Here is a 55,668-nt window from a genome sequence, read left to right on the forward strand (position 1 = left end):
AGGCCGTTGATGGCGGCCAGCGTGGCGCCCACGTTGGTGCCCTTGCTGTCGTCGAAGTACTCGACCCCGTTGATGATGGCCACCGGCTCCACGCGGTGCGGCTCGCCGCGGTACTCGCGCAGGCCGTGCAGCATCGGACCCAGTGGCGCGCCGGTGGAGATGGCCAGCGCGAGCGCGGCCAGCGCGTTGGCCGCGTTATGGCGGCCGCGGATGCGCAGGGCGTCCACCGGCATCAGGCGCTGGAAGTAGATCTCCTCCTCTTCGTCCGCCGCACGGCCCCGTTTGCGGGTTTCGTCCAGCGCGAGCGCGCGCACCAGCCAGGTCATGCCGTTGACCGACTCGATGCCCCAGTCGCCGGGGCGTGTGGGCACCTCCAGGCCGAAGGTGGCGTAAGGCCGGGCCGGCTGCTGGCGGTTGCGGCCGCCGACCTTCACGGTCACGTTGCCCGGCTTCATGGCCATGACCTGGGCGTCGTCGCGGTTCAGCAGCATCAGCGCCCGCGCGCCGTACACCGCGGCCTTGGCCTGCGCGTAGGCGGCCAACGAACCGTGCCAGTCCAGGTGGTCTTCGGTGATGTTGAGCACGGTGGCCGCCGTGGGCACGCTGTCCCAGGCGCCCCCGGCGGTGCCGTCGAGCTGGAAGCTGGAGAGTTCAAGCACCCAGACGAGGGGCAGGTGCGGGGGCGGTGGGGGCTCGATGGGTGGCGGCACCAGCATCAACGGCGCGTCATCGTCTTCGCCCGGAACCGACAAGGGCTCTTCTGCGTCAGCGGGCAACAATTCGTCCTGGCTTTCCAGCACGGGCCGGGCACCTTCTTCGACGGGCGCTGGCTCAGAAACGTCCCCGGCAGGCAACAGCGCCAACGGTTCGGCGGCGGGCTGTGCGTCCAGCCTGTCCTGCTCGGCCTGTTGTGCCGCTTCGGCTTCCGCCCGTTCGGCGGCCTCGGCCTGCGCTTCGGCGTCCAGCGCCGCGCCCAGCACGTCCAGCAGCGCCGGGCCGATGTTGCCGGCCACAGCAACGTTCAGGCCACAGCGCTGCAGCAGCAGGCCGGTGAGCGAGGTCACGGTGGTCTTGCCGTTGGTGCCGGTGATGGCCAGCACCTGGGGCTTGTAAGGCAGGCGCTCGCGCGTCGACAGGTCCTGCAGCGCCTGCGCAAACAGGTCGAGTTCGCCGACGAAGGCGGCACCGTGCTGCTGCGCCCAGGCGCGTGCCGGTGCCAGCTGTTCGGGCGGCAGGCCGGGGCTGCGCGCGATCACGTTCCAGGGCTGGCGCACCAGCAGGCTGTCGTCAAAAGGGCCGGCGACAAAAGCCGCCTGCGGGCACTCGGCGCGCAAGGCCGCCAGCGAAGGCGGGTTCTCGCGCGTGTCGGCCACCGTCACCACCGCCCCTTGGCGCACGCACCAGCGCGCCATCGCCAGGCCGGAGATGCCCAGGCCCAGGATGAGAACTTGTTGGTCTTTCAGGTGGTTCATCGCAGTTTCAGGGTCGAGAGGCCCACCAGGCACAGCAGCATGGTGATGATCCAGAAACGGACCACGACCTGCGTCTCCTTCCAGCCCTTTTTCTCGAAGTGGTGGTGCAGCGGCGCCATCTGGAACAGGCGACGGCCCTGGCCGAAGCGGCGCTTGGTGTATTTGAAATAGCTCACCTGCAGCATCACCGACAGCGCCTCCACCACGAAGATGCCGCCCATGATGGCGAGCACGATTTCCTGGCGCACGATGACGGCGATGGTGCCCAGCGCGCCACCCAGCGCGAGCGCGCCCACGTCGCCCATGAAGACCTGCGCGGGGTGGGTGTTGAACCACAGGAAGGCCAGACCGGCACCGGCCATGGCGGCGCAGAAAATCAGCAGTTCGCCCGCCCCGGGAATGTGCGGCAGCAGCAGGTAGCGCGAGAACACGGCGCTGCCGGTCACGTAGGCGAACACGCCGAGCGCCGACCCCACCATCACCACCGGCATGATCGCCAGGCCGTCCAGCCCGTCGGTGAGGTTCACCGCGTTGCTCGACCCCACGATCACCAGGTAGGTCATGACCACGAAGCCGAACACACCCAGCGGGTAGGCCACTTCCTTGAAGAAGGGCACCATCAGGCCGGCGCGCGGCGGCAGTTCGAGCGTGAAGCCCGAGGCCACCCAGTTGAAGAACAGCTGCAGCACGCGCAGGTTGCTGGTTTCGGCCACGCTGAAGGCCAGGTAGAACGCGGCCACCAGACCGATCACCGACTGCCAGAAATACTTCTCGCGCGAGCGCATGCCCTCGGGGTCCTTGTGGACCACCTTGCGCCAGTCGTCCACCCAGCCGATGGCGCCGAAGCCCAGCGTCACCAGCAGCACGATCCAGGTGAAGCGGTTGGACCAGTCGAACCACAGCAGCGTGGACAGGGCGATCGCAAACAGGATCAGCACACCACCCATGGTGGGCGTGCCGCCCTTGCTGATGTGGCTCTGCATCGCGTATTCGCGGATCGGCTGACCGATCTTGAGTGCAGCGAGGCGGCGGATGAAAAACGGACCCGCCACCAGACCGACGATGAGCGCGGTGAGCGCGGCCATCACGGCGCGGAAGGTCAGGTACTGAAAGACCCGCAGGAACCCGAATTCGGGTCCGAGGTTCTGCAGCCATTGGGTCAGGCTAAGCAGCATGGGTGGAATCCTTTTGTTCTTGTTGCACGGGCGCGGTCAGGGCCAACAGGCCCTGCACCACGCGCTCCATGCGCATGAATCGAGAGCCCTTCACCAGCACGCTGCGCACCGCGGGCGCAGGCGTGGCCGCGACCAGGGCGCTCGCATGCGCGGCCAGGGCGGGCACGTCGCTCCAGTGGGTGGGGGCGTTTTCGCCGGCGGCGTTCAGGGCGGTGACGGCCTGCTGCATCCAGTCGCCTGCGCAGTGCACGGCCTCGATGCCACTGGCCTGCGCCAGGCGCAACACTTCGAGATGAAAGGCGAGGCCCTGCTCCCCCACCTCGCCCATGTCGCCCAGCACCAGCAGGCGCGGGCCGGGCAGTTCGGCCAGCACCTGGATGGCCGCGACCACGGAATCGGGGTTGGCGTTGTAGGTGTCGTCGATCAGGGTGACATGGCGGTCCGGCAGCGCCAGCGAGAGCGCGCGCGAGCGGCCACCCACAGGTTCGAATGCATCCAGCCCGCGTCCGATGTCGGCGAGCGACACACCCGCCGCCAGCGCACAGGCCGCCGCCGCCAGGGCGTTGCGCACGTTGTGCCGGCCGGCGATGCGCAGGCGGCAAGCCTGCTCGCCCGACGGCGTGGTGAAGCGCAATGCCCAGGCACCGTCCAACCAGTCGGTGCTGAGCGCGCGCACATCGGCGGCCGCATCGCTGTCGCTGAAGGTCAGCACGCGCTGCCCTGCGGCCAGTTCGCGCCAGACCCAGGTGTATTCGTCGTCGCTGGGGAACACGGCCACACCACCACTGCGCAGGGCCGCGATCACCTGCCCGTTTTCGCGCGCCACGGCTTCGACCGTGCCCATGAACTCCTGGTGCTCGCGCTGGGCGTTGTTGACCAGGGCCACCGTGGGCTGGGTCAGCGCGGCCAGGTAGGCGATTTCGCCCGGGTGGTTCATGCCCAGTTCGATCACAGCCAGCCGGTGCGTCTCGCGCAGGCGCAGCAGCGTGAGCGGCACGCCGATGTCGTTGTTCAGGTTGCCTTGCGTGGCGTGGGCGGCATCGCCAGCCGCGGCGCGCAGGATGGCCGCGACCATCTGCGTCACCGTGGTCTTGCCGTTGCTGCCGGTCACGGCGATCAGCGGCAGGCTGAACTGCTCGCGCCACAGACGGGCCAGCTCGCCCAGCGCCAGGCGCGTATCGGGCACCTCGACGCCCGGCAGGCCGGCAGCCGCCAGGCCACTGTGAGCGATGGCGGCCACGGCACCGGCAGCGCGCGCCTGCGGCAGAAAATCGTGCGCATCGAAGCGCTCGCCTTTGAGGGCCACAAACAGGTCCCCCGGCTGCAGGCTGCGGGTGTCGGTGTGCACGCGCAGGACGGCCGCACCGTGCGCTCCCACGGCACGGGCGCCACCGAGTTGCAGCATCAGCTGGTTCAAGTTCTTCATGCGCAAGCTCCCGGCGCTGCGGCGCGCTGGACAAGCGCCTCGCGCGCTTGCACCAGATCGGAGAACGGTTTTTTCACACCCATCACGTCCTGGTAGTCCTCGTGGCCCTTGCCCGCGATCAGCACCACGTCCCCCGCATCGGCACGCTGCACCGCCAGCGTGATGGCCGCGGCCCGGTCGGCCTCGATCAGCGCTTTTGTCGGGTCGGACAGTCCGGCCACCATCTGTTTCAGGATGACCAGCGGGTCTTCGGTCCGGGGGTTGTCGCTGGTCAACACCACGTGCTGCGCCTCGCGCTCGGCCACGGCGGCCATGAGCGGGCGCTTGCCGGCATCGCGGTCGCCGCCGCAACCCGCCACCGCCCAGAGGGCACCGCCGCGCTGCTGCGCCAGCGGCTGTAGCGCCTGCAAGGCTTTTTCCAGCGCATCCGGCGTGTGGGCGTAGTCCACCAGCACCAGCGGCTGGCCCGCTGCGGCCGCCACCTGCTCCATGCGGCCTGGCACCGGTGTGAGCGCGTCACAGGCACGCACCGCATCGGCCAGCGACACACCGAGCGCGCGGGCGGAGGCCAGCACACCCAGCAGGTTGGACACGTTGTACAGGCCGACCAGCGGCAGGCTCAAACCATGGGACTCGACCACATCACCCGTTGCGTCACGCTCGCCCACGGTCAAGCGCATGCCGTGGTCGGTGAACCCGATGTCGCGCGCGAAGACCCGCGGAACGCCTGAACCGCCCACGGCCTCGATGCCCACCGTCCAGAGATCCAGACCCCTGCCCCGCAGCAAGGACGCCAGCGAGGCGCCCTGTGGATCGTCGAGGTTCAGCACCGCATGGGCCAGACCCGGCCAGTCGAACAGGGCGGCCTTGGCGGCCCAGTAGTCGGCCATGCTGCCGTGGAAGTCCAGGTGGTCCTGCGTGAAATTGGTGAAGACCGCGACACGGATCTGGGTCGCGTTGAGGCGGCCCTCGATCAGGCCGATGGAAGAGGCTTCGATGGCGCAGGCTTTCAGTCCCGCGTCCACCATGCCCCGCAGGCGCGCCTGCAGCAGCACCGGGTCGGGCGTGGTCAGGCCGGTGGGCACCAGGGCATGACCCTCGTCGCCCGCCAGCGGCGGCTGGCCAATGCCCAGGGTACCGACCACCGCGCAAGGCCGGCCCACCGCCGACAGCAGCTGGGCCATCCACCAGGCGCTGGAGGTCTTGCCGTTGGTGCCGGTGAAAGCCACCACGTCGAGCACCGCGCTGGGCTCGGCATAAAACGCGCTCGCGATCGGACCCGCTTGCGCCTTGAGCCCGGGCACAGCCGCCACACGCTCGTCATCGAAGTCGAAGGCTTCCACGCCTTCGCGCTCGACCAATACCGCCGCAGCCCCCGCCTGCAGCGCCCCCGCCACATAGCGGCGTCCGTCGGTGGCGGCACCGGGCCAGGCCACGAAGCCATCGCCCGGCTGCACACGGCGGCTGTCGCAATCCAGATGACCGCGCACGCGCTCGCGCAGCCAACCCGCCACGGCCTGGGGATGCTGGATCGTCTGCATCAGAACGACTCCTCCACGATCTCGGTCACGATCTGCGGCTTGACGTTCATGTCGGGCTGCACACCCAGGATGCGCAGGGTCTGCTGCACCGTTTCGCTGAACACCGGGGCTGCGACCAGACCTCCGAAGTACTGTCCGTTGCTGGGCTCGTCCACCATCACCGCCACCACGATGCGCGGCGCTTCCACCGGCGCCAGACCGACAAAGAAGCTGCGGTACTTCTTGGCCGCATAGCCCTTGCCTTCCTGCTTGTGGGCCGTGCCGGTCTTGCCGCCCACCGAATAGCCCATGGTCTGGGCCTGGGGCGCAGTACCGCCGGGGCCGGTGGCCATTTCCAGCATCTTGCGCACGGCCACCGTGTTTTTTTCGCTGAACACCCGCACACCGGTGGCCGGTGTCTCGGCCTTGAGCAGCGTGACCGGGATCAGCTCGCCATCGCGCGCGAAGATGGTGTAGGCCTGCGCCAGCTGGAACAACGACACGGAGAGCCCGTAGCCGTAGCTCATGGTCGCCTGCTCGATCGGGCGCCAGGTCTTGTAGGGGCGCAGGCGTCCACTCACCGCGCCGGGGAAGGGCACATGGGGTTTCTGGCCGAAACCCGCCTGGGCAAAAATTTCCCACATCTCGCGTGGATGCATCTGCATGGCCATCTTGACGGTGCCCACATTGCTCGATTTCTGAATGATCTCGTTGACCGTCAGGATGCCGTGCGGGTGGGCGTCGCCGATGCTGGAGCCCCCGATCATGATGCGGCCGGGCGCGGTCTGTATCTGGGTCTCCGGCCGGACCAGTCCCTTGTCCAGCGCCAACCCGGCGATGAAAGGCTTCATCGTGGAGCCGGGTTCAAAGCTGTCGGTCAGCACGCGGTTGCGCAACTGTTCACCGCTGAGTCTGGCGCGCCGGTTCGGGTCGTAGCTCGGGTAGTTCGCCAGCGCCAGGATTTCACCGGTCTGGGTGTCCAGCACCACCACGCTGCCTGCCTTGGCTTTGTGCGCGAGCACCGCGTCACGCAGCTTCTGGTAAGCGAAATACTGCACCTTGCTGTCGATGGAGAGCTGCAGGTCGGGACCGTCCACCGGTGGCACGACATCGCGCACGTCCTCGACCACGCGGCCCAGGCGGTCCTTGATCACCCGGCGCGAACCGTTGCGGCCCGACAGCTGCTTGTTGAAGGCCAGCTCCACGCCCTCCTGCCCCCGGTCTTCCACGTTGGTGAAACCCACCACATGGGCCGCGGCCTCGCCTTCGGGATACTGGCGCTTGTATTCGCGGGTCTGGTAGATGCCCTTGATGCCCAGCGCGGCGATTTCCTTGGCCAGGGGCTCGTCCACCTGGCGCTGGACCCAGACAAAGGTCTTGTCCTCGTTGGCCAGTTTTTTCTTCAACTCGGAAAAGGGCTGACCCAGCAGCTTGGCCAGGGTCTTGAGCTTCGGGTCGGCCTTGTCCACGTCCTCGGGAATGGCCCAGAGGCTCTGCGCCACCACGCTGGTCGCCAGGATCAGGCCGTTGCGGTCGAGCACGCGGCCCCGGTTGGCCGGCAGTTCCAGCGTGCGCGCGAACCGTACCTCACCCTGGCGCTGGAAAAAGTCGTTGCCGAACACCTGCACATACGCCGCGCGAGCGCCCAGGCCGACGAACGCCAAAGCCAGCGCCGCGACGATGAACTTGCTGCGCCAGACCGGTGTCTTGCTCGCCAGCAGGGGACTGGCGCTGTAGTTGATGCTGCGGCTGCCGCGCGGGCTCATGGCCGGACCTCCTGCCCTGCCGCGACCGAAGGGGCCTCATGCAAGCTCACGTACTCCGTGATACCGGGATTGACCGGCCGCATCTTCAACTGCCGTGTGGCGATCTGCTGCACGCGCGCCGAGGTGGCCTGTGCCTGCTTCTGCACACGCAGCTGTTCGTGGTCGGCTTCGAGCCGACGCGCCTGCGACTGGGCCCGGTCCACCGCGGTGTAGAGCCGGCGAAACTCGTACTGGGTGTGCACCAGATAAAAGGCGCTCACCATCACCGCGGCCAGCAGCATCAGGTTCAGGCGGATCATGAACGGCCCCTCTCGCTCATACCGGCGCCTCCGTGCGTTCGGCCACGCGCATCACGGCGCTGCGCGAACGCGGGTTGCCCTGCACCTCGGCCTCCGAAGGCATCACGCGGCGCACCCGGACCAACTGCATCTCGGCCGGCTCGGCAAAGGGCACGCGGCGGTCCACCACGGCGCGCGAGTGGCGCGCCATGAACTGCTTGACCATGCGGTCTTCCAGCGAATGGAAGCTGATCACGACCAGTTGACCTCCGGGACGCAAGACATGCAGGCTGGCCTCTAGCGCTTGTTGCAACTCTTCAAGCTCGGCGTTGATGAAAATCCGAAAAGCCTGAAATGTGCGCGTTGCAGGGTCCTTGCCCGGCTCGCGGGTTTTGACCGCGCCAGCCACGACTTCGGCCAACTCGCGGGTGGTTCGAAGAGGGCCCCGTTCCTGTCGGCGACGATCAATCGCCTTTGCAACCTGTTGAGCAAACCGTTCTTCGCCATATTCACGTATCACCTCCGCGAGGGTGGAGACTTCGGCCGTTTCCAGCCACTGAGCCACGCTCTGGCCGCGCGTGGTGTCCATGCGCATGTCCAGAGGTCCATCGTGACGAAAAGAAAAACCCCTTTCGGGGTCGTCGATCTGGGGCGAACTCACGCCCAGATCCATCAGCACCCCGTCCGCCGTGCTGACCCCCAGTTCGCCCAGATGGCAGAAACCCTGGTGCCGGATGGAAAAGCGGCCATCGCTGGCCGCCAGTTCCTGCGCAGCCGCCACGGCTTGCGGGTCCTTGTCGAACGCCGTGAGGCGCCCGCTCGCTGACAGCTTCTCCAGGATCAGGCGCGAGTGCCCGCCCCGCCCGAACGTGGCGTCGACATAGTGGCCGTCCGGCTGGATGCCCAAGGCGTCGACAGCCTCGTGCAGCAGAACCGTCTGGTGTTGCCATGTGTCTTGAACCATGGGGCCTCAGAACGAGAAATCCTTGAGCACATCGGGCATCTCGGCCTGCATCGCTTCGGCCTCCTTGGCGGCGTAGGTCGGGGCATCCCACAGTTCCAGGTAGGAACCCATGCCCAGCAACACGGCGTCTTTGGCAATGCCGGCGGCGGCACGCAATTCGGGCGAAACCAGCACGCGACCCGACGCGTCCATCTCGACGTCCATCGCATTGCCCAGGAAAATGCGCCGCCACCATTGCGCATCCATGGGCAAGGCGGCGATGCGGGCACGGAACTTTTCCCACTCGTCGCGAGGGAATACCATCAGGCAACCGTGCGGGTGCTTGGTGATCGTGAGTTGACCGGCGGCCGTGCCCAGGGCGTCACGGTGCCGGGTCGGCATGGAGAGCCGACCCTTGGCATCGAGACTGAGAGAGGAAGCACCCTGGAACACCGTGATCAGCCCTTGGAAAACACTTTTCACCACTTAATTGCACTTTTTTCCACTTTATCAGGAATTCAAGCGCATGCAAGCCGGCGGCTGAAAAATTTCTCCAATAAAATCAAGCACTTAGAACACATTTTGAAGCATTTATTGCTCAAAAATGCAGCAAAAGCAAGCACTTACGAGCGCCTCTGCATGTGATGCTTGAAAGCCCTGTTACACCCAGGGATTCCCGACGGACGGAATGGGCGGCGTGAGGCAGGCCCGGCGCCGTTGGTCGGTCGCTCACCACCCACACGAAAAAAACCGCGGTCGCCGGGCGGGCGAACGCGGTTTCGTGGGCTCCGTGGACCTTAGAGGATGTAGCGGGATAGGTCCTCATTGCGGCTGAGCTCGCCCAGACGACCATCCACGTAGGCCGCATCCACCTGGACCGTCTGCCCCTGCAGCCCGGTGGCACCGAAACTCACTTCGTCCAGCAGGTGCTCCATCACCGTGGCCAGACGGCGCGCGCCGATGTTCTCGGTGCGCTCGTTCACGTCGCAGGCAATCTGCGCCAGGCGACGGATGCCTTCGGGCGTGAACTCCAGCGTCACGCCTTCGGTGGCCAGCAGGGCCTGGTACTGGCGCACCAGCGAGGCATGGGTCTGGGTCAGGATGGCTTCAAAATCGTCCACCGACAGCGACTGCAACTCGACCCGGATCGGAAAACGCCCCTGCAGCTCGGGAATCAGGTCGCTCGGCTTGGACAGGTGGAACGCGCCGCTGGCGATGAACAGGATGTGATCGGTCTTGACCATGCCGTATTTGGTGGACACGGTCGTGCCCTCCACCAGCGGCAGCAGGTCGCGCTGCACGCCCTGGCGCGACACCTCGGCGCCACCCGTATCGCTGCGCGAGGTCACCTTGTCGATCTCGTCGATGAAGACGATGCCGTTCTGCTCGGCGTTGTGCAGAGCGCGCACCTTGATCTCTTCCTCGTTGACCAGCTTGCCCGCTTCTTCGTCAACCAGGAGCTTCATCGCTTCGGCGATCTTGAGTTTGCGCGAGCGGCGCTTGTCCTGCCCCATCTGGCTGAACATGCCGCGCAACTGCTCGGCCATGTCTTCCATGCCGGCGGGCCCCATGATTTCCATCGTGGGGCGAGGCTCCGCCAGCTCGATCTCGATCTCCCGGTCATCGAGCTGTCCTTCGCGCAGCTTCTTGCGAAAGCTCTGCCGTGCGGTGCTCTCGGGAACGGCCACCGGCTCGGCGCCGGTGCTGCGCGGTGGCGGCAACAAGGCATCGAGGATGCGCTCCTCGGCCGCGTCTTCGGCACGCACACGCTGGCTGCGCATCTCGACTTCGCGCGTCTGCTTGACGGCGATCTCGGCCAGGTCGCGGATGATGGCGTCCACGTCCTTGCCCACGTAGCCCACCTCGGTGAATTTGGTGGCTTCGACCTTGATGAAGGGCGCATCGGCGAGTCGTGCCAGCCGGCGCGCGATTTCGGTCTTGCCGACACCGGTGGGGCCGATCATCAGGATGTTCTTGGGCGTGATCTCGGGCCGCAGCTTCTCGTCCACCTGCTGCCGGCGCCAGCGGTTGCGCAGCGCGATGGCCACGGCGCGCTTGGCGCCCTTTTGCCCGATGATGAAGCGGTCGAGTTCGGAGACGATCTCCTGGGGGGTCATTGAAGACATGCGTTCGCTCAATCCAGGGTTTCGATCGTGTGGTTCATGTTGGTGTAGATGCAGATCTCGCCCGCGATCGCGAGCGATTGCCGCACCACCTCTTCGGCACTCAGGGCCGTGTGCTGCGTCAGGGCACGGGCAGCGGCCTGGGCGTAGGCGCCCCCCGAACCGATGGCAACCACGCCGTGTTCGGGCTCCAGCACGTCGCCATTGCCGGTGATGATCAGCGCGGCGCTGTGATCGGCAACGGCCAGCATGGCTTCCAGGCGGCGCAACACCCGGTCGGTGCGCCAGTCGCGCGTCAATTCGATGGCCGCGCGCACCAGGTGACCCTGGTGTTTTTCGAGCTTGGCCTCAAAGCGCTCAAACAGGGTGAAGGCGTCCGCCGTGGCACCGGCAAATCCGGCCAGCACCTTGTCGTGGTAGAGCTTGCGCACCTTGCGCGCCGTGCCCTTGACCACGATGTGGCCCAAGGTGACCTGACCGTCACCGCCGATGGCGACCTGCACACCTTCGGGCGTCTCGCGCCGCACGCAGACGATGGTGGTTCCGTGAAATGATTCCATAGGATAAAGAGATGGGGATGCCCAGAAGGTTCACAAGCCCGGTGGCAGATCGAGGGGGTGTCTTTCCAAGGGCACCGCGGAACCGGCTTCGCCGGGCCGCCAGTGCCGCCCCCTGGGGGGTGACGCCGCAGGCGGCGCGGGGGGATCCAACCTCAGTCGTTCCGCACCACCACTTTGGCGTATTCGGTGATACCGATGACGTGGAAAAAGGCGGACACCAGGCGGTGCGCGTCCACGAACTGGATCATGCGCCCTTCGGCATGGTGGCCCGAGACCCAGTTGAGCAAGGTGCCTGCCGCGGAAAAATCCACACGGATCAGGTTGCGACAGGAAATGATGAGCACATCGGCGCCCTGCAACCGTTGCTCCAGGGTTTCCAGTGTGGCCTGGGGATCGCCCCGGATCTCGCCCGACAGCTCCACCAGACCGAGCTGATTCAGCCCGGAGCTCAGACTCTCCATCACGGAGTCTCCCGGGAACACCGACGGCACCTGTTCCAGCACCACTTCGCCCAGCACGGACGAGCCGTTCTCCGGAGATCCGCCCGACAAGGCACGGAAATGGCAGCGCGGCATCTCCCACCCTGGCGGAGACACCTCGTAGGTGACGCAGAAGTCCAGCGCGGTCAACTCGAATTCGTCCGGCCGGTTCATGACCCGCAACACGGCCATGCGCAACTCCCACCAGAGCTGCTCCACATCGCGCCGGCCTGAGGGCGTCATGGACTTGAGCAGATCGCGCAGCGTGCTCGACCCCATGAAGCACAGCTCCACGTCCTGATCACCCCACAGGGTGAAGATGCCCAGCAGCGCACGGGCCGCCTTGACATCGATCGCTTCCAGCGGCTCCCAATCCAGCACCCAGGGCTGGTTGGCCCGCAACAGCACGTTCTGCAAGGTGCCCACCGCGTGCGCATCGAGTTCGGGCTCGCTCGCCCAGACCGCGCGGCCATTGGTCACCGACGGTTTGTAGGCCTTGCCGGTCATGGCCGACACCGCCCCAAGCATGTCCTCCCACTGCGGCGCCGAGCGACCAAAACGGTTCACGAAATCCAGCGCCTGGCTCTCGAACGGCGCCAGTTGGCCAGTGGCCCGGTAGAGGTCGAACAGGGCCAGCCAGTTGTCGAGGCGGTCTTCACCCCCCTGGGCCTCGCCCAGGGTGTCCAGCAAGCCCTGTTCGGCCCCGGCATCGTCGCCGTTGGCGAAACGGATGGCGGCTTCTTCCACCTCCGGATCCTGGGCGATTTCGTGAACGTCCAGCGCAAAGAAATGCGACGCGGAAAAGGCCGGGCCCGATCCGCCCAACTCGCCACGCTGGGTGGGGGCCATCAGGCCGGTGCGCGCGGCGGCCGGCGCCGGCGCCGACGTAGGCGCGTTCGCCGCTGGCACGCTGTCCTCCCGAGGCGCCTGTCCGGTGCGTGTGGCCGTCGTGCTGCCCGCGCCGGGCGCGGGGGGTGGTGGTGGCGCCGGTGAAGTCGTGGCCGGCTCAACCAGGGGGGAGGCTTCGGTCTCGTTGTACTGCGCGGCACGACGCCGGGCCTGGGGATCGACCGAAGCTTCGGATTTCTTGGAAGCGCCCTTGCGATCGAGCGGTGTGCCCCCGGTGCTGTGCGCGCCCGAATTCAGGCTGGAGCTGGTGGTCAGGGAGTCAGGCCCCTTGGTTTTCCACCATTGCATCGACATCTGGGCCTCGATCTCGTCGATCTTCTTGAGCGTCATCGCCCTGTCGTCCGGCTTGGACGGCAGGCTGCTCTGGAAGAACGAGGGACGCACCCCCTGCCCACCGTCGCTGGGACCTTCCCGGCTGCGTATCTTGCGCAGCATGTCGAATTCGCGCTTGCGCACGAAGTCGTTGCGCCGCTTGCGCTCGATCATCTCCTTCAGGGCCGCTTTGCTGTACTCGCTCTCGCGGTCCACACTGCGGGTGTCCAGATCCGACCAGCTCGTGGTCGGATGGCGAACGAACTTCACCACCTTGGACAGGAAGCCGCCGTTGGAGTCGTCCTTGGACATGAAGCTCAGCGTCGAGGGGTTTTGGTTGGTGTCGTGTTTCCGGACCGGGGATCAGTCCCCGAACATCTTCTGCTTGAGTTCGCGGCGCTGCTGGGCTTCGAGCGACAGGCTGGCGGTGGGTCGGGCCATCAGCCGTGCCACGCCGATGGCTTCACCGGTTTCTTCGCAATAGCCATAGTCGCCTGCGTCGATGCGGGCAATCGCCTGCTCGATCTTCTTGAGCAGCTTGCGTTCGCGGTCACGGGTCCGAAGTTCCAGCGCGTGTTCTTCCTCGATGGTGGCGCGGTCCGCCGGGTCGGGAACGACCACGGTGTCTTCCCGCAGGTGTTCGGTGGTTTCGCCGGCGTTGGCCAGCATGTCGGCCTTCAGGAGCGACAGCTTGCGGCGGAAGAACGCCAGCTGCACCTCGTTCATGTACTCGTCGTCGGGCATGGCCTGCACGTCCGGGTCGGTCAGCTGCTCAACCGGCAGGTTCTTCCAGTTGTTGACCCGCTTGGGGTCTTTCTGGATGGAGGATGGCACGGGAGGGGTCATTACGCGTTCGTTCATGGTGGAGAAGGTCGCCTTGACGGCATCGGGTGCGTGGGTGGGAACCACCGCGGCCTGCGTCATCTGCTCCATCATCACCTTTTTGGCCGCGCGCTTGCCCAGAGGGCGAGGCGTTGATTCGACCACAACAGGCGCGGGAGCGGGAGGGGGACGCTTGGCAACAGGCGCCGACGCCACCGGGGCGACGGGCCGGGTGGGCTTGCTGGATGGAGCGGTTGCCGCGGCGACCGCCTTGGTTTCTGACCGGACTTTCGCAGCCGGTGTCACCTTGGTCGGTGTTTTCGCCGCCACGGCTGCCTTGGCTGCCGCGCTCGCGCGGGCGTCCACGGCCTTGAGAGCAACTTTGCCCGCCGTTTTGGCAGCAGGCGCCTTTTTGACGGGCGCAGCCTTCTTGGCGGCCGGCTTGCTGACCACCGAAGGCGCACGCCCTGACTTCGCAGCGGTTTTGGTGGGGGTTTTGGTCACGGCCTTGGCGGGCGCTTTCGGCACGGGTTTTGATGGCACAGCTGGCTTCTTCTGGGTCGACGCCGGCGATACCTGCCCCTTGGCCGCCTTTGTCGCGGTTGGGGTGGTTTTCGCTGTCCTGGTAGCCGGGGCTTTCACAAGGGGTCTCCTCTCAGTGCCTGTCAATGCCTGGACTCTGGGCTGTGCGCTGCCGCCAACCAGCGGCTGCGGCGCGTCACCATACGCCGGCTGCGCCGGCTGCTTTGTTGTTATACCCCGTTTGCGGTCCGACGCCGGACCGCGCGCGGCCCGCAGGCTTGAAGCAGACCTGGCCGGACGCTGGGCGCCCGACTTGGGGCGCGATTGTAACGATGACGGCGTAGTGGGCACTGACATGGCATCCGATCGGAAGCCAAGACGTTGGAGAAGCGAGACAAACAGCACGTTCAGTTCGGATTCTGGGGGTGGAAACGGGCAATCCCCGGCTCACACCAGCGACTGGTCCAGCCCCTGAACCAGGATGTCGCGCGGCAGATCGAGCCCGATGAACACCATCTTGCTCACCCTTGGCTCCCCCTCGGCCCAGGCCGGGCCAAGGTCGCTGCCCATGAGCTGGTGCACGCCCTGGAAGATCACCTTGCGGTCGGTGCCCTGCATGTCGAGAACGCCCTTGTAGCGCAGCATGCGCGGACCGTAGACCTGCACGATGGCGCCCAGGAAATCTTCCAGCTTGGCCGGATTGAAGGGCCGGGTGGCTCGGTAGACGAAGCTTTTCACATCGTCGTCGTGATGGTGGTGGTGACCGTGGCCCTCATGTCCGTGCTGGTGCGAGGGATGGTCACAGGCTTCGCCGTGTTCGTGATCGTGGTGATCGTGTCCATGGTCGTGCTCGTCTTCGACCTTGAGGAAGTCCGGATCGATGTCGAGCTTGGCGTTCAGGTTGAAACCGCGCAGGTCGAACACTTCCTTCAGCGCCACCTCGCCGAAATGCACCGGGCGCATGGGCGCGCGCGGGTTCATGTGTTTCAGGCGGTGAATCAGCGCGTCCAGCTCATCCTTGTCCACCAGATCGGCCTTGCTGATGAAGATCTGGTCGGCAAAGCCCACCTGGCGGCGCGCTTCCTGGCGGTCGTTGAGCTGCTGGGCCGCGTGTTTGGCGTCGACCAGGGTCAGGATGGAATCGAGCAGGTACTGCTCGGCGACCTCGTCGTCCATGAAGAAGGTCTGTGCCACCGGGCCGGGATCGGCCAGGCCGGTGGTCTCGATCACGACGCGGTCGAACTGCAGTTCGCCCTTGCGTTTTTTCTCGGCCAGGTCCTGCAGCGTCGCGCGCAGGTCGTCGCGGATGGTGCAGCAGATGCAGCCGTTGCTCATCTGGATGATGTTTTCCTGCGTGTCGGCGACCAGGATCTCGTTGTCGATGTTTTCTTCGCCGAACTCGTTCTCGATCACCGCGATCTTCTGCCCGTGCGCCTCGGTCAGCACGCGCTTGAGCAGCGTGGTCTTGCCTGAGCCAAGGAAGCCGGTGAGGATGGTGGCGGGGATCAGGGACATGGCGGGAAAAACTCCGGCAACGGGGGAACGGGAACGCGACAGCGGGGGAGTGTATGCGACCTGTTGGTTCTACGCCTTTTTCATCACCACCAGGCCCTTGAGGTATTCGCCTTCGGGGAAGTTGATCGTCATCGGGTGGTCACAAGCCCCGCCCAGGCGCTGCAGGATGGCGCCGTCCACGCCAGCGTCCAGCCCGGCCGAGGCCACGATCTTGTGGAACAGTTCCACCCCGATGCCGCCGGAACAGGAAAAGGTGAACAGCACGCCGCCCGGGGTGAGCAGCTTGAAGGCCTGGCGGTTGAGGTCTTTGTAGGCGCGGGCCGCGCGCTCGGCGTGGGCCGCCGTGGGCGCGAACTTGGGCGGGTCGAGCACGATGGCGTCGAACGTGCGGCCCTCGGCCACGAACTGGCGCAACGAGGTGTTGACGTCGGCATCCATGAAGCTGGCCTGGGCCGGATTCAGCCCGTTGAGCAGCAGGTTGGCGCGCGCCTGCTCCAGCGCCGGGCCGGACGAGTCGATGCTGGTCACGTGCCCTGCCCCGCCCGCCAGCGCGGCCACGCTGAAGCCGCCGGTGTAGCTGAAGCAATTGAGCACCTGGGCAAACCCCAGGCGTTTCGTGTATTCGTACAGTGCCAGGCGGCTGTCGCGCTGGTCGAGGTAGTAGCCGGTCTTGTGGCCGTGTGCGATGTCCAGCCCCAGGCGCCAGCCGTGTTCCTGCAGCTCGAACGCCGTCTCGCCGCTGCCACGCAGCCAGCCAGTGGCTTCCGGCAGGCCTTCGAGCTTGCGGCTGCTGGTGTCGGAGCGTTCGTAGAGGCGCGGACAGCCGGTGAGTCCGATCAGCGCGTCGGCGATGACCGCCTTCCAGCGCTCCACACCGCAAGCGGTGAACTGCGCCACCAGCGTGTCGCCGTAGCGATCCACGATCAGTCCCGGAAGGCCGTCGGACTCGCCGTGCACCAGGCGGATGCCGTTGCTCTGGATTCCCAGACGCGTGCGCAGGGCGATGGCTCGCGCTAGCGTGTCGCTGAAGAAAGCGGCGTCGATGCGTTGCGCCTCGTCAAAGCTCCAGGCCCGCACACGGATGCGCGAGTTTGGCGAGAACGCACCCCAGGCCAGGAACTGCCCCTCGTGGCTCTCAACCCGCACGGTCTCCCCGGCATCGCCGCCACCGCGGGCGACCGCGCCGTCAAACACCCAGGGGTGGCGGCGTTGCAGCGAGCGTTCTTTGCCGGGCTTGAGTCGAATGATTTTCATCTGGATATTGTCTCCCCCCGCGCCGCCTTCGGCGTCACCCCCCAGGGGGCGATGCGAGTGGCCCGGCGAAGCCGGTTCCACCGCATCCTCGAATGAAGTCACCGCGCGCCGGAGAGGCTACGCTTGAGCGAAGGGGAAGTTCGTTCCAGGGCACCGTCGGGCCGGCTTTGCCGGACGACCAGTGCCGCCCCCTTGAGGGGGTGACGCGCCGCTAGGCGCGGCGCGGGGGTGGGTCAGTTCACGGCCGCAGATAGACAAAGCCTTCACGGGCCTGCAAACGGGCCACTTCGGCCACACCCGACGGCACGATCTTGGCTTCCATCGCCACCCGGGCCGGGTCGATCTTGCGCGAGACCAAGGTGTTGTTGCAGACGCGGAACTCCACACCCTTGGCCGCCAGTTCGCCGATGGCGCCGGAAAACGGCTGCTCCATCTGGTTGGTGGCGCCGTCCAGCAGGAAGTCGATGCCCAGGCCATGGGTCACGACCACGATCTTGGCCTTGGGGTCAGCCGCCAGGTGGTTGCGGATGTTGTTGATGGCGCGCGAGGCCTGGGGAATGCCTTCGCTCATGTGGTAGACGGTCTTGATGACGTCGTCGGCCGCCTGCGCCGACAGCGAGGTGGCCATGAGTCCCGCGAGCAGCAGCGACTTGAGGGCAATGAGGAACTTGAACATGGTGGTCTCCAAGGATTAAGAAGCAATTGCTTATAGAGCGATTGTCGGGGCTGGGCCGGCAAATCCTACAGGGATAACCCGGCCCCATCACCCGGGCATCCAGGCCCGGTGCTGCTGGCCGGTCAGCGCCCGGGCTTGCGCGCCGACGCCACCTCCACCGCGGGCGGGCGGGCCGGGCCATCGCCGCCCACATCATCGGCACGCGCCTGCGCCCGCGGGTGGGCCGCGTCGTACACCTGCGCCAGGTGCTGAAAATCGAGCCGGGTGTAGACCTGCGTGGTGCTGATGCTGGCATGCCCCAGCAGCTCCTGAACCGCACGCAGGTCACCGCTGGACTGCAGCACGTGGCTGGCAAACGAATGGCGCAGCATGTGCGGGTGCACCGGCGTGGCCAGGCCCGCCAGCAGCGAGCGGCGCTTGAGCCGCACGCGGATGTGTTGCGGCGTGAGGCGCTGGCCGCGGCTGCCGATGAACAGCGCCGGGTCGTCCTTCGCCCAGTCGCCGCGCAAGGCCATCCACCGATCCAGCGCGGCCAGCGCGGCACGGCCCACCGGCACGCTGCGGCGTTTGGAACCCTTGCCCAGCACGTGCGCCTCACCGGCTTGTGCGTCGATCCAGCCGCGTGCGCTGCCGCTGGCGGTCGCGTCCAGCCCCACCAGTTCACCGATGCGCAGACCGCAGCCGTAAAGCAGCTCGGTGATGCAGCGGTCACGCGCTTCCAATCGCGAGTCGTCGGCCTCTTCCACGTGCGAGGCCAGCTGCACCGATTCGTCCACACCCAGCGCCTTGGGCAGCGGCTTTCCGGCCTTGGGGGCGCGCACGTCCTGCACCGGGTTGTGCGCGATCAGGCCCTGGCGGCCGAGCCAGACGTAGAGGCCACGCCAGCCCGAGAGGATGAGCGCGATCCCGCGCGCGCTGCGCCCGCCGCTGTGCATCTGCGCCACCCAGCGGCGGATGTGGGCGTTCTGCACCTGGCGCAGCGCCACGCCTGCGAGCTGCGCCTGCTGCACCAGTTTTTCAAGGTCTCCGGTGTAGAGCGTCACCGTGCGCTCCGCGAGGCGTTTTTCCACCCGCACATGGGTCAGGTAGGCCCGCACCAAGGCGGCGTCATCGTCGTTGTTGGTGACGTTCATGTGGGTGATCGAACTGCGGCCGGGCCGCCCCAAGGCAGGCCAGCCCCCTCGGGCGGCAGCGCACGGCACGAAGGGACCAGCGTGCGGGTCATGTCCTCAGGCCGTGGCGGCCGGGACCACCGGGCGCAGGCGCGAGAGCGCTGCGCTGGTGAGCTCACCAATGCGCTCCAGGAAATCGGTGCCCATGTCGGCCGAAAAACGCAGGGCGTCCGACGAGGCCAGCACCAGCAGGCCAAAGGCCTGGGGCGCGATCCCGGCGCGCAGGGGAATCAAGGCCAGCGAGGCCGCGGCCGCCGGGTCGCCCAGCCATTGCGCGGCCTCCAGCCCCGGGTTGGCGCCGCAGTAAGGCTGTGTGAGCGACGAGGCGAACGCCATCACGTCTTCGCTGGCGCCCTGGGCATAGGGCTCGGCCGCGAACTCGGGCGCAACGCCCCAGACCTTGATGGCCACCTGCGGCACCAGGAACTGGTCGGCAATGCCACGCGCCGCAACGGCGGGCAGGTCGCTGGCCAGGCGCGTGAGCAAGAGTTCGCGCGTCCAGCGCTGCAGCTTGTCGGCAATGGTCGTGTTTTCCTGGCCGTGGCGGATCATTTCAGCGGCCTTGAGTTCAAGCCCCTTGATCTTCTCGCGCAGCATCTCGGCCTGCCGCTCCTGCAGGCTGACAGCGCGTTTGCCGTGCGGACTGGTGAGCTGCACCGTTCCCAGCACATCGGCGTGGCGCTCGAAGAAGTCCGGCGTGTTGGTCAGGTAGTTGGCGATGTCGTCTTCGGTGATCGGGGGGATGGACTGATGGGTCATGGTGTTCGGTTCGGTGGGGGGGTCAGGCCAGATCGGGTACGTCGATCTCACCTTCGAAGACGGTGGTGGCGGGGCCGGTCATGAACACCGGGGCGTCGTGCGCCGGGGTGTCCTGCCATTGAATGGTGAGCACGCCGCCGTGCGTCTGCACATCGACGGTCGGATCCAGCAGGCCCAGACGGATGCCGGCCACGACCGCGGCGCAGGCCCCGGTGCCGCAGGCCAAGGTCTCGCCCGCGCCGCGTTCGTACACGCGCAGGCGCACCTGGAAGCGGTTGACGATCTGCAGGAAACCCGCGTTCACGCGGGCCGGGAAGCGGGCATGCAGCTCGATCAGCGGCCCCTGGCTGAGCACCGGCGCGGTGTCCACGTTGTCCACCAGCTGCACCGCGTGCGGGTTGCCCATGGACAGCACACACACCAGCGCCTCGCCGCCACCGGGCAAGGCCAGCGGCCAGCGCTCGACATTGCCCATCGTCGTTGAGACGAGGCCGCTGGCGTCGAACGGCACGCGCTCCAGCGCAAACACCGGCGCGCCCATGTCGACCGTGACGCGGCCGTCATCCTTCAGCGCCAGGCTGATCTCGCCGTGCTTCACCTTCACCCGCACCGGGTTGGCGGTGGTCAGGCCCTTGTCGTGCACGTAGCGCACGAAGCAGCGCGCCCCATTGCCGCAATGTTCGACCTCACCGCCGTCGGCGTTGTGGATCACGTATTCGAAGTCAAGACCCTGCCCGGGCGATGGCCGCACGCTCAGGATCTGGTCGGCGCCGACGCCGAAATGCCGGTCGGCCAGCCAGCGGTATTGCGCATGGCTCAGGAAGAGGCGCCCGCGCGTCTCGTCGAGCACGACGAAATCGTTGCCCGCGCCCTGCATTTTGGTGAACCGGATGTGCATGAGCGGATTATCCGTCCAGAGCGGTGCGCACCGGCAGGCCGCATTCGCCGCAGCGTGGTGCGCTTCACGCCGGTGCACACGCACCGCGACGGCCCTCCGCCCCACCCCAGACCAATTTGCGCACAAAGTCTGTGCTGTTTTGTATGCAATCCGGTGCACATTGCATACAAAACAGCTGGCACGGTTGATGCACTACGGCAGACATGGATGACCACACACCCCAGCCTGCCGCCATCGAACTCATTGCACTCACCAAGCGCTACGCCCAGGGCAGCGTGGCGGTGGACAGCATCGATCTGCGCATCGCGCCCAACAGCTACTGCTGCCTGCTCGGCCCCTCGGGCTGCGGCAAGAGCACCACGCTGCGCATGATCGCCGGCCACGAGAGCACCACCAGCGGCGACATCCTGCTGGAGAACCGCAACATCACCAGCCTGCCCGCCGCCGCGCGCGGCACGGCCATGATGTTCCAGAGCTTCGCGCTGTTTCCGCACCTCTCGGCGCTGGACAACGTGGCCTTCAGCCTGAAGATGAAGGGCGTGGACAGAACCACGCGGCTGAAACAGGCGCAGGACCTGCTGGAGCGCGTGGCCATGGGCCACCTGGCGCAACGCAAACCGGGCGAACTCTCCGGTGGCCAGCAGCAACGCGTGGCGCTCGCCCGCGCGCTGATCACCCAGCCGCGCGTGCTACTGCTCGACGAGCCCCTCTCCGCGCTCGACCCCTTCCTGCGCATCCAGATGCGCGCCGAGCTGCGTCACTGGCAGAAAGAGCTCGGCCTGACTTTCATCCACGTGACCCACTCGCAGGAAGAGGCCATGGCCCTGGCCGACACCATGGTGGTGATGAACCACGGCCGCATCGAACAGGTGGGTCCGCCCCACACCGTCTACAACCGGCCCGCCAGCGAGTTCGTGGCGCGCTTCATGGGTGGTCACAACGTGCTCGACACCACCGACGGCAAGGTGGCCGTTCGCAACGACCACATCCAGCTCGCGCCCGCCCACAGCGGCAGCGGCTGGCTGGCGACGATCAGTGACGTGGAGTACCAGGGCACCTATGTGCTGCTGGGCCTGAAGCTGAACGGCACCGACGACAGCGTCTCGGTGATGCTGCCCGAAGCCGCGTTCGTGCAACAGCCCTACGCCCCCGGCGACAGCGTGAACCTGACCTGGGCTCCCTGGCAGGCCCACACCTTCCCGCCGGTGCTCGACACGCCGGTCGCCACGGCGGCCTGAACCCGCGCGGCCCTCTTTTTTTCCTCTCGTTTTCCTCCCCCGCAACCCAACCCACTGGAGCTCGACCCATGTCCGATTCGATCAAAGACAACACCGACACCCTCACCGGCCTGTCGCGCCGCAGCCTGCTGCAGGGCACCGCCGGCATGGCCGGCATCCTGGCCAGCGGCATCGCGCCGGCCATCGCCCAGGAAAAGATCACCCTGCGCTACCTGGGCACCGCGGTGAACCAGGACAAGGCCATCGGCGACAAGTTCGAAAAAGACACCGGCATCAAGATCCAGTACGTGGCCGTGACCACCGACGACGTGACCAAGCGCGCCGTCACCGCACCCAACAGCTTCGACCTGATCGACACCGAGTACTTCTCGCTCAAGAAGATCGTGCCCACCGGCAACTTGAAGGGCATCGACGTCAAGAAGATCAAGAACGCCGACAAGATCACCCCGCTGTTCACCACCGGCACCGTGGCCGGCAAGGCCGTGGGCGACCAGGGAACGGCGCCCAAGAAGGTGATCTTCCTGGAAGGCGAAAAGAGCAAGGTCTTCGCCAAGAGCCCGACGCAGTTCATGAGCCTGATCCCCACGGTCTACAACGCCGACACGCTGGGCATCCGCCCCGACCTGATCAAGCGACCGATCAGCTCCTGGGCCGAACTGCTGAACCCCGAATTCAAGGGCAAGGCCGCGATCCTGAACATCCCAAGCATCGGCATCATGGACGCGGCCATGGTGGTCGAAGCCATGGGCCTCTACAAGTACCCCGACAAGGGCAACATGACCAAGAAGGAAATTGATCTCACGATCAAGACCCTGATCGAAGCCAAGAAAGCCGGTCAGTTCCGCGCCCTGTGGAAAGACTTCAACGAGTCAGTCAATCTGATGGCTTCGGGTGAGGTGGTGATCCAGTCCATGTGGAGCCCGGCCGTGACCGCCGTGCGCACCAAAGGCATCGCCTGCAACTTCCAGCCGCTGAAAGAGGGATACCGCGCCTGGGCCGCCGGCTTTGGCCTGCCGGCCACGCTGAGCGGCCGCAAGCTCGATGGCGCCTATGAATTCATCAACTGGTTCCTCGACGGCTGGGCCGGCGCCTACCTGAACCGCCAGGGCTACTACAGCGCCGTGCTCGACACCGCCAAGTCCAAGATGGAAGCCTACGAATGGGCCTACTGGATGGAAGGCAAGCCCGCCTCGCAGGACATCAAGAGCCCCAACGGCGACGTGCTGGCCAAAGCCGGCGCGGTGCGCGACGGCGGCAGCTACGAAGCGCGCATGGGAGGCATCGCGTGCTGGAACGCGGTCATGGACGAGAACGAGTACATGGTGAGGAAATGGAACGAGTTCGTGGCCGCGTAAGCGGCCACGAACTCGCCCCCCGCGCCGCCTGCGGCGTCACCCCCCGGAGGGGGGCGCCACTGGCGGCCCGGCAAAGCCGGTTCCGCGGTGGCCTGGAGGGGGCTTCGCTGCGCTCGCCGGGGGCGCACTCCCCCTCTCATTGTTGCTTCTGTTTCCTTTCTGATTGACCTTCCATGAGCAGCACATCCACCGCCACCGCCGGACCTGTCGCCGACAGCCCGAACCGAACGCTGCACGCCTGGTGGCAGGCGGCGCCGTTCACGCTGGTGTTTGTGCTGTTCTTCCTGATTCCGCTGGGGCTGATCGTGATGGTCAGTTTCTGGGATTTCAACGAGTACGAGCTGCTGCCGGCGTTCACGCTGCGCAACTACGTCGCCATCTTCGAAGGCTGCTCCACGCTCACCGAACACGGTGATTTCTGCGTCTCGCTGTCCACCTACCTGTCCACGCTGAAGTTCAGCCTGCTGGTCTGGGGCATCACCCTGGTGCTGGGCTTTGCAGTGGCGTACTTCCTGGCCTTCCATGTGCGTTCGCCGGGCATGCAGACAGCGCTGTTCGTGCTGTGCACCGTGCCGTTCTGGACCTCGAACGTGATCCGCATGATCTCGTGGGTGCCGCTGCTGGGGCGCAATGGCCTGGTCAATCAGACGCTGCAAGGCATGGGCCTGATTCAGACACCGATCGAGTGGCTGTTGTTCTCTGACTTCTCGGTGGTGCTGGCCTTCGTGCACCTCTACACCATGTTCATGATCGTGCCCATCTTCAACAGCATGATGCGCATCGACCGCAGCCTGCTCGAAGCGGCGAACGACGCCGGTGCCAGCGGCTGGCAGACGCTGTGGAACGTGATCGTGCCGCTGAGCAAGACCGGCATCATCATCGGCTCGATCTTCGTCATCACCATCGTCATGGGCGACTTCGTGACCATCGGCGTCATGGGCGGACAACAGATCGCCTCGGTCGGCAAGATCATCCAGGTGCAGACCAGTTACCTGCAATTTCCGCTGGCTGCGGCCAACGCGGTGATCCTGCTGACAGTCGTTCTCATGATCATCTGGGGCCTGACCCGCCTCGTGGACATCCGGAAGGAACTCTGACCATGGCCCACACCACCGAATCGCGCGCCCCCGGCTTCTGGCCGCTGGCCGCCGTATTCGCACTCTTCGTGCTGTTCATGTACGGCCCGATGTTCGTCATCTTCGTGCTCTCGTTCCAGGGCCCCGAGGGCGGCCTCACCTTCCCGCTGCGGGGTGTGTCGCTGCACTGGTTCCGCCAGCTCGCCGAGGGCCTGGGCACGGTGGACATCGGCGCGGCGTTCCTGCGATCGCTGATGCTGGGTGGCGTGGTGATGCTGTTCACCGTGCTGCTCTCGGTGCTGGCCGGTCTGGCGTTCCGCAAGAAGCTGAGCGGTGGCAATGCGCTGTTCTACGTCACCGTGGCCAGCCTGATCATGCCGTCCATCATCGTGTCGCTGGGCATCGGCCTGCAGTTCCGCCTGCTCGATGGCGGCCTCAAGTGGTTGCTGGAAGCGGTGGGCGCGACCAGCACGCTGGAGGAATACGGCACCGCGCTGGGCCTGTTCACCTCGGCGCTCGGCGCGCACCTCACCTGGACGCTGCCGTTCGGCCTGCTGATCATGTTCGCGGTGTTCAACCGCTTCAACCCGGCCTACGAAGAAGCGGCGCGCGACCTCGGCGCCACGCCCTGGCAGACCTTCCGCCACGTGGTGCTGCCGCTGATCGGGCCTTCGGTGGTGGGCATCGGCATGTTCGGCTTCACGCTCAGCTGGGACGAGATCGCCCGCACCTCGCAGGCCATCGGCGACGTCAACACGCTGCCGCTGGAGCTGCAAGGCCTCACCTCCACCGTCACCACGCCGGCCATCTACGCGCTCGGCACCGTGACCACCGTGGTGTCCTTCGCGGTGATCGGCGTCACCGTGGGGCTGGCCATGCTGCTGGGCCGGCACAAGAAGGGCCACGCCGGATGAGCGCCACCCGCGTCCGCAAGACGGTCGAGGAGGCCCCCGCTCCGCTGTCGGACAACGACATCTACGAGCGCATGGTTTCGGCCATCCTCGACCACCAGCTCCCACCCGGCACCAAGCTGGTCGAAGATCGGCTGGCCGAGGCTTTCGGTGTCTCGCGCACGCGCATCCGGCCGGTGCTGGTGCGGCTGGCCAACGAACAGGTGGTCACGCTCACGCCCAACCGGGGCGCGTCCATCGCCCAGCCCACCGAACAGGAAGCGCGCGAGGTGTTCGAGGTGCGGCGCCTGATCGAGCCGACGCTGGTCGAACGTTTCGTGGCGGTGGCTGCGGCCGCCGACATGCAGACCCTCACCCGTTGCATCCGCGACGAAGAGGCCGCGCGCGCCGCCGGCGACATGCGCCGCGCGATCCGCCTCTCGGGCGATTTCCACCTGCACATCGCCGACCACGCCGGCCACGGCACGCTCGGCCGCATCCTGCGCGAGCTGGTCTCGCGCACCTCTTTGATCCTCATGACCTACAGCGCGCTGCACAGCCAGGCGCGCGAAGACGCCACCGCCTGCGGCTGCCAGGAGCACCGCGCCCTGCTCGCGGCGCTCAAGCTGCGTGATGCGCGCGAGGCGGCACGCCTGATGCGCGAGCACCTGGAGCGGCTGGAGTCGCAGCTGAGTTTTTCCGTGACGCCCGAAGCAGCGCCGGATCTGCTGGAACTGTTCGGCTCATGAAGCAGTTGCTCGTCATCAACCCCAACACCTCGGAGCGCGTGAGCGCGCTGCTGCAGGCGCATGTGCAGGCCGCGGCCGGCTCGCACGTGGTGGTGCACACCGTGACCGCGCGCTTCGGCGCGCCCTACATCGCCGACGAGGCCAGCTACGCGGTGGCCGCGCACGCCGCGCTCGACGCCTGGGCCGCTGCGCTGGCCGGCCCCGACCCGGCGCCCGACGCGGTGCTGATCGGCTGCTTTGGCGACCCGGGCCTGATGGCCTTGCGCGAGTCCAGCCCCGCGCCGGTCACCGGCCTGGCCGAGGCCGCTTTCATCGAGGCCGCGCGCCACGGCCGCTACGCCATCGTCACCGGCGGCGAGCGCTGGGGGCCGATGTTGCAGCGGCTGGCGCAGGCGCTCGGGCAGGCGCAGCAGCTCGCCGGCATCCACACCGTGGTGCCGACCGGCGCCCAGCTCGCCGCCGACCCGGCCGCCGCCCACCGCCTGTTGGCCCAGGCCTGCCGCGACGCGGCCCACCAGCTCGGCGTGCAGGCCGTGATCCTCGGTGGTGCCGGGCTGGCCGGCATGGCGGCCGCCATCCAGAGCGATGTGCCCGTGCCGGTGATCGACAGCGTCACCGCCGGCACCCACTGGGCGCTGCGCACGCCGCCGCTGCCACCGGCGCGCAGCAGCCCGGGTTTCGACATCGCCTGGCAAGGCCTGTCGTCCGAAATGCGCGCACTCGCGCCGACCCCGGCGGACTGAACCAGCGCTGGGAGGCGACAGCCCGGCAGCACCAGCTGTCGCACAATGCGAAGATGGTCCGCTCATCCCAACTGCTCCACCCTGCCCGCGCGCCCGCTGCCGTGCGCCCCGCCGCCACCGTGCTGCTGCTGCGCGACTCGCCGCAAGGCATCGAAGTGCTGATGACGCGCCGCTCGATGACGGCCAGCTTCGCGCCCGGCGCCTACGTGTTCCCCGGTGGCGGCATCGACGCCGCCGACGCGCAGTCGCACGGGCAGTCCACCCGCCGCGCGACGCAGAGCGACCTGCACCTCACGCAGGCCATCGCCGCCATCCGCGAAAGTTTTGAAGAGCTGGGCATCCTGCTCGCGCGCCGCGCCGACGGCTCGCACCTGGGCACGGGCGAGATCGCCACGCTCGACCGCAAAGCCCCGTTTGCCGAGCAATGCGCAACACAGGGCCTCACGCTGTCCGGTGCCGACGTCTTCGTGCTCGCCCACTGGATCACCGACCGCGACCTGCCGCGCCGCTTCGACGTGCCTTTTCTGGTGGCGCGCATGCCCGAGGGTCAGGAACCCGTGGCCGACGAATCCGAGCAGTTCGAGCCGGTGTGGGTGCGACCGGCCGACGCGCTGGCGCGCCACGCGGCCGGCGGCTTCTTCATCATCTTCCCGACCGTCCGCACGCTGGAGCGCCTTCAGGCCTACCCGAACGTGCAGGCGGTGCTCAATGCTTGCGCGGTGAACGATGAGCCCCTGTTCACCAGCTGTCCGCGCGCGGGCCTGATGAACGGCCACGAGTCGCGCCACATGGAGCATGAACCGCCCTTTGGCGAACTCGCGCTCGTCTGCCCGCACGGCCAGATCGTGCACGAGCTGGCCTGGCAGACCGAGCGCCCGGTGGCGCTGCTGAAGAATGTGCAACGGCTCACCGCGCCCAACCCCGGCTTCATGACCGGCCCGGGCACCAACAGCTACCTGGTGGGCGACCCGGTGAGCGGCCACATCGCCATCGACCCCGGACCGGACATCCCGGAACACATCGAGCGCCTGTGGCGCGCCGCGGGCGGCGACATCCGCGCCATCGTCTGCACCCACTCGCACCCCGACCATTCGCCCGGTGCGCTGCGGCTGCAGGCCTTGTGTGCCGAGAGCCCCCCCATCCTCGGCCTGCCCAGCGCATCCACGGCGCGCGAGAACAGCCGCTTCACACCCGAACGCGCGCTCTCGGACGGCGAGCGTCTCGTGCTCATGGGCACGGCGGGCGATGCCCTCAGCAGCCACACCCTGCAGGTGCTGCACACCCCCGGCCACGCCGCCAACCACCTGTGCCTGCTGCTCGAAGAAGACGGCCTGCTGTTCAGCGGCGACCACATCCTCAACGGCAGCACCACCGTGATCGATCCGCCCGACGGCAACATGGGCGCCTACCTCGAATCGTTGGACAAACTGGACCGGCTGTGCGAGGCGCACGGTGTCGATTTCATCCTGCCCGCGCACGGTTACGTGCTGGGCGACCTGAAGCGCACCGCGGACAACCCGAGCGCACCGGAACACGGGGGCGCCCGCGGGGCCATCGCGCACCTGAAAGCCCACCGCCTCGCGCGCGAAGCCAAAGTGGCGCGCGCCATGCAGGCACAACCCGAAGGCACGATGGACGACTGGGTGAAGCTCGCCTACGACGACGTGCCCGAGCGGCTCTGGCCCGTGGCCAAACGCTCCCTGCTCGCGCACGTGGAACGCCTCCAGAGCCTGGGCGGTTTCAACCTCTGAAGCGAACGATCTGCAGGCCGAACACCGGCGCGCGCGCCGGGTCAGGCGGTGTGTGAAAACAGCGGGTCGGTCTGTTGTTTGACCTGCTGAAGGCAACCGCAGGAACGCTGAGCCAGCTGCGCACGGTCCAGCAGGGTGATGCGGCCATTCCGCAGCATCACAACGCCTTCGGCGGCCAATTGGCTGGTGGCCCGGGCCAGGGCTCCAGGCTCGGTACCCAGCCAGGTGCCCAAGGTGGCCGCTTCGATGTGCAGCACCGCGCCCGGCACGCGGTCAAAAGCGTCTTGCAGCCAACGGCTCAGTCGCTGGTACAGCGAGTGCTGAAGACGGCAAAGCGCGGCCTGCGACATCTGTGCATTCAGGTCCTGCAGATAGCGAAGCACCACCCGCATCTGGCTTTCGTCGGGCTGTGGACCGCTGTTCAGCGCCGCTGCCGGCAACCGCCAGGCGCAACCCGGGTGCAACACCTCGGCGCGCAGGCGTTCAGCCGGGGCACCCAGAAAGGGGGCCACCCCCACCAGCCCGTCGTTGCCCACCAGCGCCACCGGCGCCTCCAGCCCACCGGGCCCAACCGCGTGCAACAGCCCCACCAGGGCATCCACGGGAAAGTACATGAATTCGATGGCTGCGTTGGGCGCCAGCAAGGTCTGGCCCTGGCGCAACTCGACCCGTTCCAGGTGCGAAGGCCAATGCCGTCGATCCACGTGGGCCAGAGCGGCCAGAACCCGGTTGGTCGGTTGTTCGACTGGCAAGTTCGGCGCTCCCGCCCGGGGGCGAACAAAAGGAATCTGGGGTGCCGAGGCTGCGGCTTCGGCGGTGGGCCAGTGTAGGCGCAAAGCGCCAGGACACTGTTCGATACCGTACAGAAGGTATCGGACCGCGATGAACAGGCCTGCGTTGCGGCGCTTCCCGACGCGACGGACCGCATGGGCAACCAGCCAGGCAAGCGGGTGCAAGCCACGTACACTGCAGCGCTGCGGGTGCCTGTCTGCAGCAAAAATACGGCCCGACGGCTCTCTTCAAAGTGTGGTCTTTCAACCATGAACGGGCTCTCGATTGAACTTGTTGCACAACGGTCTGGTGGCTCAACTGCCGCCCACCGATCAGGGCCTGCTCCTGCGCCGATGTGAGCCCGTGGAGCTCAAGGCGGGTGAGATCCTTTCTGCGCCGGGTGCGGCCAGCGGACACGTCTACTTCCTCCTGAGCGGCGCCAGCGTGGCCCTGGTGGTGCGCAATGGGGGCGGTAGCGGGCTTGCGGTGGGACTCGCGGGCCGGGAAGGCGCAGTGGGTCTGCAGTTTGCGCTGGGACTGGGCGCTGGCCATTTCACGCTGCTGGTGCAAAGCAGCGGTGCGGCCTTTCGCGCCGACGGCGCGGTGCTGCAGCGCCTGTCGGACCGGCGCCTGGGCATGTTGCGGACCTTCGCGGGCTACCTCTGGGTCTTTTCGCAGGAAGTGGCCGAACTGGCCGCGTCTGCCCAGGTGCAGGACATCCCGGCGCGTCTGGCCCGCTGGATCCTGCTCAGCCAGGCGCGAACGCACCAGACCGAACTGCAGCTCACACATGCCCACCTCGCCGACATGCTGGGCGTGCGCCGGGCGGGCATCACGCTGGCGGCGCGCAACCTGAAAGACAGGGGTCTGGTGGACTACCGCCGCGGACGCATCCAGATCCTCAACTTCGAAGGACTGGCCACCGTGGCACACGCCCAGCAGGGCACCCGGGGCGACCTGCTGGAAGACAACGAATTAGTGTGAAGCGCGCCGATACGCCGGATTTTGTGCATGCGGAACCCTCTTGCGAAGGCCCCGCATGTGACCGTCATTCATCTGGGCCGGGGGTCACCCACCCGGCTCGGTGCTACCTACCCGCCAGCTCCGCGGAACCACGTCAACGCTGGCCTATTTGGTATTGCTGCGCGTAGAGATTGCCCGTTTCACCCGCACTGAAGCGGCTCGTCTCTGTTGCTCTGATCCTCACCTTAGGGCCTTGCGGCTTGTCGGTGGAGAGGTGTTACCTCCTACGCTGTCCTGTGCAGTCCGGACGTTCCTCCAGTGCGCCCTTTCGGGCCTTGCACCAGCGACGGCCTGGCGCGCTTCACGCGGCGATTATCGCCTGCCCGGACTCTGCATCAGACCAGGCGCTCGATCTTCTTGAAGCGCCACACCAGCTGGTGGTAGCCGGTCTGCAGCGCCAGCATGGCCGCGTAGGTCACAGGGAAGGCCATCCACACGCCCTCCAGTCCGAAGCGCTGGTTCAGCCCGTAGGCCACCGGCAGCTGCACCAGCAGGATGCAGGCGATGGAAATCGCCACCGGCATCAGCACCACGCCGCTGGCGCGCATGATGCCGCCCACCACCGACTGGAAGCCGAACAGCAGCATGCTCCACAACATGATGTGCAGCAGGTGCTCGGCCTGTGCCAGCACCTCGGGCTGCGTGATGAACAGGCCCAGCAGCCAGTGAGACAAGGCATAGCCGAGCAGCACCAGCGAGCCGGTCACGCACACGTTCATCCACAGCCCCGTGCGCAGGATGGCGCCCAGGCGCTCCGCACGGCCCGCGCCGATGGCCTGGGCGCCGAGGATGGACGCGGTGATGGCGATGGACAGCGCGGGAAACTGCACGTAGTTGACGATCTGCGTGACCGCGCCGTAGGCCGCCGTGGCCTGCGAACCGTGGCCGTTGACCAGCGACAGGATCACCAGCTCCGAGATCGAGATCACCACCATCTGCAGCCCGGTGGGCAGACCGATGCGCATCACCTGGGCCAGGATCTTGCCGTCCAGCCGCAGGGACTTGAGCAGCATCCGGTCGGGCGCGAGCACGCTGCCCTTGCGCCGCAGGCGCCAGACCAGGAAACCCAGCGACGCCGCCTGGGACACAAAGCCCGCCAGTGCTGCGCTCTGGATGCCCATGGGCGGCAACCCCAGCCAGCCTTTGATCAAGGCGGGCGTCAGCACCAAGCCCAGGCCGGTGGACAGCAACAGGGCCTGCAACGGCGTCACCGTGTCGCTCACGCCGCGCAGCAGCTGCGTGTAGAGGATGACCAGCAGCAGCAGCGGCATCAGCAACATCATCACCCGCGCGTAGGCGGTGGCATCGTCGAGCACGTCGGCCGGCGTGCCCAGCAGTTGCATGCCTTCGCGCGCAAACACGCTGCCCAGCAGCGCCGCCACGATGCCGATCAAGGCGCCCAGTGCCAGCGCCGAGCCAGCGATGGCCTTGACCTTCTCGGGCTCCCGTGCGCCCCAGGCCTGGCCGATCAGCACCGAGGCGCCCGCGCCCAGGCCGATCACCAGCGAGATGAAGAAAAAGAAGATCGGGAACATGCCCGACACCGCCGCCAGGGCGTGGGTGCCGAGCATCTGGCCGATGAAGATGCCGTTGAGGGTGCCCGAAAAGCTCTGCAGGAAGTTGGACAACACCATGGGCACGAGAAACACCAGGTAGATGCGCCAGAGGGGTTTTGGGGGGCTGGAAGCTTGGGGTGGCATGGATCGGAACGCTGAGAAATGGGAGAGGTCAATGGAAGCGGTGTGGAGCGGCGGCGCTCAGGTGGCGCTGGTGACCGCAAGCGGCGTGGCGGCAAAGGCGTCGCGGGCGAGCCAGGCGAGGTGGTCCCGCACATCGACGGGCCAGTGGGCGGTGCGGTGGGCGAACGCCCCGGCGTCTTGCGCGAACAGCGCCCGCGAAGCCTCTTCGAAGCCGGGCAGACCGCCGCCGATCGCGCTCATGAAGCGGTAGACCCGCTCCTTGGCCAGGCGTTGCGCATCCTGGTCGCCCTGGCTGCGCCGGGCCTCTTCCACCAGCCGGCGCAGGGCGGCCGACGCGCCACCACGTTGCTGCGCCAGCCACGCCCAGTGGCGGGGCAACAGCGTGACCTCGCGCGCCACCACGCCGAGACGCGGCCGGCCCACGCCCGGCGCAACGGTCGCCGCTTCGAACTCGTCCGGGGGACCGCCGGCGGGCTGCGCGGGGGCATAGCCGGCTGGCCAGGGGTGGTCCACCAGGGCGCCGCTGGCGTCGTCAAACACCAGCAGGCCTCCAGCGCTCAGGTCCAGCGCGCGCAGCGCCTGGTCCACCTCGGCGTAGGAGCCGTTGGCGACGCGCCGGTGGCCGAGAAAAGCGGTGCATGTAGCGATGGTGACGGTGTTCATGGCGCTAATTTTATACGGGTTTTATTATTTTACCCGGATTTATTTACAACAATCCACCGGAGGCCTCGCGCACCACAAAGCCGGTCGCGGCTTTGACGACAATAGGGGCTCCTTGCTTGATAAACACAAGCCCTCTTCACCATGATCCGACTCTCCGAACTCAAGCTCCCGCTGGCCGACGTACCGGCCGAACACCGCCGCGCGTCCGACGCGCCGTCCGAAACCGACGAAGACCGCATCCCGCCGCCACACCCGGTCGAGGCCCTCACCCGACTGGCTGCCCAGGCGCTGGGCATCGGGCCCGAGGTCATTGACCACCTGCACGTCTTCAAACGCAGCTTCGACGCCCGCAAGGCCGAACTGCTGGCTGTGTACATCGTGGACGTGACGCTGGCCGATCCGGCGCTGGAGCCGGGTTTGCTGGCCCGTTTTGCGAACAACCCGCACATCCAGCCCACGCCCGACATGGCCTGGCACGCGCCCGGTCACGCCCCGGCCGGCTGGCCCACCGACGAGGCGGATCGCCCGGTGGTGGTTGGTCTCGGTCCCTGCGGCCTGTTCACCGCGCTGGCGCTGGCGCAGATGGGCCTCAAACCCATCGTGCTGGAGCGTGGCAAACCGGTGCGCGAGCGCACCAAGGACACCTGGGGCCTGTGGCGCAAGAAGGTGCTGAACCCGCAGAGCAACGTGCAATACGGCGAAGGCGGCGCCGGTCTGTTCTCGGACGGCAAGCTCTACAGCCAGATCAAGGACCCGCGCTTCCTCGGCCGCAAGGTGATGAACGAGTTCGTGGACGCGGGCGCGCCGCCCGAGATCCTCTACCAGGCGCACCCGCACATCGGCACCTTCAAGCTGGTCAAGGTGGTCGAGGCCATGCGCGAAAAAATCATCACGCTGGGCGGCGAGATCCGCTTCCAGCAGCAGGTGGTGGGCCTCTCGCTGGCACCCTCAAGCGATGGACAGCAGCAACTGACCGGCCTGCGCGTGTTGCAGCTGGACAGTGGGGTGATCACCGAACTGCCCGCGCGGCGCGCCGTGCTGGCGCTCGGCCACAGCTCGCGCGACACCTTCGCCCTGTTGCACGATGTGGGCGTGTTCCTCGAAGCCAAACCGTTCTCGGTGGGCTTTCGCATCGAGCACCCGCAAAGCGTGATCGACCGCGCGCGCTGGGGCCGGCACGCCGGCCACCCGCTGCTGGGCGCGGCCGACTACAAGCTCGTGCACCACGCCAAAAACGGCCGCGCGGTCTACAGCTTCTGCATGTGCCCGGGCGGCACCGTGGTGGCGGCCACCTCCGAGCCGGGCCGCGTGGTCACCAACGGCATGAGCCAGTACTCGCGCAACGAGCGCAACGCCAACGCAGGCCTGGTGGTGGGCATCGACGTGGCTGACTTCCCGCAGACATTTCCAGAAGACCTGCCGCTCTGGACCGCCGCCTTCGGAGAGCCCGATGGCACGCGCTACGCCACGCAGGCCCAAACACTGGCCGCACAAGGCCAGACGCACCCGCTCGCCGGCATCGTGTTGCAGAGGCAGCTGGAGGCCCGCGCCTACGAGCTCGGCGGCGGCACCTACGAAGCACCCGGCCAGCTGGTGGGCGACTTCGTGGCCCAGACACCGTCCACCGCGCTCGGCACGGTGGATCCGTCGTACAAGCCGGGCGTGAAGCTCGGCAACCTCGCGCCCGCCTTGCCCGATTTCGCCATCGAGGCCATGCGCGAAGCCATCCCCGTGTTCGGCCGCAAGATCAAGGGCTACGACATGGCCGATGCCGTGCTCACCGGCGTGGAAACGCGCACCTCGTCACCACTGCGCATCACGCGCGGGACCGACTGCCAGAGCCTGAATACACGCGGCCTCTACCCGGCGGGCGAGGGTGCGGGCTACGCCGGCGGCATCCTTTCCGCGGGCGTGGACGGCATCAAGGTGGCCGAGGCGCTGGCCCGCGATCTGCTCGGCATGCCTGCGGACGTTTGAAGCCGACACCAGACGTTACATGTCTGGCGGCAGCTTTACACAGGCGGTGAAGCGGCTTGACACAAGCCCCGCACGATGGAGGCTCCTCAACCAAGGAGCTTTCCATGAAATCCCCTGACCGTTCCATCCTCCTCCCCGTCCTCACCGGTGTGATCGCCCTCGCCGGCGCCGGTGCCGTCCAGGCCCAGGATGAACGCGCCCGTGTGCTCAGCAGCAAACCCATCATCCAGCAAGTGGCCACGCCGCGCGAGGTGTGCCAGAACCAGACCGTGACCGTGCCCGGCCACAAGTCGGGCGCCGGTGCGCTGATCGGCGGCATCGCCGGTGGCGCCATGGGCAATGCCATCGGCGGTGGCAGCGGCCGCGCAGTGGCCACGGCCATCGGCCTGTTCGGTGGTGCCGTGCTCGGCAACCACATCGAAGGTCGCGGACAGCCCCGCACGCAGACCGTGCAGCAGTGCAGCACCCAGACCTTCTACGAAAACCAGACCGTGGCCTACGACGTGGTGTACGAGTACGCCGGCCGGCGCTACAACGTGCAGATGCCCGAAGAACCGGGGCGCTACGTCCATGTGAACGTGCAACCCGTCATCGCCGCGCCCGCACCGCGGCAGCAGATGCAATACCGCCCGGCGCTACCGGCGGAACCCGAAGTGGTCTACATTGGTGGAACACGCCCGTATCCGGAGGTGTACCGCGGCCACCGCCGGGATCGCGAGAACGAAGAATGGGATCGCAACTGGCGTTGAAGTCCGGGTCACACCCACAAAAAAGCCCCGTCATTTTGACGGGGCTTTTTGTTGGCCGGGAAGCGCCGGGCGCTTCGACTGCGCCCGATCAGACGCTGAAGCTGGAGCCACAACCACAGGTGGTCGAGGCATTGGGGTTCTTGATGACGAACTGGGCACCCTCCAAGTCTTCCTTGTAGTCGATCTCGGCGCCGACCAGGTACTGGTAGCTCATGGCATCGATCAACAGCGAAACACCGTTTTTCGTCATGGTGGTGTCGTCTTCGTTGACCACCTCGTCAAAGGTGAAACCGTACTGGAAACCCGAGCAGCCACCGCCCTGCACAAACACGCGCAGCTTGAGGTCCGGGTTGCCTTCTTCGGCCACCAACTCGGCCACTTTGGCCGCGGCGCTGTCGGTGAAGACCAGCGGGGCTGGCATGTCGGTCTGGATGTTTTCTGCAACTGCGCTCATGGGGTGTCCTGACATAGGGCTTGAGCCGTTTCCGGGGGCTTCCTGAACACGGCTGGTGGACGCCATTCGTCCACATCTGATGCAATGCTATAGCAAATCGCTCGGGTTTGCGCTCAGCCGTTGTTTGCCGCCAGTTTGAGTGTGGGTTTGTCTTCGACACCACCGGTCATGGGTTTGAGCTGACCCGAGATCGTTGCGCCCTGGTGCATCTCCAGGGCCTTGTAGGACACGTCGCCCTCGATCCGTGCCTTGGGCTGCAGTTCCAGCAGATCAAACGCCAGCACGGGACCCTTGACGCTGCCGTTGATGATGACGTGGTCGGCATGGATCTGGCCGGTCACGGTGGCCGATTCGCTGATCACCAGGATGCTGGACTGCTCATCGCTGGCGCGGATATCGCCCACCACGTCACCGTCCACCCGCAGTCCGTCGTGGAAAAACACATTGCCTTCAATGCGCGTTCCATGGGCGATCAGGCTTTTGATGGGGGGTTGCTTCTTCTTGCCAAACATGGAGTTCTCCGAAACGACAGTTGATTACAGCTTGATGGTGTGCAGGGCCAACACCTTGCCGTCCTGCAGGATTTTTGCGGTCACGGTTTTTACCACGGCCTGTTCGGGAACGTCCACCAGCCCCTCTTGGCGCAGATAGCCCTTGATCAGCACCGGCTGCGGCGACGGCGCCTGAACGGCCGACCAGGGCTTGCCCTCCAGCGTACCGGCAAAGGTCACTTCCAGCACACCCCTGAAATCGGGCGCGTTCTTGGTGGCCTGGATCATCAGCACCTGCCACTTGAGCTGGTTCTGCGCCAGGCGATCGACCTGCAGGCCACGAATGTTCAATGCGCCACTTCCCGACCCCGGGATCAGGCGCTCGAAGAACCCCAGGTCGCCACGCAGCACCTGGTTGTCGGCCTCCAGCTGGCGGATCTGCTGCACCAGTTGCTCCTGGGCCGCCTTCTCCGCCGTCAGCAGGCTCTCCGAGGTGTTGGAGACGGACTGCGCCCGCACCAGTTCGGCACGCAGGTCCTGCACCTCGTTGCGCAGGCGCTCCAGTTCCTGTTTGGCGTTGCGGTCCAGCCCGGCGATGTCTTTGCCCACCTCGAACGCCCAGAGCGCCAGAGCCCCTGAAAAGCCAAGCACCACGGCACCCAGAAGCCAGCGAAACGGCCAGGGCATGGCGCTGCGCACCGAAACCCGGGGCGCGCTGACGGTGAGCCGTCGTCGCAAGAGACGCAACCTCATTCAGACACCTTTCGATTGGGAATTGAGAACCCGGATCACACGGCCCCCAAAATGCAAAAACCGCCCCAAGACAAGCTTGCAGGCGGTTTTTGCGGCAGAAGCCCGGCGCTTTAGCGCTTGCTGAACTGCTTGGCGCGGCGTGCGGAACGCAGACCGACCTTCTTACGTTCGACTTCGCGGGCATCGCGCGTGACGAAACCGGCTTGCGACAGGCTCGGCTTGAGCGTGGCGTCGTAGTCGATCAGGGCGCGGGTGATGCCGTGGCGCACAGCGCCGGCCTGGCCGGATTCGCCGCCACCGTGCACGTTGACCATCACGTCGAAGGTTTCGGCGTGGTTGGTCAGCAGCAGCGGCTGCTTGGCGATCATGATCGAGGTTTCACGGCCGAAGTAGGACTGGATGTCCTTGCCGTTGACCACGATCTGGCCGGAGCCTTTTTTCAGAAACACACGGGCGACGCTGGATTTGCGACGGCCGGTGCCATTGTTCCATTCACCAATCATCTCAAGGCTCCTTTAGAGTTCCAGCACTTGCGGCTGTTGGGCGGTGTGGGGATGCTCAGCACCGCCGTACACCTTGAGCTTCTTGATCATGGCGTAGCCGAGCGGGCCCTTGGGCAGCATGCCCTTGACGGCCTTCTCGATCGCGCGGCCAGGGTGCTTGGCCTGCATGTCACGGAAGTTGGTGGCGTAAATACCGCCCGGGTAACCCGAGTGACGGTAATAAATCTTGTCGAGGGCTTTGGTGCCCGTCACGCGGATCTTGGACGCGTTGATGATGACGATGTAGTCACCGGTATCGACGTGAGGCGTGTAAATGGCCTTGTGTTTGCCGCGCAAACGGAGAGCCACTTCACTGGCAACTCGTCCGAGGACCTTGTCGGTCGCGTCAATCACAAACCACTCGTGCTTCACGTCAGCTGGTTTGGCGCTGAACGTAGTAGTCATGAGATTTCTCTTTGAAGGAGGGTTTGGCGGCTCTTTTCCACGGTCGGTTGTTCTCTGTCGGAACACTCTTAGGTGGGGTTTTGCACCCCGGTTGCCCGGTGTGCGGTCTTCGTCGCGGAGCCTTGCGTTTCGCTGCGAAGCCTTCGATTGTACGAAATATCGGTGCCGATTGGCAAGTTGCAGATGGGCGGCGGGTGACCGGGTCGCCCGGGGGCGCTACCATCGACCCCATGTTCAGTTACCGACACGCCTTCCACGCCGGCAACCACGCCGACGTGCTCAAGCACATCACCCTCATCGCCACACTGCGCCATCTGATGCAGAAAGAAGCCGGCATCACCCTGGTGGACACCCACGCGGGCGCCGGGCTGTACCGGCTGGACGGTGACTACACGGAGACCGGGGGTGAAGCCAAAGACGGCGTGGTCAAGCTGATGGCCGCCCTGCGTCCGGCCGGCGCCGCACCCGTGGCCGCCGCGCCGGTGATCGACGACTACCTCGACCTGATCGCCAGCTACAACCCCTCGGGGCTGCTGCGCGTCTACCCGGGTTCGCCCTTTGTGCTGCATTCGCTGCTGCGCACCGAATCGCGCGACAAGCTCAAGCTGTTCGAGCTGCACCCGACCGACAGCCGCACCCTCAACGCCAACATCGCCCAGCTCGAAGCGGGGCGCCAGATCGCCGTGGCGCTGCAGGACGGCTTTGAAGGCGTCAAGCCTTTGCTCCCGCCGCCGCCGTCGGCCACCGGCTCCAAGCGCGCCGTGGTGCTGATCGACCCCAGTTACGAGATCAAGAGCGACTACGGCAAAGTGAGCGCCTGCATACAGGAACTCATCCGCCGTTTCCCGACCGGCACCTATCTGGTGTGGTACCCGATCATTCCGCGCCCGGAGGCGCACGACCTGCCCCGCCGGCTGAAGACCCTGAGCAACCAGGCGCAACGGCCCTGGCTGAACGCGACACTGGCCATCGGGCAAGACCCCACCCACGGTCCGGATGACCGGCCCGGCCTCACGGCCAGCGGCATGTTCGTCATCAACCCGCCCCACACGCTGAAAGCGGCGCTGCAGGTCGCCTTGCCCCAGTTGCTGACCCACCTCGGTCGGGGCCGCGGCAAAGGCCAGACGCTCGACACCGGCGGCTGAAGCCACCGCGCTGCGGCGCCAAGGCACTGGCACCGGTGTTCAGGGCCGGGCCAGCACCATGACCCAGTAGTGGCCGAACCGGCTGCCCGCTTGCCGCACACAACTCACACCCACCGCCTCGAACTGTCGGCTCATGAGGTTGCTGCAATGCCCGGGGCTGGAGAGCCAGCCGGCGATGACGCCGTCCACCGTGGCTTGCCCGCCCGCCAGGTTCTCGCCTACCGATGTCCAGAGGTAGCCCTCGGCCGCGACCCGCTGGGCCAGGGAGCGCCCGTCCAGGCTGGTGTGTGAAAAGTAGTTCCGGGTGGCCATGTCCCGGGCATGGCCGGCCGCGGCTGAAAACAGGCGTTGATTCCACACCAGCGGACTGGCGGCCGGCATGACCGAGTTCCCGCAGGAACGGGCCACGGCCCGCGCGGCGTTGAGGCGCTGAACCAGCGTTGTCTGAAAGCCCGGCAGCCCGCAAGCGGTGCTGGCATCCAGCGGCACCCGTTCGGAAGCACGGTCCGCGACAAACACCCACTGGCCCGTTGTCCCGCCGACCGCCGCCGGTCCGCTGTGGACCCCACCCGCCGCGAACCCCGCCAGCAACGCGACCGTGAACCGGGCGCAGCGTTGCGACCAGGGGCCGGCGCGAAAAGGGAAAGGCCTGTCAGTGGGCGACATGGATCCGACTGTACGGAAAAGAGCGCCCTGTGCGCCCGGCCCCTCCCCGGAAAAACCCTGAGTCGATCCCAGACAATTAACCAACCGATCGGTCGGTTAATTGCATATACTGCCGCTTCACCCCATTCGGCACCCGGTTTCGGGGTCAGGAGACACGCATGTACACCCAATCTTTTTCGGTCGCCGACGGCGAGGCCAAGCCCGGGCTGAAGGCCGTGGCCGCACCGGCCAGCGCCGAAGACACGGCCTTGCAAACCCATTTCGACGCCGTGATCGACGCCGACGGCAAGATCGAACCGCGCGACTGGATGCCCGACGGCTACCGCAAGACCCTGGTGCGCCAGATCAGCCAGCACGCCCACAGCGAGATCGTGGGCATGCTGCCCGAAGGCAACTGGATCAGCCGCGCGCCCAGCCTGAAACGCAAGGCCATCCTGATCGCCAAGGTGCAGGACGAAGGCGGCCACGGCCTCTATCTGTACAGCGCCGCAGAGACGCTCGGCACCAGCCGTGACCAGATGCTCGACGGCCTGCACAGCGGCAAAGCCAAGTACAGCTCCATCTTCAATTACCCCACGCTCAACTGGGCCGACGTCGGCGTGATCGGCTGGCTGGTGGACGGCGCGGCGATCATGAACCAGATCCCGCTGTGCCGCTGCTCTTACGGTCCTTACGCCCGCGCCATGATCCGCGTCTGCAAGGAAGAGAGCTTCCACCAGCGCCAGGGCTACGAAGCGCTGCTGGTGATGATGCAGGGCACGGCCGAGCAGAAGGCCATGGTGCAGGACGCCGTCAACCGCTATTGGTGGAAATGCCTCGCCATGTTCGGCCCGCCCGACGCCGACAGCCCCAACAGCGTGCAGGGCATGCGCTGGGGCATCAAACGCATCAGCAACGACGACCTGCGCCAGAAGTTCGTCGACGCCACCGTGCCGCAGGCCGAGGTGCTGGGCGTGACCCTGCCCGACCCCGACCTGAAGTGGAACGAGGCGCGCGGCCACTGGGACTACGGCCAGATCGACTGGGACGAGTTCTGGGCCGTGGTCAACGGCAACGGCCCCTGCAACAAGGAACGCCTGGCCACCCGCGTGAAAGCCCACGAGCAAGGCGCCTGGGTGCGCGAAGCCGCCATGGCCCACGCCGCCAAACAGCAAGCCCGCAACCTGAAGGAGGCCGCATGAACGCGCCCGCATCGACACCCGCACTGAAAGAATGGCCGCTCTGGGAAGTGTTCGTCCGCAGCAAGCAGGGCCTGGAACACAAACATTGCGGCAGCCTGCACGCCAGCGACGCACAACACGCGCTGCAGATGGCGCGCGACGTCTACACCCGCCGCCAGGAAGGCGTGAGCATCTGGGTGTTGCCGTCCAACGCCATCACCGCCAGCGAACCCGACAGCAAGGACAGCTTCTTCGATCCGGCGGCCGACAAGATCTACCGCCACCCGACCTTCTACGAAATCCCCGAAAAAGTGGGGCACATGTGATGGCGGCGCCGGTTGACTATGTATTGCACCTGGCCGACAACGCCCTGGTGCTCGGCCAGCGCAACGCCGAATGGTGCGGCCACGGCCCCGTCCTCGAAGAAGACCTGGCGCTGGCCAACAACAGCCTGGACCTGATCGGCCAGGCGCGGCTGCTCTACCAGCACGCGGCCAGCCTCATCAACGCCGACCCGGCCGAGGCCCAGCGTTTCGCGCACCTTCAGGGCGCGCGCCAGAACGGCCAGATCGCCGAAGACACGCTGGCCTACTTCCGCGACACCGCCGAGTTCCGCAACCACACGCTGATGGAGCTGCCGCACCACGGCCCGCTGGTGGGCTACGCGGTGAGCGAGCGCGACTACGCCGTGACCATCGCGCGCAACTTCCTCGTCAGCGCGCTCATGGTGCTGGTGTGGGACAGCCTGCAGGCGTCGAAGGACGCGCAACTGGCTGCCATCGCGGCCAAGTCCCTGAAGGAAGTGCGTTACCACCTGCGCCACGCGTCGGACTGGCTGGTGCGCTTTGGCGACGGCACCGATGAATCGCAGCGCCGCGCGCAGGCGGCGCTGGACCACCTGCTGCCCTATTGCGAAGCCTTCTGGCAGCCTTCCCCCGCCGAACAGGCCGCCGCAGCCGATGGAAGTGGCGTGGACGTGCGAACGCTGCGCGATCACTGGAACGCCCTGATCAACGACACCCTGGCCGAAGCCACGCTCACGCGCCATGACCAGCCGCACGCGGGCTACGTGGCCCAAGGCCATGTGGGCGTGCACTCGGAGCACCTGGGCTTCCTGCTGGCCGAGATGCAGAGCCTGGCCCGGGCGCACCCGACCGCCGTCTGGTGAACACCATGGATGCGGCCACCCACGCTTCGCTGCAGGCCGTCACCGAGGCGCTGGCGCACCTGGCCGACCCGGAGATTCCGGTCATCAGCCTGCGCGAGCTGGGCATCCTGCGCGACGTACGCGAGGGGGCCGACGGCGTGCCGGAAGTGGTCATCACGCCCACCTACAGCGGCTGCCCGGCCATGGGCCAGATCGAGGACGACATCCACGCGGCCCTGAGCGCTGCAGGGCTGCCCGGCCGCGTCATCACGCAGCTCTCGCCCGCCTGGACCACCGACTGGATGAGCGAGGCCGCGCGCGAGAAGCTGCGCGCCTATGGCATCGCGCCGCCGCAATGCGGCAGCCATGCCGACACGCCCGCCGGGGTGGTGAAGTTCAGCCGGCACGCGGTCCGGCATACCGCGGTGCCCTGCCCCCAGTGCGGCTCAAACAACACGACCGAAACCTCGCCGTTCGGTTCAACCGCCTGCAAAGCACTCTTCAAGTGCCTCGACTGCCTGGAACCCTTCGACTACTTCAAGCCGTACTGACACCATGAGCAACGCCGTCCCTCGCTTCCACGACCTCACCGTCTCGCGCATCCACCCCGAGGCCGCCGGGTCGGTGGCGGTGTCGCTGCACATTCCGCCGGAGCTGCGCGACACCTTCGCCTTCGAGCCGGGCCAGTTCCTCACGCTGCGCACCACCATCGGCGGGCAGGACGTGCGGCGCAGCTACTCCATCAGCAGCCCGCGCAGCCTGCTCACGCAACAGGGCGAACTCACGCTGGGCATCCGGCCGGTCGAAGGCGGTGTGTTCTCGAACTGGGCCGCCACCGAGCTGAAGGCCGGGGACGCGCTGCGCGTGATGCCGCCCGACGGCCGCTTCACCGTGCACAAGCCACGCGCCCTGCACCGTGTCGGCTTCGCGGCCGGCTCGGGCATCACGCCCATCCTGTCCATCATGGCCAGCACGCTGGAGGAATCGGCCGACAGCCAATTCACGCTCGTTTTCGGCAACCGGCGCATGGCCAGCGTGATGTTCAACGAGGCGCTGCAGGATCTGAAAGACCGCTACCCCGGCCGCCTCACGCTGATCCACGTGCTCTCGCGCCAGGCGCAGGAAGTCCCGCTGCTCGAAGGCCGCATCGACGGCGACAAGGTGCGCGCCATCATCGCCGCGCTGCTGCCGGTGGGCAGCATGGACGAGGTGTTCATCTGCGGCCCCGACGCCATGATCGAAGCCACGCAGCAGGCGCTGCTCGACGCCGGTGTGCGGCCCGACCGCGTGCACACCGAACGGTTCACTTCACCGACGTTGGAAGCCCTGCCCGCCGATCAGCGCCAGGCCGCGGTGCTCGGCCACCCGGCGGTCCGCACCGATGGCGAAGTGGCGTTGACCGTAGTGCTCGATGGCAAGCCGCACCAGTTGCGCATGGGCAAGGACGAACATGTGCTGGATGTGGCGCTCAACGCCGGCCTTGACCTGCCCTGGTCGTGCCGCGGTGGGGTGTGCTGCACCTGCCGCGCCAAGGTGGTGGAAGGCGCCGTCACCATGGACAAGAACTTCACGCTCGAACCCTGGGAAACCGACAAGGGCTTCGTGCTGAGCTGCCAGGCGCGGCCGACGACCGACCGGCTCGTGGTGAGCTACGACGAGCGCTGAGCCACGGGTTCTCAGACGCTCCTTTCAAGGAGCTTTTTCGATGGTTTGCTGCGGCAGGCGCGAGGGGCACCCGCTGCGAGTGGATACCCAGCCCTCAACGCAAGCTCACGCTCTGCTGCTTCCACTGTGGCATCTGCCAGCGCTGGAAAGCGCCCAGCACGCTCGGGTCGCTGGCCTGGCGCTGGGGGGCGAGCGTGGCCAGGTCGAGCACTTCGTAGCGCCGCTGGTACCGGCCCTCGCCCCGGGCTTCGCGCGCCACCAGCACCTGGCGCCCTCCCGGCACCCAGCCCGCGAGTTCGGCGTAGCCGATGCCCGGCAGGGTGGGCGCCGGCGACAACACGCTCAGCGTCCAGCCCCCGGCCTGCTTGCGCAGCAGCCAGAGTTCGCGCCACCCCGCCATCGGCTGCACCGCCAGCGCTGCGGCATTGCCTTCGCGGTTCACGCTGAACGAGGCCGGCCACACCACGCCGTGGCTGCACTGCGTCCACAGCGGCGCGCTGCCCGCCGCGCCGCCGTGCAGGCTCACGCAGGTCTGCCCCGCCTGCGCGCCGGGGCTGGTGCGCAGCTGCAGACCCTTGCTCTGAATGCTGGCGGGAACCGCCGCCCAGCGCGAGGCGTTCACGCGCATCACCGCATCGTTCATCAGGCCCGCGTCGGTGTCGGGCAGGCCCTGCGGGTCCACCCGCGCCAGCGCCTCCAGCGCGCGCTCGGCGGCGGTGGCGTGCGCACCGCCCGGGGCACCACGCGAGCGCTCGAAGGCCACCGCCGACCAGACGCTGGCGCGCCGCATCTGCAGGCGGTTCTTCAGCACCGGCGGCAGGCCCGACGCATCGGCCTGGTCCAACAGGCTGGCGCTGTCCTCCTGGCGCTGGATGCGCTGCAGCACACCGAGCGCGGGGTCTTCACACGCCGGGTCGGTCAGGGCCAGCGCGGCGCGGGCGCGCTGCTCGGCGCTGGCCGCGGGCATGGCCAGCACGCGCGTGAACAGTTCACCGTCGTAACAGATCTGCATGCGGTCCCCGCGCTCGTGGCTGTTGAAGCGGATGCCGTAGCGCCCCGCCGCGTCCAGCTGGCCCAGCAGCGCTTCCTGGGCGCCGCGGGACAGGCCCGCGGCCGAGGCCCGTTGCGCCAACCGCTGTGCCGCGCCGGCCACGGCATCGAGCACCTCGGCGCCCACGGGGCCCGACAACTGCGCCGGGCTGGCCGCCCGCAGCCAGGCCGCGCCGTAGCCGAAACCCAGGCCTTCGCTGCCCGCGCTGTCCTTGACGAAGCGCAGCACCGCCAGCAGTTCGTCGGCGTGGGCCGCGTCCAGCGACAGCCGACGCAACTGGCTGGCTCGCACGTAACCACCACGTTCGCGCTGGTGATCCCAGACCTGCACATACTCCAGGCGCTCGCCGCGGACCTCCACCAGCTCGCCCTGCCACAGCCGGGCCTGCTGGACCGCTGCCTCGCGTGGCGCGGCACGCAGCGCCACGGCGTCCTGCACGATCAGCGCCTGCGGCGGCAGCGCCGGCGGCTGCCCCACGGCGGCGTGCGCCGGGGGCGCCACGAACACCAGCAGCCAGGCCGCCGCCGCGGCCAGCACGGCCGTGACCACATAGTGCAAGCAGTTCTTCACGACTTCCTCGGGTGGGTGGGCGGGGCCGTTCATTCTTCTTCCCCTTCGTCGGCGGCGGCCCCCGAGGCGAGCGCGACGGCCTTGCCCGGGCGGCCCAGCAGCCCCGAACCGATGAAGCCGCCGTCGGCCCCCGGCGCGGCGATGATGACCTGCACCTTGTCGGACAGCTTGTCGGCCATGACCTTCTGGATCAGCAGCGGATGGCGGCTCAGCAGGCTGCCTTCGCGCGCCATCTGTTCGGCGTTGGCCTTGCCCACGGCCTCCAGCCGGAACGCCTCGGCCTGGGCCAGGCGCTGGCGCGCCAGCGCTTCGCCGTCGGCTTCGATGCGCCGCGCCTCGGCGTTGCCTTCGGCGGTGCGGATGCGCGACTGTTTGTCGGCCTCGGCTTCGAGCTTGCGCTGCTCCACCTGGCGCTGCTTGAAGGGCAGCACGTGTTTCATCGCCTCTTCCTGCGCCTTGGCGGCGATCACCTGCACCTTGCCAGCGGCCTCGGCCTGCAGCTCCCGCTGCACCATCTCGGCCCTGGCTTCGAGCTCGCTTTCCTTCACGCGTTTTTCTTTCAACTCCAGCGTGTAGCGCATCTTTTCGCTGGCCATTTCTTCGGCCAGCAGGGTTTCCATGCGCTCGCTGTACTGCGGCGGCAGGTCGATCTTGCCCACCTGCACGTTGCGCAGGATCAGGCCCTCGGCGGCCAGCTTCGGCTTGAGTTCGGCTTCCATGGCCTGCTGGATCTCCGTGCGCCGGGTCGAGAAGATCTCGCGAGCGGTGTAGCGCGCGAAGGTCTTGTAGACCACGCCCTGCAGGGCCGGGTCCACCAGCTCGGCGCCCGGGTCCACCTGCAGCCGGCTGGCCACCAGCGCGAGCTGGGCCGGGTTGACCGCAAAGCGCACCGTTACATCCACGCCCAGCGACAGTCCTTCCACCGACTGCACCGGCGCCGGCCCGTCGTGGCGCGCCATCTCGGCCGACTTCCAGTTCTGGTCGCGCAGCGACAGCACCCGCAGGCGGTGCAGGCCGGGCACCACCCAGACATTGCCCGCGCCCAGTTCCTGCTGGTGGCCGGTGAGCTGGTTGGTGCGCAGCGCCGCCTGGCCCGGGTTGATCGTCAGCGCGGGCGGGTGGCGCACCAGGGTGTAGCCACCGGCGACCAGCAGCAGGACCCCCACCACCACCGAGGCGGTGTGCCGGGGCAGGCGCGGCAGACTCAGCGGCGGGCGGGGCTGTGCCGGCGGTGCACCGTCGTCGAACAGCGGCGCCGTGCTGGCGTCGGGTGCCGGCCGGGCGAAGGCCTGGCGCAGGCGGGCGGTGAGTTGCTTGAGCGAAAACGACATGGTGAAGACTCCTGGGGATCGGGGGGCAGACGCCGCTCAACCGATGAACCCGATTCTTCGCAAGGGCCCGGGAAGCTACAACGCGGGCGCCGGGCGAGAGGCTTCAGGCCCGCGGCGGATTTGCTTCGTCCGCGGAAGATTCCTTCCGCGCCGCGCGCTGGGGGCCATTTCATAATGGCGCACCATGTCCAGCCCCAACCCGACCCTTTGCGTGGCCCTGATCGAGGACGATCAACCCACCAGCCGACAGCTGGCCACCTGGATCCGGTCGGCGCGGCCCGACATCCGGATCGACCAGTGGTTCAACCGCGACGACGCGGAAAACGCCATCAACCGCGTGCCCTACGACCTGGTGGTGCTTGACATCGAGCTCGGCCACGAGCGCCATGCCGGCGTGGCCCTGATCAACGCGATCAACAAGAACCGCCAGGGCACGCCGGTGCTGGTGGTCTCGGCCATGCCCGCGGCCATCTACCGCAGCATCATGAAAGCGCTGGACGCCTGGGACTACCTGCAGAAGACCACCTTCGAAGAGCACGATTTCATCGAGACCTTTCTGGACATCCTGCGCGTCTCGCGCAAGCAGGCCGCGGTGGCCGCACCGGCGGCGCCCGCCGACGAGCTGAGCCTGGACCCGCTGTGGCAGCGCACGCCGATCTGGCGCGGCCAGCGCATCAACCTGCCGCTGACCGCGCAACGCATCCTGGCCACGCTGCACCAGCGCGCGGGCGAGGTGGTGTCGTACGAAGAGCTGTTCGACGTGGTCAAGAGCGGGCGCAACCGCGACAACGTGCGCAAACACGTGAGCACCATCCGCGACGCGTTCCGCGAGGTGGACCCGCAGTTCGAGGGCATCGAGAACGTGCCGATGCGGGGCTTTCGCTGGGTGCGCACGGCCCTGGTTTCCGCGCCCGGCCGAAAGCCCGCATGAAGGTGCCGGGCCTCGACCTGCCCCGCTTTCGCATGGGCAAGCTCGGCGTGCCGCGCCTGGGGCTGGCCGGCTTTCGACGGCGCATCTTCTTTCGCGCCGTCTTTGCGCTGCTGGTGCTGGCCACGCTGGGCCTGGCGCTGACCGTGCTGCGGCACGAAAAAGAGCGCAGCTACCTCAACTACCAGAACAGCTTTCGCAAGACCCAGTCGGAGATCCTCGCGCGCCTGCGCCACCCGGCCGGTCAGCTCGCCCTGCTCAATCCGCAGCACACACCGGCCACGCCCGGCCAGGGCGTCGAGCTGTCGCCGCTGCTGCTGCCCTTTGGCGCGCTCGACTTCGACGACCCGTTCAAGGCCCAGCAGGCGCTGGAGAGTTCGGGTTGCGCCGTGTTGTTCCAGGACGGCTCCAGCGCCTGCGCGGCGATCGGCAGCAACCCCTACGCAGGCGGCTTCGTCTACCTCGCGGGCAGCTTCGTCAGCCCGCCGCTGGTGGGCCGCGAGCGGGGCCAGCTTGAGTTGCAGGACGTGCACCGCGCCCGGGTGCACCTGACGCTGCGCGGCCAGACCACCCGCTGGATCGCGCCGCTGGAGCTGGTGACCCGCACCCGTGGCCAGCCGCAGGCGCCGCTGGTGGGGCGCTGGGCCGGCTTTCGGGCACCCGAGGCCGGCGCGGAGCCGGACACGCTGCAACGCAAGACCCGCCCGGTGCGGGACTTCCGCGGCTGGGTCTGGCAAAGCCCGGACTGCGCCGAGGAGGGTCAGGCGCAGCCCGACTGCCCGCGCCGCGCGTTCTACTCCATCCGCCTGCCCTCGGACGCCCTGCGCGTGGCCAACCTGCCGCCCGCCCGGGTGGTCTGGCCGCCCGCCGATCTCGGCGACATCCGCGTGGGGCTGCAGATCGTGGGGCCCGCGTCCGCGCAACTGCTGGACACCGCCGCGCCGCGCCAGGCCGAGCCGTCCGCGCTGGCCGAGCTGGCGCAGTCCCTGCTGCCGGGCGAAAGCCTGCGGATCCAGCGATTGGCCAGCACCCTGGCCCCGGGCCTCACGCGCCCCCCCGCCACGCAGACCCTGCACGGCAGCGCCGACCCGGGGGAGCGTGAATCGCCCTGGGTGCGCCACATCGTGGGCCTGCTGCCGGTGGACACCCGGGTGCCGCTGCTGCAGGCGGTGGACACCGTGGCCACGCCGGTGGGCCGCTTCGAGATCACGCTGACGGGCGACGTGCGCACGGTGGAGCGCCGCATCAGCATCGTCGCCACGCGCCTGCTCTGGCTGGTCGGGGCCATGCTGGGCGCGATCGTGCTGGCCTGGCTGCTGATCGAGATCGGCCTCATCCGCCGCGTGACCCAGCTCACCCGGCGCGCCGCGGCGGTGTCGTACAACGTGCACGCGCCCTTGCCGGAAAACCGACTCGCCGACCTGGACGTGAGCGATCTGCGTGGCAGCGACGAACTCGGCATCCTGGCCGGGGGCCTGTCCGACCTGCTGCAGAGGGTGAAGAACGACATCTCGCGCGAACACCAGCGCGCCCAGCAGGAGCTGGACATGTGGCACGCCGTGGGGCACGAGATCATGTCGCCGCTGCAGTCGCTGATGGTGTTGCACGGCCGGCCCGAGGACCCGAGCCACCGCTACGTGCAGCGCATGCAGCAGGCCGTCAAGGTGCTGTACGGCCACGCGTCCCCGAGCGAGGCGATCGTCGCGGCCGACATGGCCAGCGAGCGGCTGGACATCCACGCCTTCCTGCGGCAGATCGCCGACAACGCGCACTTCTCCGGCATCGACGGCGTGCGGTATCTGGACGCGGACAACCCCGGGCTGGCGGGCCTGCAGGTGCGGGCCGATGGCTTCGCGCTGGAAGACGTGGTCACGCACCTGCTGCGCAACGCCCAGCGCTGCCGCACACCGGGCACGGCCATCACGCTGTCACTGACGGCCGACCCGCAACACGCCTGGATCGCGGTGCACAACCAGGGGCCGGCGATCGACGCGGCGCTGCTGCCGCGCATTTTTGACTACGGTGTGTCCGACCTGCCGCCGACCGAAGGCCACCGCGGCCAGGGCCTGTTCGTGGTCAAGACCTACATGGGCAAGATGGGCGGCACGGTGCAGGCGCGCAACGTGGCCGATGGCGTGGTGTTCACGCTGGGGCTGGCCCGGACGGTCTGAGCGCACAAAAAAAACCCGGACGCTGGACGCGCCGGGCTTGCACTCAGGTGAAACGCTTGGGTGTCAGAATTTCCAGCCCACACCGACACCCAGCAACAGCGGGTCCACCTTCAGCTTGCCGATCTCGGTGCCTCCCGCGCTCACCTTGGTGGCGATCTGGACCTTCTTCACGTCGACGTTCAGGTACATCGTGTCCGTCAGGCGAAAGTCCATGCCCGCCTGCAGCGCCAGACCGAAGCTGTTGCGCTTGATGTCCACGCCAGCGGGCAGGTTCACCGAGCTGAAGCGGGTGTAGTTGAGGCCCGCGCCCACGTACGGCTTGAAGGCTCCCAGGTCCGTGAAGTGGTACTGCACCGTCAAGGTGGGGGGCAGGTGCTTCAGGCTGCCGATGGGGGCGCCGCCCGCGGTCAGCGTGTGCTTCTGGGGCACGGTCAGGATCAGTTCGGCCGCCAGGTTCGAACTCATGAAATAGGTGAAATCCACTTCGGGCAGCCACTTGTCGTTGACGGCGAGGTCCAGGCCCGTGCTGTCCTTGTTGGCGCTGTCCAGGTGAACGGCGCGGGCACGCACCAGCAGGTTTCCCGCCTTGAAGTCCTGCGCCAGTGCTGCGCCCGAACCCAGCAAGCAGAGTGCGGCTACGGCAACGATGTGCTTCTTCATGGTCTTCCTTCAGTCCTTGATACGGGAACATTCCCGGCAGGCATTACAGGAGACCCGGCATGGGACCCCCTTGCGAAAGATCAAACGGCACCGTGCACAAACACGGTGCGGCGCTGGAAATGCAAGCGAATTGATTCAGATCAATCCGCAGCCAGCGCTTCCACCAGCGCACGCTCGTAGACCGGATGGGTGCCAATGTCGTTGTGGTTGGAGCCCGGCACCACGACCGAACGCGCCACACCCGGCTTGAAGTGCCGGGCGAGTTGCGCCGTGCGTCCGGGTCGAATCAACGTGTCGTGTTCGGCGGCGATGAGCGTGGTGGGCGCACTGATGCGACCGGCCACAGCCGCCGAATCGAAACGGTCCCGGATCAGCCAGCGCACCGGCAACCAGGGGTAGTGTTCGACCGCCACGTTCTCGATGCTGTCGTAGGGCGTGATCAGGGCCAGCCGGGCCACAGCCTGCTCGCTCGCGAGGCGGGCGGCGACGCCACTGCCCAGGCTGCGGCCGATCAGCTTGATCTCCGTGTGCTCGCGCCGCACATGCTCGTACAGCGCGAGGGCGTCTGCGTGCAAGGCGGGCTCGCTGGGCTCGCCCGTGCTCTGCCCGTAGCCGCGGTAGTGCATCAGGTACAGCGCATGGCCAGGAAACAGGCGCGCCAGCTGCGGCAAAGTGCCCGACACGTCCTCGGCGTTGCCACCGAAATACAGGATTGCCGGCGCGCCGGGCCTCAACCGCAGGCTGATCTGCAGTGTGGCGCCGTCCACCGGCAGCATCAGCGATTCACCCGCCTGCCGGGCCGGCTGCGGGTGGTACAGCATCGAACGTTGCCAGGCATCCCTGTCGGTGCAGCCCGCCAGGTACAGCAGCGCCAGCCCAGCAGCCGCCCAGAGCCGCATCAGGCGCAGAGCCTGGAGGATTCGCATGGCAGGTTCAACTCCACCACCGGAGCGCGTGCCCCATCCCAGCGCACGCCGAAGATCCGGCTTCGCCGGTCCAAGGGCGTGGTCCCCCTGGGGGGACGCCGCAACGCGGCGCAGGGGGGTCACACCTTGCTCAGCGCCTGCTCCAGATCGGCGATCAGGTCGTCGATGTGCTCGATGCCGATCGACAGGCGAACCATCTCGGGGCTCACGCCGGCCTTCTTCATTTCGTCGGGGTTGAGCTGGCGGTGCGTGGTGGTGGCCGGGTGGCAGGCGAGCGACTTGGCGTCGCCGATGTTCACCAGGCGCGTGAAGAGCATCAGTGCGTCCTGGAAACGCGCGCCGGCTGCGATCGCATCGCTGGACTTCAGGCCGAAGCTGATGATGCCGGACGCCTTGCCGCCCATGTATTTCTGCACCAGCGCGTGGTCCTTGTGGTCGGACAGCCCGGCGTAGTTGACCCAGTCCACCTTGGGGTGGTTCTGCAGGTGCGTGGCGACCTTCACCGCGTTGTCGCAGATGCGGTCCATGCGCAAGGCCAGGGTCTCGATGCCCTGCAGGATCTGGAACGCGTTCATGGGCGACAGCGCCGCGCCCATGTTGCGCAACGGCACCACGCGGGCGCGACCGATGTAGGCGGCCACGCCCAGCGCTTCGGTGTAGACCACACCGTGGTAGCTCACGTCGGGTTCGTTCAGGCGCTTGAAGCGCGCCTTGTGTTCGGCCCAGGGGAACTTGCCGCTGTCCACGATGGCGCCACCGATGGTGGTGCCGTGGCCGCCGAGGTATTTGGTCAGCGAGTGCACCACGATGTCGGCGCCGTGTTCGAACGGGCGGCACAGGTAGGGGCTGGAGACCGTGTTGTCCACGATCAGCGGCACGCCGGCGGCGTGGGCCACGGCGGCCAGCGCACCGATGTCGGTCACGTTGCCCAGCGGGTTGCCCACCGATTCGCAGTAGATCGCCTTGGTGCGCTCGTCGATCAGCGCCGCAAACGCAGCCGGGTCGCGCGGGTCGGCGAAGCGCACCGTGATGCCCTGCTGCGGGAAGGTGTGGGCGAACAGGTTGTAGGTGCCACCGTACAGCGTGGAGGCCGAGACGATGTTGTCGCCGGTCTCGGCGATGGTCTGGATGGCCGCCGTGATGGCGGCCATGCCCGAGGCCATGGCGAGTGCGCCCACGCCGCCTTCGAGCGCGGCCAGGCGCGCTTCGAGCACGCCGTTGGTCGGGTTCATGATGCGGCTGTAGATGTTGCCGGCGACCTTGAGGTCGAACAGGTCGGCGCCGTGCTGCGTGTCGTCGAACGCGTAGGCCACGGTCTGGTAGATCGGCACCGCCACCGCCTTGGTGGTGGGGTCGGGGGTGTAGCCGCCGTGCACGGCGATGGTTTCGATTTTCATGCGGTCTCCAGGAGGTTGTTGTTGGGAGGGCGGGGGATCATTCTCTCAGCAGCTCCACCACGCTCACCCCGCGGTGGCGCACACCCAGGGCGGTGATCGCGGCTTGGCTGAGATCGATGATGCGCTTGTGTTTGTACGGACCGCGGTCGTTGATGCGCACCACCACTTCCTTGCCGGTTTGCACGCTGCGCACGCGCACCTTGGTGCCGAACGGCAGGGTCTTGTGTGCGGCGGTGAAATCGTGCATGTCGTAGCGTTCACCGCTGGCCGTGCGCCGGCCGTGAAAACGGTTGCCGTACCAGGACGCCAGCCCTTTGTCGATCAGCTCCGCCGAGCTGGACGGGACGGCCAGCGGGTCGCCCCCAGGGGGCGTTTCAGCGGCGGTCGGGTCGGGCACCGCGACCACACCCGAAGGCGCCGGCGGCGATGAGGACGGGCCCGCCGGCGCAGCGGGCGCTGCACGGACCGCCGTGTCGGTGGGCGCATCCACCCGCATGGGCGTGGGCACGGCGCAAGCGGTCAGCAGCGCGGCCAGCAGGACCGGCGCCAGTCGCAGGCGACCGGCGGGGTGTTTCCAAGTGTGGGGCATGGCGTTTCCTCTCTGCATTCCGGGCCAGCCCCCGACCTTAACCCAGCTCAAGACGCTTCACGATCTCCAGCGTCGCCACGCTCTGGTTCATGGTGTAGAAGTGCAAAGCAGGCACACCGGCGTTGCGCAGCTGGTCACACAGGTCGGTGACCACGTCGAGGCCGAAGGCCTTGATGGAAGCGATGTCGTCGCCATAGGCCTGCAGGCGCAAGCGGATCCAGCGCGGGATCTCGGCGCCACACGCGTCGGAGAAGCGCATCAGCTGGGTGGAGCTGGTGATGGGCATGATGCCCGGCACCACCGGTGCGTCGACACCGAGCTTGTGCGCCTCATCGACGAAGCGGAAGTAGGCATCGCTGTTGTAGAAGTACTGCGTGATGGCCGAGTCGGCGCCGGCGCGCACCTTGGTGGCGAAGGCCTGCAGGTCCGACTCGGGCGATTTCGCCTGCGGGTGCACCTCGGGATAGGCGGCCACTTCGATGTGGAAGTCGCGCCCGGTCTCGGCGCGGATGAAGGCCACGAGGTCGCTCGCGTAGTGGAACTCGCCGCCGATGCCGTAGCCGCTGGGCAGGTCGCCGCGCAAGGCCACCAGGCGCTTGACACCCATGGCCTTGAGTGTGGACAGTTGCTCGCGCACGCTGGCCTTGGTGGCACCGATGCACGAAAAGTGCGAAGCCGCGTCCACGCCCTCGGCCAGGATGGCACCCACGGTGTCGAAGGTGCCCTGCTGCGTGGAGCCGCCCGCGCCGTAGGTGACCGAGCAGAACTCGGGCTTCTGCCCATACAGCTGCTGGCGCACGGCGCGCAGCTTCTCGGCGCCTTCGGGCGTCTTGGGCGGGAAGAATTCAAAACTCACTGGCAATGCCATGGTGATTCCTTGTCGAGCGTCGGGTCCACGGGACGGCTTCAGGCAGCCCGCTTCGCCCAGACGAAAAATTCGCGGTTGCCGTCACCGCCGGTGATGGCACTTTCAAAATAGTCCTGCAGCGCCAGGCCGTTGTCCACGCAGGCCAGCGCGATGCGCTCGCGCACCAGTACATAGCTCGCCGCGTCCTTCACCAGGCCACCCTTGCCGATCTGGCCCGGCTGCAGCTCGAACTGCGGCTTGACGAGCATCAGCAGGCTGCCACCGTCTTTCAACAGCGGGACGATGGCCGGCCAGACCAGCGTCTGCGAGATGAACGACAGGTCGCCCACAATCAGGTCGAACGGTGCGGCGGCTTTTTCACCGGCCGCATCCACCAGCTGCTGCGCCGTCAACTCGCGCGCGTTGCATTTTTCGATGCAGACCACGCGTTCGTCGACCCGCAGCTTCGGGTGCAACTGGCCCTGTCCCACGTCCACGCCCACCACCTGGGCGGCGCCGCGCTGCAGCAAGCAGTCGGTGAAACCACCGCTGCTCTGCCCCACGTCGAGGCAGCATTGACCGGTCACGTCCAGACCGCAGTGCGTGAGCGCGCCGTCGAGCTTGAGCCCGCCGCGCGACACGAAACGCGACTCCGCCGTGTCCAGCAGCTCCAGCTCCACCGTCTCGCGCAGCTCGTCGCCGTTTTTGCTCACGGCCTTCCAGTCGCCACCGGGCACACGCCAGCGCACCCCGGCAGCGATCAGCCGCTGGGCCTGCGAGCGCGAAGCAGCCAACCCTCGCTCGACGAGCAACTGGTCAGCGCGCATCGGCGATCAATAGCGGTACGTGTCGGGCTTGTAGGGGCCCTGTTTCGGCACACCGATGTACGCCGCCTGCTCGTCGCTCAGTTCGCTCAGCATCGCGCCGACCTTCTTCAGGTGCAGGCGCGCGACCTTCTCGTCCAGGTGCTTGGGCAGCACGTAGACCTTGCCGTTTTCGTAGAAGTCGCTGTGCGTGAACAGCTCGATCTGCGCAATCGTCTGGTTGGCAAACGAAGACGACATCACGAAGCTGGGGTGGCCGGTGCCGCAGCCCAGGTTCACCAGGCGGCCTTTGGCCAGCAGGATGATCTTCTTGCCGTCCGGGAAGATCACGTGGTCCACCTGGGGCTTGATCTCTTCCCACTGGCATTTCTCTTCCAGCTTGGCGACCTGGATCTCGTTGTCGAAGTGGCCGATGTTGCAGACGATGGCCTGGTCCTTCATGGCGGCCATGTGTTCGAAGGTGATCACGTCGCGGTTGCCGGTGGTGGTCACGAAGATGTCGGCCTTGTCGGCGGCGTACTCCATGGTCACGACCTTGTAGCCTTCCATCGCGGCCTGCAGGGCGTTGATGGGGTCGATCTCGGTCACCCAGACCTGGGCGCTCAGGGCGCGCAGGGCCTGGGCCGAGCCCTTGCCCACGTCGCCGTAACCGGCCACGCAGGCGACCTTGCCGGCGATCA

The 55,668-nt window shown here is 67.2% G+C and carries 54 protein-coding genes and 1 other RNA gene (2 of these 55 running past the window's edge); 18 read left to right on the forward strand and 37 right to left on the reverse strand.

What is annotated here, in order from left to right:
- From murD to dapF, 18 genes are all read right to left on the reverse strand, one after another.
- A protein-coding gene (gene murD / locus F3K02_RS00540; protein WP_177132166.1) for a UDP-N-acetylmuramoyl-L-alanine--D-glutamate ligase crosses the window boundary here: on the reverse strand, nucleotides 1-1,472 show its 5' portion. The gene continues 370 nt to the left of window position 1, outside the view; the window shows 1,472 of its 1,842 coding nt (coding positions 1-1,472); it begins with the start codon at nucleotides 1,470-1,472; its stop codon lies off the left edge, out of view.
- Complete coding sequence (gene mraY / locus F3K02_RS00545) at nucleotides 1,469-2,647, reverse strand: phospho-N-acetylmuramoyl-pentapeptide-transferase (RefSeq protein ID WP_177132169.1); 1,179 nt, start codon at nucleotides 2,645-2,647, stop codon at nucleotides 1,469-1,471. The genes murD and mraY overlap by 4 nt, the downstream gene beginning before the upstream one ends.
- Complete coding sequence (locus F3K02_RS00550; protein WP_177132172.1) at nucleotides 2,637-4,073, reverse strand: UDP-N-acetylmuramoyl-tripeptide--D-alanyl-D-alanine ligase; 1,437 nt, start codon at nucleotides 4,071-4,073, stop codon at nucleotides 2,637-2,639. The genes mraY and F3K02_RS00550 overlap by 11 nt, the downstream gene beginning before the upstream one ends.
- Nucleotides 4,070-5,614, reverse strand: a complete 1,545-nt coding sequence (locus F3K02_RS00555; protein ID WP_177132175.1) for a UDP-N-acetylmuramoyl-L-alanyl-D-glutamate--2,6-diaminopimelate ligase — start codon at nucleotides 5,612-5,614, stop codon at nucleotides 4,070-4,072. Before F3K02_RS00555 ends, F3K02_RS00550 begins: the two co-directional genes overlap by 4 nt.
- Nucleotides 5,614-7,359, reverse strand: a complete 1,746-nt coding sequence (locus tag F3K02_RS00560; protein WP_177132178.1) for a peptidoglycan D,D-transpeptidase FtsI family protein — start codon at nucleotides 7,357-7,359, stop codon at nucleotides 5,614-5,616. Before F3K02_RS00560 ends, F3K02_RS00555 begins: the two co-directional genes overlap by 1 nt.
- Nucleotides 7,356-7,658, reverse strand: coding sequence for a cell division protein FtsL (gene ftsL, locus F3K02_RS00565; RefSeq protein WP_177132181.1), 303 nt, complete (start codon nucleotides 7,656-7,658; stop codon nucleotides 7,356-7,358). Before ftsL ends, F3K02_RS00560 begins: the two co-directional genes overlap by 4 nt.
- A gap of 16 nt (nucleotides 7,659-7,674) precedes the next feature.
- On the reverse strand, nucleotides 7,675-8,601 hold the full coding sequence (gene rsmH / locus F3K02_RS00570) for a 16S rRNA (cytosine(1402)-N(4))-methyltransferase RsmH (protein ID WP_177132185.1): 927 nt from the start codon (nucleotides 8,599-8,601) through the stop codon (nucleotides 7,675-7,677).
- Between the two features lie 6 nt (nucleotides 8,602-8,607).
- On the reverse strand, nucleotides 8,608-9,033 hold the full coding sequence (mraZ, locus tag F3K02_RS00575) for a division/cell wall cluster transcriptional repressor MraZ (RefSeq protein WP_177132753.1): 426 nt from the start codon (nucleotides 9,031-9,033) through the stop codon (nucleotides 8,608-8,610).
- A gap of 344 nt (nucleotides 9,034-9,377) precedes the next feature.
- On the reverse strand, nucleotides 9,378-10,706 hold the full coding sequence (gene hslU, locus F3K02_RS00585) for an ATP-dependent protease ATPase subunit HslU (protein WP_177132191.1): 1,329 nt from the start codon (nucleotides 10,704-10,706) through the stop codon (nucleotides 9,378-9,380).
- An 8-nt stretch (nucleotides 10,707-10,714) separates the two neighbouring features.
- Complete coding sequence (gene hslV / locus F3K02_RS00590; RefSeq protein ID WP_177132194.1) at nucleotides 10,715-11,263, reverse strand: ATP-dependent protease subunit HslV; 549 nt, start codon at nucleotides 11,261-11,263, stop codon at nucleotides 10,715-10,717.
- Nucleotides 11,264-11,415: 152 nt separating this feature from the next.
- Complete coding sequence (locus F3K02_RS00595) at nucleotides 11,416-13,275, reverse strand: STAS domain-containing protein (RefSeq protein ID WP_177132197.1); 1,860 nt, start codon at nucleotides 13,273-13,275, stop codon at nucleotides 11,416-11,418.
- 51 nt (nucleotides 13,276-13,326) lie between these two features.
- A complete protein-coding gene (gene dksA, locus F3K02_RS27360; RefSeq protein WP_343066930.1) occupies nucleotides 13,327-14,328 on the reverse strand; it encodes an RNA polymerase-binding protein DksA in 1,002 nt (333 codons plus the stop codon).
- A 426-nt stretch (nucleotides 14,329-14,754) separates the two neighbouring features.
- Nucleotides 14,755-15,822 (reverse strand): CobW family GTP-binding protein, encoded by a 1,068-nt coding sequence (locus F3K02_RS00605; protein WP_177132200.1) that lies wholly within the window; start codon nucleotides 15,820-15,822, stop codon nucleotides 14,755-14,757.
- A gap of 69 nt (nucleotides 15,823-15,891) precedes the next feature.
- Entirely contained in the window at nucleotides 15,892-17,076 is a 1,185-nt protein-coding gene (locus F3K02_RS00610; protein ID WP_177132203.1) for a class I SAM-dependent rRNA methyltransferase, read from the reverse strand.
- A gap of 238 nt (nucleotides 17,077-17,314) precedes the next feature.
- Nucleotides 17,315-17,752, reverse strand: a complete 438-nt coding sequence (locus F3K02_RS00615) for a DsrE family protein (RefSeq protein WP_177132208.1) — start codon at nucleotides 17,750-17,752, stop codon at nucleotides 17,315-17,317.
- Nucleotides 17,753-17,874: 122 nt separating this feature from the next.
- Nucleotides 17,875-18,885 (reverse strand): tyrosine recombinase XerC, encoded by a 1,011-nt coding sequence (locus F3K02_RS00620; protein WP_177132211.1) that lies wholly within the window; start codon nucleotides 18,883-18,885, stop codon nucleotides 17,875-17,877.
- Nucleotides 18,886-18,981: 96 nt separating this feature from the next.
- Nucleotides 18,982-19,683, reverse strand: a complete 702-nt coding sequence (locus F3K02_RS00625) for a DUF484 family protein (protein WP_177132214.1) — start codon at nucleotides 19,681-19,683, stop codon at nucleotides 18,982-18,984.
- 22 nt (nucleotides 19,684-19,705) lie between these two features.
- The gene (gene dapF, locus F3K02_RS00630; RefSeq protein ID WP_177132217.1) at nucleotides 19,706-20,581 is read right to left on the reverse strand and encodes a diaminopimelate epimerase; all 876 of its coding nucleotides are present in this window, start codon (nucleotides 20,579-20,581) and stop codon (nucleotides 19,706-19,708) included.
- A 203-nt stretch (nucleotides 20,582-20,784) separates the two neighbouring features.
- Between dapF and F3K02_RS00635 the strand changes: the two genes are divergently transcribed.
- The 7 genes from F3K02_RS00635 (at nucleotide 20,785) to F3K02_RS00665 (ending at nucleotide 28,383) form a co-directional block, all read left to right on the forward strand.
- A complete protein-coding gene (locus F3K02_RS00635; protein ID WP_177132220.1) occupies nucleotides 20,785-21,819 on the forward strand; it encodes an ABC transporter ATP-binding protein in 1,035 nt (344 codons plus the stop codon).
- Between the two features lie 68 nt (nucleotides 21,820-21,887).
- Entirely contained in the window at nucleotides 21,888-23,174 is a 1,287-nt protein-coding gene (locus F3K02_RS00640) for an ABC transporter substrate-binding protein (protein ID WP_177132223.1), read from the forward strand.
- A gap of 173 nt (nucleotides 23,175-23,347) precedes the next feature.
- Entirely contained in the window at nucleotides 23,348-24,271 is a 924-nt protein-coding gene (locus F3K02_RS00645) for an ABC transporter permease (protein ID WP_177132227.1), read from the forward strand.
- Nucleotides 24,272-24,273: 2 nt separating this feature from the next.
- Complete coding sequence (locus F3K02_RS00650) at nucleotides 24,274-25,164, forward strand: ABC transporter permease (protein WP_177132230.1); 891 nt, start codon at nucleotides 24,274-24,276, stop codon at nucleotides 25,162-25,164.
- The gene (locus F3K02_RS00655; protein WP_177132232.1) at nucleotides 25,161-25,889 is read left to right on the forward strand and encodes a GntR family transcriptional regulator; all 729 of its coding nucleotides are present in this window, start codon (nucleotides 25,161-25,163) and stop codon (nucleotides 25,887-25,889) included. The genes F3K02_RS00650 and F3K02_RS00655 overlap by 4 nt, the downstream gene beginning before the upstream one ends.
- Nucleotides 25,886-26,632 (forward strand): aspartate/glutamate racemase family protein, encoded by a 747-nt coding sequence (locus F3K02_RS00660; protein WP_177132235.1) that lies wholly within the window; start codon nucleotides 25,886-25,888, stop codon nucleotides 26,630-26,632. Before F3K02_RS00655 ends, F3K02_RS00660 begins: the two co-directional genes overlap by 4 nt.
- Nucleotides 26,633-26,685: 53 nt before the next feature.
- Nucleotides 26,686-28,383, forward strand: coding sequence for an MBL fold metallo-hydrolase (locus tag F3K02_RS00665; protein WP_177132238.1), 1,698 nt, complete (start codon nucleotides 26,686-26,688; stop codon nucleotides 28,381-28,383).
- Nucleotides 28,384-28,424: 41 nt separating this feature from the next.
- Here F3K02_RS00665 and F3K02_RS00670 read toward each other — a convergent pair whose 3' ends face one another.
- A complete protein-coding gene (locus F3K02_RS00670; RefSeq protein WP_177132240.1) occupies nucleotides 28,425-29,135 on the reverse strand; it encodes a Crp/Fnr family transcriptional regulator in 711 nt (236 codons plus the stop codon).
- Nucleotides 29,136-29,439: 304 nt separating this feature from the next.
- On the opposite strand from F3K02_RS00670, the gene F3K02_RS00675 reads away from it, so the two are divergent.
- Nucleotides 29,440-30,138, forward strand: a complete 699-nt coding sequence (locus F3K02_RS00675) for a Crp/Fnr family transcriptional regulator (protein WP_177132244.1) — start codon at nucleotides 29,440-29,442, stop codon at nucleotides 30,136-30,138.
- Here F3K02_RS00675 and rnpB read toward each other — a convergent pair.
- From rnpB to F3K02_RS00690, 3 genes are all read right to left on the reverse strand, one after another.
- Nucleotides 30,133-30,480: RNase P RNA component class A (gene rnpB, locus F3K02_RS00680), an RNA gene on the reverse strand. The genes F3K02_RS00675 and rnpB overlap by 6 nt on opposite strands.
- Nucleotides 30,481-30,512: 32 nt before the next feature.
- Nucleotides 30,513-31,877, reverse strand: coding sequence for an MATE family efflux transporter (locus F3K02_RS00685; RefSeq protein WP_177132246.1), 1,365 nt, complete (start codon nucleotides 31,875-31,877; stop codon nucleotides 30,513-30,515).
- 57 nt (nucleotides 31,878-31,934) lie between these two features.
- Complete coding sequence (locus tag F3K02_RS00690) at nucleotides 31,935-32,540, reverse strand: DUF2239 family protein (protein ID WP_177132249.1); 606 nt, start codon at nucleotides 32,538-32,540, stop codon at nucleotides 31,935-31,937.
- A gap of 141 nt (nucleotides 32,541-32,681) precedes the next feature.
- Between F3K02_RS00690 and F3K02_RS00695 the strand changes: the two genes are divergently transcribed.
- Complete coding sequence (locus F3K02_RS00695; RefSeq protein ID WP_177132251.1) at nucleotides 32,682-34,517, forward strand: NAD(P)/FAD-dependent oxidoreductase; 1,836 nt, start codon at nucleotides 32,682-32,684, stop codon at nucleotides 34,515-34,517.
- A gap of 104 nt (nucleotides 34,518-34,621) precedes the next feature.
- On the forward strand, nucleotides 34,622-35,266 hold the full coding sequence (locus tag F3K02_RS00700; RefSeq protein WP_177132254.1) for a glycine zipper 2TM domain-containing protein: 645 nt from the start codon (nucleotides 34,622-34,624) through the stop codon (nucleotides 35,264-35,266).
- An 88-nt stretch (nucleotides 35,267-35,354) separates the two neighbouring features.
- On the opposite strand, the gene erpA is transcribed toward F3K02_RS00700, so the two are convergent.
- The 5 genes from erpA to rplM all read right to left on the reverse strand — a co-directional run bounded on the left by erpA (nucleotide 35,355) and on the right by rplM (nucleotide 37,911).
- On the reverse strand, nucleotides 35,355-35,720 hold the full coding sequence (erpA, locus tag F3K02_RS00705; RefSeq protein WP_086121452.1) for an iron-sulfur cluster insertion protein ErpA: 366 nt from the start codon (nucleotides 35,718-35,720) through the stop codon (nucleotides 35,355-35,357).
- Nucleotides 35,721-35,833: 113 nt separating this feature from the next.
- Complete coding sequence (locus tag F3K02_RS00710; RefSeq protein WP_177132257.1) at nucleotides 35,834-36,232, reverse strand: bactofilin family protein; 399 nt, start codon at nucleotides 36,230-36,232, stop codon at nucleotides 35,834-35,836.
- 24 nt (nucleotides 36,233-36,256) lie between these two features.
- Nucleotides 36,257-36,964 carry a DUF6776 family protein gene (locus F3K02_RS00715; RefSeq protein WP_177132260.1) on the reverse strand — a complete coding sequence of 236 codons (708 nt, stop codon included), beginning with the start codon at nucleotides 36,962-36,964 and terminating at the stop codon, nucleotides 36,257-36,259.
- 110 nt (nucleotides 36,965-37,074) lie between these two features.
- A complete protein-coding gene (rpsI, locus tag F3K02_RS00720; RefSeq protein ID WP_177132263.1) occupies nucleotides 37,075-37,467 on the reverse strand; it encodes a 30S ribosomal protein S9 in 393 nt (130 codons plus the stop codon).
- Nucleotides 37,468-37,479: 12 nt separating this feature from the next.
- A complete protein-coding gene (rplM, locus tag F3K02_RS00725) occupies nucleotides 37,480-37,911 on the reverse strand; it encodes a 50S ribosomal protein L13 (RefSeq protein WP_177132266.1) in 432 nt (143 codons plus the stop codon).
- Nucleotides 37,912-38,141: 230 nt separating this feature from the next.
- Here rplM and F3K02_RS00730 point away from each other — a divergent pair, with 230 nt between their 5' ends.
- Entirely contained in the window at nucleotides 38,142-39,056 is a 915-nt protein-coding gene (locus F3K02_RS00730) for a 23S rRNA (adenine(2030)-N(6))-methyltransferase RlmJ (RefSeq protein WP_177132268.1), read from the forward strand.
- A 39-nt stretch (nucleotides 39,057-39,095) separates the two neighbouring features.
- Here the strand turns inward: F3K02_RS00730 and F3K02_RS27365 are convergent, their stop codons facing one another.
- A complete protein-coding gene (locus F3K02_RS27365) occupies nucleotides 39,096-39,722 on the reverse strand; it encodes a CAP domain-containing protein (RefSeq protein ID WP_246309043.1) in 627 nt (208 codons plus the stop codon).
- A gap of 158 nt (nucleotides 39,723-39,880) precedes the next feature.
- Between F3K02_RS27365 and paaA the strand changes: the two genes are divergently transcribed.
- Genes paaA through F3K02_RS00760 form a run of 5 tightly spaced genes read left to right on the forward strand, consistent with a single transcriptional unit; the run spans nucleotide 39,881 to nucleotide 43,694 of the window.
- Nucleotides 39,881-40,903 (forward strand): 1,2-phenylacetyl-CoA epoxidase subunit PaaA, encoded by a 1,023-nt coding sequence (gene paaA, locus F3K02_RS00740; protein WP_177132269.1) that lies wholly within the window; start codon nucleotides 39,881-39,883, stop codon nucleotides 40,901-40,903.
- Nucleotides 40,900-41,208, forward strand: coding sequence for a 1,2-phenylacetyl-CoA epoxidase subunit PaaB (gene paaB, locus F3K02_RS00745; protein ID WP_177132272.1), 309 nt, complete (start codon nucleotides 40,900-40,902; stop codon nucleotides 41,206-41,208). Before paaA ends, paaB begins: the two co-directional genes overlap by 4 nt.
- On the forward strand, nucleotides 41,208-42,050 hold the full coding sequence (gene paaC / locus F3K02_RS00750; RefSeq protein WP_177132274.1) for a 1,2-phenylacetyl-CoA epoxidase subunit PaaC: 843 nt from the start codon (nucleotides 41,208-41,210) through the stop codon (nucleotides 42,048-42,050). The genes paaB and paaC overlap by 1 nt, the downstream gene beginning before the upstream one ends.
- Before the next feature lie 5 nt (nucleotides 42,051-42,055).
- A complete protein-coding gene (paaD, locus tag F3K02_RS00755; protein ID WP_177132276.1) occupies nucleotides 42,056-42,580 on the forward strand; it encodes a 1,2-phenylacetyl-CoA epoxidase subunit PaaD in 525 nt (174 codons plus the stop codon).
- Nucleotides 42,581-42,584: 4 nt separating this feature from the next.
- Nucleotides 42,585-43,694, forward strand: coding sequence for a 2Fe-2S iron-sulfur cluster-binding protein (locus F3K02_RS00760; protein WP_177132278.1), 1,110 nt, complete (start codon nucleotides 42,585-42,587; stop codon nucleotides 43,692-43,694).
- A gap of 94 nt (nucleotides 43,695-43,788) precedes the next feature.
- On the opposite strand, the gene F3K02_RS00765 is transcribed toward F3K02_RS00760, so the two are convergent.
- Nucleotides 43,789-45,348, reverse strand: coding sequence for a hypothetical protein (locus F3K02_RS00765; RefSeq protein WP_246309045.1), 1,560 nt, complete (start codon nucleotides 45,346-45,348; stop codon nucleotides 43,789-43,791).
- The gene (locus F3K02_RS00770) at nucleotides 45,345-46,646 is read right to left on the reverse strand and encodes an SPFH domain-containing protein (RefSeq protein ID WP_177132281.1); all 1,302 of its coding nucleotides are present in this window, start codon (nucleotides 46,644-46,646) and stop codon (nucleotides 45,345-45,347) included. Before F3K02_RS00770 ends, F3K02_RS00765 begins: the two co-directional genes overlap by 4 nt.
- Before the next feature lie 184 nt (nucleotides 46,647-46,830).
- Between F3K02_RS00770 and F3K02_RS00775 the strand changes: the two genes are divergently transcribed.
- Together F3K02_RS00775 and F3K02_RS00780 are read left to right on the forward strand one after the other, a co-directional pair.
- Entirely contained in the window at nucleotides 46,831-47,577 is a 747-nt protein-coding gene (locus tag F3K02_RS00775) for a response regulator transcription factor (RefSeq protein WP_068171038.1), read from the forward strand.
- A complete protein-coding gene (locus F3K02_RS00780; protein ID WP_177132283.1) occupies nucleotides 47,574-49,745 on the forward strand; it encodes a sensor histidine kinase in 2,172 nt (723 codons plus the stop codon). Before F3K02_RS00775 ends, F3K02_RS00780 begins: the two co-directional genes overlap by 4 nt.
- Before the next feature lie 63 nt (nucleotides 49,746-49,808).
- Here F3K02_RS00780 and F3K02_RS00785 read toward each other — a convergent pair whose 3' ends face one another.
- The 7 genes from F3K02_RS00785 to ahcY all read right to left on the reverse strand — a co-directional run.
- Nucleotides 49,809-50,405, reverse strand: coding sequence for an OmpW/AlkL family protein (locus F3K02_RS00785; RefSeq protein WP_177132286.1), 597 nt, complete (start codon nucleotides 50,403-50,405; stop codon nucleotides 49,809-49,811).
- 140 nt (nucleotides 50,406-50,545) lie between these two features.
- Nucleotides 50,546-51,331, reverse strand: a complete 786-nt coding sequence (locus tag F3K02_RS00790; protein WP_177132288.1) for an alpha/beta hydrolase — start codon at nucleotides 51,329-51,331, stop codon at nucleotides 50,546-50,548.
- Between the two features lie 119 nt (nucleotides 51,332-51,450).
- Complete coding sequence (locus F3K02_RS00795) at nucleotides 51,451-52,728, reverse strand: O-acetylhomoserine aminocarboxypropyltransferase/cysteine synthase family protein (RefSeq protein ID WP_177132290.1); 1,278 nt, start codon at nucleotides 52,726-52,728, stop codon at nucleotides 51,451-51,453.
- 37 nt (nucleotides 52,729-52,765) lie between these two features.
- The gene (locus F3K02_RS00800; RefSeq protein ID WP_246309046.1) at nucleotides 52,766-53,317 is read right to left on the reverse strand and encodes a septal ring lytic transglycosylase RlpA family protein; all 552 of its coding nucleotides are present in this window, start codon (nucleotides 53,315-53,317) and stop codon (nucleotides 52,766-52,768) included.
- Between the two features lie 37 nt (nucleotides 53,318-53,354).
- On the reverse strand, nucleotides 53,355-54,185 hold the full coding sequence (metF, locus tag F3K02_RS00805) for a methylenetetrahydrofolate reductase [NAD(P)H] (protein WP_177132292.1): 831 nt from the start codon (nucleotides 54,183-54,185) through the stop codon (nucleotides 53,355-53,357).
- A 38-nt stretch (nucleotides 54,186-54,223) separates the two neighbouring features.
- Nucleotides 54,224-54,991 (reverse strand): TlyA family RNA methyltransferase, encoded by a 768-nt coding sequence (locus F3K02_RS00810; RefSeq protein WP_177132293.1) that lies wholly within the window; start codon nucleotides 54,989-54,991, stop codon nucleotides 54,224-54,226.
- Nucleotides 54,992-54,997: 6 nt separating this feature from the next.
- A protein-coding gene (ahcY, locus tag F3K02_RS00815) for an adenosylhomocysteinase (protein WP_177132295.1) crosses the window boundary here: on the reverse strand, nucleotides 54,998-55,668 show its end. 766 nt of this gene lie beyond the right edge of the window; 671 of the gene's 1,437 nt are visible here — the last part of the coding sequence; its start codon lies off the right edge, out of view; it ends in the stop codon at nucleotides 54,998-55,000.

This window comes from Hydrogenophaga aromaticivorans (assembly GCF_013387465.1).
Lineage (GTDB): Bacteria > Pseudomonadota > Gammaproteobacteria > Burkholderiales > Burkholderiaceae_C > Hydrogenophaga > Hydrogenophaga aromaticivorans.

Bases quoted from the DNA above. Each gene is read 5' to 3' on its own strand.
- F3K02_RS00700 (WP_177132254.1), top strand. From the start codon at position 34,622: ATGAAATCCCCTGACCGTTCCATCCTCCTCCCCGTCCTCACCGGTGTG.
- F3K02_RS00620 (WP_177132211.1), bottom strand. From the start codon at position 18,885: ATGAACGTCACCAACAACGACGATGACGCCGCCTTGGTGCGGGCCTAC.
- F3K02_RS00625 (WP_177132214.1), bottom strand. From the start codon at position 19,683: ATGACCCATCAGTCCATCCCCCCGATCACCGAAGACGACATCGCCAAC.
- F3K02_RS00775 (WP_068171038.1), top strand. From the start codon at position 46,831: ATGTCCAGCCCCAACCCGACCCTTTGCGTGGCCCTGATCGAGGACGAT.
- metF (WP_177132292.1), bottom strand. From the start codon at position 54,185: ATGGCATTGCCAGTGAGTTTTGAATTCTTCCCGCCCAAGACGCCCGAA.
- mraY (WP_177132169.1), bottom strand. From the start codon at position 2,647: ATGCTGCTTAGCCTGACCCAATGGCTGCAGAACCTCGGACCCGAATTC.
- paaA (WP_177132269.1), top strand. From the start codon at position 39,881: ATGTACACCCAATCTTTTTCGGTCGCCGACGGCGAGGCCAAGCCCGGG.
- F3K02_RS00660 (WP_177132235.1), top strand. From the start codon at position 25,886: ATGAAGCAGTTGCTCGTCATCAACCCCAACACCTCGGAGCGCGTGAGC.
- F3K02_RS00655 (WP_177132232.1), top strand. From the start codon at position 25,161: ATGAGCGCCACCCGCGTCCGCAAGACGGTCGAGGAGGCCCCCGCTCCG.
- F3K02_RS00770 (WP_177132281.1), bottom strand. From the start codon at position 46,646: ATGTCGTTTTCGCTCAAGCAACTCACCGCCCGCCTGCGCCAGGCCTTC.
- paaD (WP_177132276.1), top strand. From the start codon at position 42,056: ATGGATGCGGCCACCCACGCTTCGCTGCAGGCCGTCACCGAGGCGCTG.
- F3K02_RS00715 (WP_177132260.1), bottom strand. From the start codon at position 36,964: ATGAGGTTGCGTCTCTTGCGACGACGGCTCACCGTCAGCGCGCCCCGG.
- F3K02_RS00795 (WP_177132290.1), bottom strand. From the start codon at position 52,728: ATGAAAATCGAAACCATCGCCGTGCACGGCGGCTACACCCCCGACCCC.
- dapF (WP_177132217.1), bottom strand. From the start codon at position 20,581: ATGCACATCCGGTTCACCAAAATGCAGGGCGCGGGCAACGATTTCGTC.
- F3K02_RS00810 (WP_177132293.1), bottom strand. From the start codon at position 54,991: ATGCGCGCTGACCAGTTGCTCGTCGAGCGAGGGTTGGCTGCTTCGCGC.
- F3K02_RS00665 (WP_177132238.1), top strand. From the start codon at position 26,686: ATGGTCCGCTCATCCCAACTGCTCCACCCTGCCCGCGCGCCCGCTGCC.
- rpsI (WP_177132263.1), bottom strand. From the start codon at position 37,467: ATGATTGGTGAATGGAACAATGGCACCGGCCGTCGCAAATCCAGCGTC.
- F3K02_RS00550 (WP_177132172.1), bottom strand. From the start codon at position 4,073: ATGAAGAACTTGAACCAGCTGATGCTGCAACTCGGTGGCGCCCGTGCC.
- F3K02_RS00760 (WP_177132278.1), top strand. From the start codon at position 42,585: ATGAGCAACGCCGTCCCTCGCTTCCACGACCTCACCGTCTCGCGCATC.
- hslV (WP_177132194.1), bottom strand. From the start codon at position 11,263: ATGGAATCATTTCACGGAACCACCATCGTCTGCGTGCGGCGCGAGACG.
- F3K02_RS00595 (WP_177132197.1), bottom strand. From the start codon at position 13,275: ATGTCCAAGGACGACTCCAACGGCGGCTTCCTGTCCAAGGTGGTGAAG.
- paaC (WP_177132274.1), top strand. From the start codon at position 41,208: ATGGCGGCGCCGGTTGACTATGTATTGCACCTGGCCGACAACGCCCTG.
- rplM (WP_177132266.1), bottom strand. From the start codon at position 37,911: ATGACTACTACGTTCAGCGCCAAACCAGCTGACGTGAAGCACGAGTGG.
- F3K02_RS00650 (WP_177132230.1), top strand. From the start codon at position 24,274: ATGGCCCACACCACCGAATCGCGCGCCCCCGGCTTCTGGCCGCTGGCC.
- F3K02_RS00640 (WP_177132223.1), top strand. From the start codon at position 21,888: ATGTCCGATTCGATCAAAGACAACACCGACACCCTCACCGGCCTGTCG.
- F3K02_RS00605 (WP_177132200.1), bottom strand. From the start codon at position 15,822: ATGTCCCTGATCCCCGCCACCATCCTCACCGGCTTCCTTGGCTCAGGC.
- F3K02_RS27365 (WP_246309043.1), bottom strand. From the start codon at position 39,722: ATGTCGCCCACTGACAGGCCTTTCCCTTTTCGCGCCGGCCCCTGGTCG.
- F3K02_RS00730 (WP_177132268.1), top strand. From the start codon at position 38,142: ATGTTCAGTTACCGACACGCCTTCCACGCCGGCAACCACGCCGACGTG.
- F3K02_RS00635 (WP_177132220.1), top strand. From the start codon at position 20,785: ATGGATGACCACACACCCCAGCCTGCCGCCATCGAACTCATTGCACTC.
- F3K02_RS00555 (WP_177132175.1), bottom strand. From the start codon at position 5,614: ATGCAGACGATCCAGCATCCCCAGGCCGTGGCGGGTTGGCTGCGCGAG.
- hslU (WP_177132191.1), bottom strand. From the start codon at position 10,706: ATGTCTTCAATGACCCCCCAGGAGATCGTCTCCGAACTCGACCGCTTC.
- erpA (WP_086121452.1), bottom strand. From the start codon at position 35,720: ATGAGCGCAGTTGCAGAAAACATCCAGACCGACATGCCAGCCCCGCTG.
- F3K02_RS00800 (WP_246309046.1), bottom strand. From the start codon at position 53,317: ATGCCCCACACTTGGAAACACCCCGCCGGTCGCCTGCGACTGGCGCCG.
- F3K02_RS00685 (WP_177132246.1), bottom strand. From the start codon at position 31,877: ATGCCACCCCAAGCTTCCAGCCCCCCAAAACCCCTCTGGCGCATCTAC.
- F3K02_RS00785 (WP_177132286.1), bottom strand. From the start codon at position 50,405: ATGAAGAAGCACATCGTTGCCGTAGCCGCACTCTGCTTGCTGGGTTCG.
- F3K02_RS00765 (WP_246309045.1), bottom strand. From the start codon at position 45,348: ATGAACGGCCCCGCCCACCCACCCGAGGAAGTCGTGAAGAACTGCTTG.
- F3K02_RS00560 (WP_177132178.1), bottom strand. From the start codon at position 7,359: ATGAGCCCGCGCGGCAGCCGCAGCATCAACTACAGCGCCAGTCCCCTG.
- F3K02_RS00615 (WP_177132208.1), bottom strand. From the start codon at position 17,752: ATGTTCAAGTTCCTCATTGCCCTCAAGTCGCTGCTGCTCGCGGGACTC.
- F3K02_RS00790 (WP_177132288.1), bottom strand. From the start codon at position 51,331: ATGCGAATCCTCCAGGCTCTGCGCCTGATGCGGCTCTGGGCGGCTGCT.
- F3K02_RS00780 (WP_177132283.1), top strand. From the start codon at position 47,574: ATGAAGGTGCCGGGCCTCGACCTGCCCCGCTTTCGCATGGGCAAGCTC.
- F3K02_RS00610 (WP_177132203.1), bottom strand. From the start codon at position 17,076: ATGAAAATCATTCGACTCAAGCCCGGCAAAGAACGCTCGCTGCAACGC.
- ftsL (WP_177132181.1), bottom strand. From the start codon at position 7,658: ATGATCCGCCTGAACCTGATGCTGCTGGCCGCGGTGATGGTGAGCGCC.
- F3K02_RS00690 (WP_177132249.1), bottom strand. From the start codon at position 32,540: ATGAACACCGTCACCATCGCTACATGCACCGCTTTTCTCGGCCACCGG.
- F3K02_RS00645 (WP_177132227.1), top strand. From the start codon at position 23,348: ATGAGCAGCACATCCACCGCCACCGCCGGACCTGTCGCCGACAGCCCG.
- F3K02_RS00710 (WP_177132257.1), bottom strand. From the start codon at position 36,232: ATGTTTGGCAAGAAGAAGCAACCCCCCATCAAAAGCCTGATCGCCCAT.
- paaB (WP_177132272.1), top strand. From the start codon at position 40,900: ATGAACGCGCCCGCATCGACACCCGCACTGAAAGAATGGCCGCTCTGG.
- rsmH (WP_177132185.1), bottom strand. From the start codon at position 8,601: ATGGTTCAAGACACATGGCAACACCAGACGGTTCTGCTGCACGAGGCT.
- F3K02_RS00695 (WP_177132251.1), top strand. From the start codon at position 32,682: ATGATCCGACTCTCCGAACTCAAGCTCCCGCTGGCCGACGTACCGGCC.